Consider the following 55763-nt stretch of genomic DNA (forward strand, 5'->3'; position numbering starts at 1 on the left):
TCAATGACGCGTCGAAACCCGCGAGCGCATTGCCCAGCGGGGCAACCTTGCGAATTTCGCAACATCCGTCAGGATCAAACGACCACCGCAGCCCGTTGAAATCACGCCCGCCCACCGTTTGGGGGTCTGGCGTCAATATCCGCAGATCGGTCAGGCCGAGCGCCGCAATGAGCGTGTCGCGGTAGGTAAGGGTTTCGGCAAAGTGTTTCCCGGTGTCGAGAAACAGCACCGGCGTGTCCGGAGCGATCCGGGACACAAGATGCAGTAAAACGGCGCTTTCCGCTCCAAAGCTCGAAACGGTCGCAATCTCGCCGATCTGGCCTTGGGTCAGGACGTCACGCAAAAGTTCGGCGGTCGAGGCACCGTCAAACCAGTCATTCAGACGAACGGCGTCCTGTGCCGAATAGCGCGGCGCAGAGCCGATCCGGTCGGGGATGCGCGACATATCATTCATCCGGAACGCCATAATGCCTTTTTGCCCAGATAGGCTGACGGCTGTCCTCCGCCGGCTGATAGACCTCGTCCCACCGGGCCAGTGCGGTTTGGGTATCGGCCTCGTCCAATGGCGCGTCAGGCGCAAAGCTGTCAAAGCCGCAACGCCGCATGAAGGCGATCTGGTCCACCAGAACATCACCAGCAGCGCGTATCTCACCGCTATAGCCGGCCTCCCGCAGGATGCGCGCGGCAGAATATCCGCGTCCGTCACCAAATGTGGGGAAGCTGATTTCGACCAGGCGAACTCGCCCGAGATGCGGGATCAGATCGCGGCTGTCATCGCCCGGCTCGATCCGCACTGCACCCGCGTTCGTCTGGCCGATGAAGGCCTCTACAGTAACTGCAGCCTCTTCGTGCGGGGTATCATCGCGCAGTCTCAACAGCTTAACCATAAAGCGCCTCCTTGAACGGCGCCATCCCGATGCGTCGGTAGGTATCGATAAAACGCTCCTCGCTTTCGCGGCGGGCCAGATAGACATCGGCGGCAATTTCTACGGCATCGACGATTCCAGCCTCGTCGAAACCCGGTCCGGTAATTTTAGCCAGCGAGGTGTCTTCGGCCTCGCTTCCGCCAAGCAGCAACTGGTAATTTTCAACCCCTTTCCGGTCGACGCCCAGAATACCGATATGGCCGGCATGGTGATGCCCGCAGGCGTTGATGCAGCCGGAAATTTTCAACTTTAGTTCGCCCAGCGTTTCGCCTTTGCCGGAATCCGCAAACCGCTGGGAGATTTGCTGTGCAATCGGGATCGAACGGGCATTCGCCAGGCTGCAATAGTCAAGGCCGGGACAGGCGATAATGTCGCCAATCCGGTCAAGGTTTGCCGTGCCAAGCCCGGCGACAGCCAACTCGGCCCACAGAGCGTATAATTCCGCAATCTGGACATGCGGAAAAACGATGTTCTGGGTATGTGTCACGCGCGCTTCGTCAAAGCTGTAACGCGCCGCCAGATCGCCCATCAAATGCATCTGTGCCGTGGTCGCATCACCCGGAATTCCGCCGACCGGCTTCAGACTGATAACAGCGCTGACATATCCGGGCTGCTTATGCGGCTTCGTATTTGTATCGACCCAGCGCGCAAAATCGGGATCACTGCGGTCAATCGCGCTGCCAGTTCCCGTTTCAAAGGCCGGATCGGTGAAAAACCCCCTGATCCGCTCCAGCTCCGCAATCGGTGGTTCGATATTCTGCTGCAGCAGACGGTCGAACTCTTTTTCGACCTGACGGGTATATTCCTGAGCGCCAAGTTCATGGACCAGGATTTTTATCCGCGCCTTGTATTTGTTATCCCGCCGGCCATAGCGATTATACACCCTCAGGCAGGCCTCGGCGTAAGTCACGAATTGATCAAGCGACACAAAGTCGCGCACCAGCGGGGCTATCATCGGGGTTCGGCCCATGCCGCCGCCGACATAGAAAGCCGCACCCAGTTCGCCCGCATCGTTTTTCACGATCCGAATGCCGATATCATGCAGCCGCATAGCCGCGCGATCTTCGTTACTTGCGATGACCGCAAATTTGAATTTGCGCGGAAGATAGCTGAATTCGGGATGGAAGCTCGACCATTGGCGCAGCAATTCGGCATAAGGCCGGGGATCGGTAACTTCGTCGGAGGCGGCACCTGCAAAGTGGTCCGAACTGATATTGCGGATGCAGTTGCCGCTGGTCTGGATCGCGTGCATCTCCGCCTTTGCGAGGTCCTCCAGCAAGTCCGGCGCTTCCGCCAGTTTGATCCAGTTGTACTGAATATTCTGGCGAGTGGTGAAGTGGCCGTAACCGCGGTCATATTTATCGGCAATGTCAGCCAGCGCATGCAACTGCGCCCCGCTGAGCGTGCCATACGGAATGGCGACGCGCATCATATATGCGTGCAGTTGGAGATAGAGGCCATTCATCAGCCGGAGCGGTTTGAACTGGTCTTCCGTGAGCTTGCCGGACAATCTGCGTTCGACCTGGTCGCGAAATTCCGCAACGCGCGTATCGACCATTTGCTGGTCGTATTTATCATATTGATACATCAGATTACCTCGCGGGCTGCATCAGCGTCGCCCGGCTTTAGAGTAAGGTCGAGGCGGACAGTCGGGCCAAGACCGCGGATACGGTCCTTTATATGGGCCGGACGGGGGTGGCCGTCAGGCCCAGCCTCACCGTCTATTACATACGGTGCGTTGATGCGGCGTGCGGCTTCTTCACGAGTAAGAATGGTGTCTGCATCGTCGCCGGCATCTGCTGCATCTTCAACATGGAGCGACCAGCCAGAACCATCCCACCACGTGACTGCCCCGCTTTCCAGATCATTTCCTGTTATTATTTTCATGCTGCAGCCTCCAGAGCGGCCCGGGCAACAGACGCATTCGACCGCGCGGTCACTTCGCCGATAACGATTAGCGCGGGGCTGAAAACGCCGTACTTTTTGACAATGTCAGGTAGCCCGGCCAGCGGACCGCGCAGCACACGCATGTTCGGCCGCGCGGCGTTCTCGATAATTGCAACCGGCATATCAGGCGTCAGCCCGTCTCCCATCAGTTTTTCTGCAATCTGCGGCGCGGTCTTCACCCCCATATAAATGACGAGCGTGCGACCCTTTCCGGCCAGCCCGGCCCAATCCTGATCGGACAAGCCCTGACACTGGCCTGCAACAAAGCTGACGATGCTGGCGCTATCACGGTGGGTCAGCGCGATCCCTGATGCAGCGGCGGCCCCGTTGGCGGCGGTTATGCCCGGCACGACTTCGACGTGAACACCGGCGGCATGGCAGGCCTCCATTTCTTCGCCGCCGCGTCCGAAAATGAAAGGATCGCCGCCCTTCAGGCGGATAACATCGCGCCCGGCCTGCGCTTCGCGGATGAGCAGAGCATTGATTTTGTCCTGCGGGAGCGTGTGTTTGCTGCGCTGCTTGGCCACCGAAATACGGCGGGCAGACGGTGGGGCCAGAGCGATGATAGTGGGGTCAACCAAGCCGTCGTGGACGACAAGGCGCGCGTTTTCAAGCAGCCGTGCAGCGCGCAGGGTGAGCAGATCCGGGTCGCCCGGACCCGCCCCCACGAGATATACCGTTCCGCCAGACAGGACAGGTTTGTTTGCATTTGCCATACCGTGTAAGTGCAATGACGATAGCTTGTCTGCCAGTCAGAATGCTTTGGCCGCGGCCTAGCAGAGCTTTAGTCGTGGGCTGAAATGCGATTTATCCGCCGGATTTTTTCTGATCTACCCGCTGCGAAACCGCCGCGATCAACTGATCGAACTGTTCATTGCTGCGCAGATTGAGATCACGCTGCGGGAAGGGGATCTCGATTTTATTTTCCTGGAACAGTTGCCACAGGGTTTTGAGGACGGCGGACTTGATATTACCGACACCATCTTCCGGATCGCGGATCCAACACTGGATTATGAAGTTCACAGAACTGTCGCCATATGCGTCAAGCCATACCTTCGGTGCAGGCACTTTCAGAATACGGCTGACCGATCCGGCAGCTTCGAGCATCAGTTTCTCGGCCACCTTGATATCGCAGCCATAAGCCACACCGACGGGAACCTGCATACGCACGGTTTTGCTGGAATAGGACCAGTTTTCCACCTGATTGACCATCAGGTTTTCGTTAGGAATCAGGTATTCTCGTTGGTCTCTGGTCGTCACGGATACGGCACGAATGCCGATCTTCCGGATTTGTCCGAAGGTCGAATTTCCGGCCTGGTCCGACACCGCGATGACATCACCCGGCTTGATCGAACGGTCCATCAACAAGATGATACCGGCGATCAGGTTACCGAATGTTTTCTGTAAGCCGAAACCGATAGCAAGACCGAATGCACCCGAAAAAACGGCGAGCGCAGTCAAATCAATGCCCAGCATATCGATCCCGATCATGACCGCTAATGCCCAGACGCCCATCGTAACAAGCTTTTCGGCAAGCAGTTGCTGCGTGGAATCGAACTTGGTGATACGTTTGAGGATCGAATGGGCAAATTTGCTGAGTAACCAGGCGCCTGCAATCACGCCCGCAATCACGAGAACGACCACTACAGAATCCCACGCCGAAATACGGGTAGAACCGAAGTTGATCGCCAGACCGTCGAGCGTCTCGATCAGACCGGCTGCGGTTTCGCTCTTTTCGGAAACGGCGTCCTTGATCGAATCTGCGCTTTTCACTGCTTCGGTTTCTACCGGCGCAGGTGCTGGCTGCACCGCCGGTGCATCACCTTCAACCGGTTGAAGTGTTACGGTATCGCCCGCTTGCAAAGTATCCCCTGCAGAAGTTTCTTGTGGCGCCGGAGAGGCAGAAGGCGTCGCTGCTGATGTACTCATACCGGATCCATAGCATCAAAAGCCCGCCCCAAGTCGCTAATTAAATCGCCAGCGTCCTCCAGCCCGATTGACAAACGTACAAGTTGGCCCGGTGCGATGTCTGAATTTGCAGGGGGCCAGTCAGTTGCGGAACGGGTTCGCTCCGGATCGACCGGTAATGCCAGACTTTCGAAGCCTCCCCAGCTGTAACCGATACCAAACAGCTGTAGCGCATCGATCAGCCTTGCACGCGCTGCCGCGCCGCCTGAACCCAGTGCAAAACTGAACAGGCCGCACCCGCCCGAAAAATCTCTTGCCCAAAGTTCATGTCCCGGCGATCCAACAAGCATGGGGCAATACACCTCTGATACGCTTGGATGGAATTTCAGCCAGCGGGCGATTTCCAGCGCCGAGCTGGTTTGTTTCTTTAGCCGCACATCCAATGTCCGCAGCCCGCGCAGCGCGAGCGCCGCGTCGTCGGGTGATACCACATGGCCCAGGGTTTGCGCAGTTTGCCGAAGCAAACCATGATACCGCTTGCCTGCCGAAACACTTCCCATCATCAGATCGGAATGACCGCCGATGTGTTTGGTCAGCGCCATGATCGTCATGTCGCATCCATGCTCCAGAGCCGGGAAGCCGAGCGGCGTAGCCCAAGTGTTATCGATCATGCTGACAGCGCCATATTCACGCGCAATCGCGGCGATTGACGGCGTATCGCAAACCTCCATAGTCAGAGATCCCGGGCTCTCTAGCAGAACAGCCCTGGTTCTCTCGCAAAATTGCGCATGAAAACCTTCCAGATCGAGCGGATCAAAAAACCGGGTTTCGACGCCGAGACGTTTGAATAAACCCGCCGCCATATTGCGACTGGGTTCGTAGGCGTTGTCCGTCATCAGCAATACATCGCCAGGTGTCAGAACGCTCAGCAAAGCGCCGGAAATTGCTGCCACCCCGCTTGGATATAAAACCGTACCGAAAGCGCCGGGTTCAAGCTGGGTCAAAGCATCGGCCAGCGCCCACTGCGTCGGCGCGCCTCTGCGTCCGTAAAAAAACCGGCCATCGGCGTTGCCCTTTGTGCCATCCTTCAGGGCCGCGCAATTTTCGTAAAGGTGGGTGCTCGCGCGCCACACAGGCGGATTGACAACAGCGCCCGTCCATTCAGGTTTTCTACCAGCGCCAACCAGACGGGTGGCCGGTTTCAGGTTGCCGCTTTTGTCACTCACGCGGGGCCCGTGGCCTTGGGTGTTTCGGGATCGGCACCCCACTCGGCCCAGCTACCGTCATACAGCGCGAGATCCTGTTTACCCAGCAATGCCAGCGCAAACAGCACAACCGACGCTGTTACCCCGCTGCCGCATGATGTGATGACAGGCCGGCCCAGATCGACGCCAGCCTGCTCGAAAACCAGCCGCAGATCAGCCTCGTCCTTAAATGTGCCATCGGGGTTGAATAGCGCTGTAAACGGCACATTGCGCGCACCCGGAATGTGTCCTGCTGACATACCGGCACGTGGTTCGTCCATTTCGCCGGTAAACCGCATTTCTCCCCGCGCATCGACGACCTGTTCGACGGCGCTCGTCAAATTGGCCAGTATTTGCGATTTGGAGCGGATATTCTGCGTGTCCTCCCATGCGGTGTAATGGCGGTGGCGAAGGCGCTCCACCCCTCCTTGCAAGGGCCGCTTTTCGGCTCTCCATTTTGCCAGTCCGCCGTCCAGAATTGCCACATGATGGGCGCCAAAGGTTTTGAACATGACCCATGCCCGCGCGGATGTTTTGATATCGCTATCGTCATAAATCACGATCCGGCTGCCATCGCCCAGGCCCAGGCCCTGCATCCGGCTTGCGAACTGTTCGGGCCTTGGCAAGGCGTGTCCAAAATCGGCGTCGGAATTTCTCAGCGAGGCGATGTCCATGAATACGGCGCCGGGGATATGGGCGGCTTCATATTCGGATTTCGCGTCGCGGCCTGCGCTATCCATATGCATCGATGCATCGATGATCCGCAGGTCACTCGACCCGGTCTCGTCAGCAAGCCATTCGGTTGTAACTAACCGCTCCATAGACAATCCCTCTATCGCAACGGGGCAGGGTTAACCGCCATCAACAATCCAGTCGAGCAATTTTCATCCCAACCGGCGGGCAATCATCTGCCGGATCGTCCGGGGGCCTGCATCAAGCCGGATAGGCTGGAGATTACCTGTCAGCTTGGCTGACTGGACCCCCACCACGAAGGTCATCGGATCGACTTGCGTTCCCACATCGTCAAAGGTCAACCGAACGAGCGGCACGAATAAAGCTGCGTTGCCTTGCCTGATCGCGAGGATGGACGAAAGCGGTAGCGTGATCGTTCCGCCAAGCTCTACTTTCTCACCCGTTTTAAGGGCGATGCCGGTGTGCCGCGTCTCGAGCATGATCGCAGGATCGGCAAGCTGCTGGCCGATCGGCAATGACGCATGAGCGGCGATCATATCGGCGCCTATTACCATGGCTTCCGGCTGCACATCGGCACCCGGAGTTATTTCGAGCCGGTAATGCAGCGTGGCATTCATCATGCTCATCGCCATGCTTGTTGGGGTAAGAACCACATCAAGCGGTCCTGCGATTGATGACGCAGCCGGGGGCAGCGAAGCCGCAGGCGTTGTTAGAGAAGGCTCTGGTTCCCTCCGGGCGTCCTGCGGTTCAGGTTCGGCAAAATCACCAACGAAAGGTTGCAGCTTTTCGGCGTCGGGAGCGAGAACTTTATAAGATTTGCGGCCATAGCGCCAGAACGCTGCACCCGCCAACATCAGGGATGCAATCGCTGCCAGCCCAAGCCACCAGGGTGTCGTCCTGACGAGCGCGGGAGCGTCAGGACTGTCAGCGGTAACGTCGGCAGGAGGAGCGAGACCCGAGCCCGGCACCACCGGCGTAAAATCATCCGGGCTCTGCTGCGGCGCGGGTTGTATCGCTGGCCGGGCCGGGACTGCACCTGATGCCCCTGCGGCGGGCGTCACATCAGGTTGAGATGCTGAAGGGGCAGGAGTGCCTGCCGGGGTGAATCGACGGTTGGGCTGCGCTGCGGACGGGGTCGCGGACGGAGTCGGAGTAATATTCGTGGGCCTGGGCGTGGGCCGCGGTGCGGCCGTGGGCGCCGGAGTTGGCGCGGTGATGACCCGCGGCCTTGTTGCGGGCGCATCAGGATCGACCGGGCCCTGGACCTGCGGCGTGGCGGTAGGTGCCGGGGCAGGCTTCAGTTTGAAATCGGTAACGACGCCGTCACGATCTTGCCCCATCGCAGGAGATGCGACAGCCATCGCTAGAACTAGCGGAAGATAGAGACGGGAAAAACTGTACATTTGCAAATATGGCACCGGACACACGTAGCGCGCTGAATAGGCTCTGAACCCGCAGTGTCCATGAGTGTCTTGTGTTCCGGTGTCTTTAATTGCATCAGCGCGGCATGACGGACACACCTTCTCGAACAGACCAGGCGCCCCGGTTTCTGGGTCAACAAACGCCGCTTCCCGAATCTCCCGACGAAGCGAAACTGGATTATGTTCCCAACCCGCGTCTCGGGACCCTTTATCTGACGCGCTTTGCCGCTCCCGAATTTACTTCGCTGTGTCCGGTCACTGGCCAGCCCGACTTTGCGCATCTGGTTATCGATTATGCACCGGGTGCAACGATTGTTGAATCAAAGTCGCTCAAGCTTTTCCTCGGTTCATTCCGTAATCATGCGGGCTTCCACGAAGATGTTACGGTCGGCATTGGCCAGAAGCTGGCGGACGAAATGCAGCCGGCATGGTTGCGGATCGGCGGTTACTGGTATCCGCGCGGCGGCATTCCGATTGATGTATTCTGGCAAACCGGTGCCCCGCCAGAAGGGCTCTGGGTGCCAGAGCAGGGGGTGGCGAGTTATCGCGGACGCGGATAAACTCGCCTTCCGGGTCAACCCCAGTCTCTATCGGATGAACCGGTCAAAGTCTGCGCATTCTCGTTGGACCAACCAAGAATATTTCGCTTTATTTCGGCAAAGTCATAGCCGGCCGCATAAAGGCCAATAGTGGCGATCAACACTACCAAGACAGATTTCTTGAGCATCGTTGCTGCGATGGCAGCAGAGGGGTAAACAAAAGCTTAAGAAATTACGTTGTCTGCCCGGTAATGGTGCCGGCTAGAAGATTCGAACTCCTGACCCCCTGATTACAAATCAGGTGCTCTACCAACTGAGCTAAGCCGGCCTGTATCGTCACGAACTGTATTGTGGATGACAAGCGGGACGCTCCATGCGTCAGCCCGCATTGAAGGTCCAGCAGATTTTTATTACCCTTCGTCGAACAATGTTTGAATTTGGCCGGACAAGGGCACAGCAATGGCGGGACTAAAGCAGTTTCGGGGACGAATTTTGGACGATAATACAAGGAAACAGTTACTTTTCGAAGCCAAGCGGAAATCTCGCGGGGTATCCTATCTGCTATGGTTATTTCTTGGCTGGTTTGGCGCGCACCGGTTCTATCTTGGCAAAAAAGGTTCTGCCTTCGCGCAGGCCGGGCTCGCACTTCTCGGGTGGCTTCCGCTGTTCATGGGTTGGGCATTGTTAAGCATCTGGTGGATTGCAGATGCATTTCTGATCCCCGCCATGATTCGGGATGCGCAGAGAGAATTCTTGAGCGAAATGGGCGTCTCACCAGCGGAAAGTCCGGAAGGTTTTATTGAGCCGCAGCGATTGGCACGTGCCCGGGGTCCCATTCCGGGCAGCAGGGCCGACACCATCAGCAAGCTGTCATCCTAAATCGCGCCAAAGGTCCAGCCTTCGGTTTCGGCAATTTCGCGGGTCAGTAATTCTGACGTCCAACGGGCCGGCGACTGGGCAACACATCTGAGCCAGGCAGCGGTCAGCACCGCGTCGCTGCTGTGATCGTCAATTTTGCCGTATCCGGTGATTGGGGCCGAACCAAGGTTTGCCAAAGCTTCATTCAATTCTTCGATAGTCCGTATCTTCGTTCTGGAGGCACTGCGTCCAGCATCCAACGCCGCCATTGCAGTATAAATTTCGCAGATCACATTCCCGTTATCGGGCAGCGGGTCCACCGGCCAAATGGCTATTTCACCCGCTAACCGGTTTAACATCCGCATGCCCGTAAGGCTGGATTTGCCCACCTGGGCGGCCCCGACAAGGTTGAAATTGCTGTATGGTTTGCATCCCATCAACGCCTGCACTTTTTCAGTAACGCGGAATCTGCCGCGTCCATGCTTCGCCCCGTCAGCGCGGAAATGCGGACCTTCATCCCTGTTCTGGCGGCGGAAATAGGCGGAGAAAACCGGATGGTTGACAAAGCCGGAGGCCGAGAGAAAGGCATCATCTTTACAAAGCCCGTCAACCATTGCCCACAGGTCGCGCGCATTTCCGGGCGATTGGTGGAAGCCGGGAAAATACGAGCCGCAGTCGGCAAACGGCAAGGATATGCCGAAATCGAACCCGACAAGCGTATCGCCGCGCAGTTCGTGTTGCAGGATGGCCAGAATATCCTCTCTCGCCCATCCGGCCCCGGATTTGACCAGCACCGGCGGGCCGCCTGCGACATTACAAATGGCAATCGCGATACCTTTTTGTCGCGGTCCGACAGCGCCCGACCAGTCGATCGCACAAAACCATTCAAACCGGGCGGGGGACACTGCGCCTGCTACTCCCTGCCCCGCGTTGAACGCTTCCAGTAATTCATCCGCTCGATTACCTTGCGTTCGAAGCCGCGCTCGACCGGTTGGTAATAACTTTGCGGCTCCATCCCGTCAGGCCAGTAATTCGCGCCGGAGTAACCGTCGGGCATGTCATGATCGTAAGCGTAGTCCTTGCCGTATCCGATATCCTTCATCAGCTTGGTCGGTGCGTTCAGAATATTGGCGGGAGGAGCCAGTGATCCGGTGTCCACCGCGCTGCGCCAAGCAGCTTTTTGCGCCCTGTATGCGGCATTTGATTTGGGCGCGGTCGCGCAATAAATGCACGCTTGCGCAATCGCGAGCTCGCCTTCGGGACTGCCGAGAAATTCGAAACTGTCTTTTGCAGCCAGGCATTGCACCAGCGCTTGCGGGTCGGCGAGGCCGATATCTTCGCTGGCAAAGCGTACCAGCCGGCGCAACACATACAGCGGTTCTTCTCCGGCAGTGAGCATTCGAGCCAGATAATACAGCGATGCCTGCGGGTCCGATCCGCGCAGGCTTTTATGCAGGGCGGATATCAGATTGTAATGTCCGTCGCGGTCCTTGTCATAAACGGCGACCCTGCGCTGCAGGAATTTGCCCAATGCTGCGGGATCAAGCGGCCGGGTAATGTTGGCTGCGTAAAGCGTTTCCGCCTGATTGAGCAGGAAGCGGCCATCACCATCAGCCGCGGCAATCAATGCTTCGCGGGCTTCCTGCGTAACTGGTAGCGGGCCTTCGAGAACCTCTGCTTTGTTAAGCAGTTCGCCAAGTGCAGAAACATCCAGCCGGTGGAGGATCAGAACCTGCGCTCTGCTGAGCAGCGCGGAATTGAGCGCAAAGCTGGGATTTTCGGTTGTTGCCCCGACCAGCGTGACCGTGCCGCGTTCCACAAATGGCAAAAATCCATCCTGCTGGGCGCGGTTGAAGCGGTGGATTTCGTCAACAAACAATAATGTGCGCTGGCCTGCTTCAGCGGCGCGGTCGGCTTCTGCAAATACTTTTTTCAGATCGGCTACGCCTGAAAACACCGCGCTGAGTGCGACAAAACGCATCTTTACGGAATCGGCCAGCAACCTTGCCGTGCTGGTCTTTCCCGTTCCTGGCGGCCCCCAAAGGATGATCGACGCAAGCCGGCCCGCTGCAACCATCCGGCCGATTGCCCCTTCGGGACCGATCAGATGATCCTGCCCGATAATCTCGTCGAGCGCGCGAGGGCGCAGCCTGTCAGCAAGCGGAGCATCGGCGCGGGGCTGCGCAAGGCTTGCTGTTTGCGGTATGTCGTTAGCGAATAGATCGGCCATGGGCACTACCTAGGGAATACCGGCGAATTTGCCATTGGTGATAAAGCGGTTACACTGGAAACAGGGTCGACCTTTCGGGAGAGGGTTATGAACACGATAGCGCAAAAAACGCCTTGGCACCTGTGGGTAATCGGCGTTGTCACGCTTCTTTTCAACGCAGTTGGCGCATTGGATTATACAATGTCCCAGCTGAGAAATCGCAGTTATTTGAGCAGTATGGAAGGCTCTTACGATATTACGGTCGATGAAATGATCGCCTATATTGATTCCTTTCCTGCCTGGGCGAGCGCGAGTTGGGCGCTGGGCGTATGGGGTGCCTTGATCGGGTCGCTGCTGTTGTTATTTCGAAGCCGGTTTGCGGTCTGGTCGTTTGCCATTTCGATTGCAGGGGTGCTTCTGACCACAATTTATCAATTCAGCGGAACCATGCCTGAAGCGCTGGAAGGCCCGGGCCAGATCGCCTTTGCCGCGGTAATCTGGGCTGTTACGATCGGATTATTCTTCTACGCCCGCTGGATGACCGCGAAAGGAGTGCTTCGATAATTTCCGGCCCTCGCCGGACACCAGTCGCACATAGGTTTGCGCCACTGCCTGATTGATACGGTCCCAGCTGAATTCGCGGCTGCGCGCCTCGCCAGCGTGGCCATGTTCGATCCGCAAAGCCGCGTTTCGGATATAGTTTTCCAAGGCATCTGCGAAGGCTGCGCGTTTACCCGGTTCGACCAGTTTGCCGCAGACGCCGTCCTGCACCAGGTTCTGGCTGCCGGTCGCTTCGCTGGCGACAACCGGAATGCCGCACGCCATGGCCTCGAGTGTGACGTTGCCAAACGTTTCGGTAATCGAAGGATTGAAAAATATGTCCGCACTGGCCAGCGCGCGGCCCAGATCAGCGCCGGTTTGAAAGCCCACGAAGCGGCCGCCGGGCAATCGTTCCTCAAACCATTCGCGCGCCGGACCATCACCGATTACCAGAACTTCATGATCGATCCCGCGGCCGCTTAATTGGGCAATGGTATCCGCAAACACATCCAGCCCTTTTTCCATCACCAGTCTGCCGAGAAATGCCACCGCAACAGCATCATCGGCGATGCCCACCTTGCGGCGCCATTCCATGTCGCGTTTGTCCGACCTGAAAATCGTCCGGTCGACCCCGCGTGACCAGATCGAAATGTCATCGCCCATACCTTGCTCGCGCAAGGTTTCGACCATGCTCCGGGATGGCGCGACCAGGGCATCACAGCGCCGGTAAAAACGGCGGAGCGCAGATACCATCACTGGTTCGATAAACCCCAGTTTGTAATAGCGGGGATATGTTTCGAACCGCGTGTGGACAGAGGCCAGGATCGGCAGCTTTCGTTCGCGCGCCCAACTGACGGCGCGGTGCCCCGCCAGATCGGGTGATGACACATGCACGATATCCGGATTGAACGACTCCAGATCGGCTTTGACCGCGCCATGCAGACCTAACGGGAAACGATATTCGCCGCGCCCGGGGAAGGGGATCGATGGAACCGAAACCAGATCGCCGGTGGGCGCAAATGCCGGTTCGGCTACGGTTGGTGCATAAACCCGAACGTTGGCCCCTTGGCGCAGCAGATAGTCCACCAGCCGGTTGAGCGCCTGGTTCGCACCGTCACGGACGTAATTGTAATTGCCGCTGAACAGGGCGATACGAAGATCGTCAATTTGCATCTCTCACCCCCTGGTCGCCGGTTGCAACCGCCTGGCAGATTGCGGGAATTTCCGCGATCACCGCCTACTACACGTTTAATCCGCTGTTTCTTTCCCGCCGGTCGCCAGACTGACGCTTATTATGGCGATCATGGCTGCAGCGAATCCCGGAATGATCTCGTACACACCCGCGCCGCCCCGAAACTCTGCATTCCAGCCAAGCACGATCCATCCGATCACCACCGCCGCCCCCGTTACAAGGCCGGCCACTGCGCCCGCGCCGGTCATCCTGTTCCATGTCAGCGCCAGCAGGATCAGCGGCCCGAAGGCGGCTCCGAAACCTGCCCAGGCATTGGACACCAGCCCCAGCACCTCGCTGTCAGGATCGCCTGCAATCGCAATCGCCGCGAGTGCCACCAGCAGCACGCATAGCCGCCCGACATTCACCGTTTCGCGTTCGCTGGCATTCTTGCGCAAGAACAATCGGTAGAAATCCTCCGTCAGCGAACTTGATGCGACCAGCAATTGCGAGCTGATCGTGCTCATGATCGCGGCCAGCAATGCGGCGAGCAGGAAACCCGTGATCAGCGGGTGGAACAGAATATTGGCGAGCAGGATGAAAATCGTTTCAGGATCCTCCAGCAGCAGTCCGTTGGCCTGCGTATAGGCGCGCCCCGCAATACCCACGCCGATCGCGCCAAGCAGTGCCGCCGCCATCCACCCCATCCCGATATTCCGCGCGGTCGGGATTTCCGCCAGGCTACGCACCGCCATGAACCGCACGATGATATGCGGCTGCCCGAAATAACCCAGGCCCCATGTCACCGCCGACAGGAAGCCGATAAATGTCAGCCCTTTCGTCAGGCTGAGGAAATCGGGATCGACCGCCGCCAGCGTGGCCCCGATCCCCGCAGTTCCGACATCGCCCGACAGCACCACCAGCGGCATCAACACCAGCGCGGTCACCATGATGCATCCCTGCACAAAATCGGTCAGGCTGACCGCCAGAAAGCCCCCGACCATAGTGTAGGCCAGCACCACACCTGCCGTCAGCCAGATGCCGGTCATGTAGTCGCTCACACCCGTGTCACCGAACAATCCGGCGAAACTCGTCACAAACAATTTGCCGCCGCCGACCAGACCCGCTGCGGTATAGACTGCGAAAAACACCACGATGATCACTGCCGAAATGATCCGTAATGCAACCGCCTTGTCCGGAAATCGGTTGGCGAGGAATTCGGGTATCGTCAGCGCATTGCCCATCCGCTCCGTCTGTTCGCGCAATCGCGGCGCCACGATAATCCAGTTTGCCAGCGCACCCGCAAACAGCCCGATACCAATCCACGCCTCCACCAGACCCGCGGCATACAGCGCGCCCGGCAATCCCAGCAGCAGCCAGCCCGACATATCCGAAGCACCCGCCGAAAGCGCCGCCACCGCCGGATGCAGATTGCGCCCGCCCAGCAGATACCCCTCCGAAGTATCGGTGGATTTGCGCCACGCATAAAGCCCGATGCCCAGCATCAGCGCGAAATACAGGGCGAGCGAGATCAATGTGCCGGTTTGCATGGCCCGCCCTTAGCAAAGCGCAAGGCCACTAGCCACCAAAGCTGCCGCATCATCCCGCCCCGTATCACCTTTACTGTATCACTGTAACAATACAGTAAAGGTGACACTAGTTACACGCTGTCACCCTCCTCCGGTTTGCGTAAGCCATCGCAATACATCAGGAAAACCGGTATTGCGCGCAAGGTTACACCTTGTGCGAAACAGCCAAAACGGCCTTGCGATAAAGGAAATGCGGTCCGGTTCACGGCATCCGCCATGGCATATCGGCGGGGTGTAGGAAAATTGGCGGCTTGCCGGTCAGTAAGCGAATATCAGCTGGCGACCCGATAGGTGGCGTGCCCGTTTATATCCCGAAACCCTCGTGAGAAAGTGTTCCGCCCACGAACCTGACTTGGCATTTGCGAATTGTCACCAACATAAGTGTGTCAAACAAGCCAGTGCTTTCATGTAAGATTATGAATACGCTTTGCATCATGGATGGAGAGGACGACCTCTACTTTATCGTGCGTAAGGGTGAAATCTGGGCTTGCTGGCTGAGCGGCAAGCCGGCCGTCAAGCTCGCAAATGCTGCCGAGTTCGCAAGCGCGGTTTCGCAGTTCAGCGACGAAACTGCACCTCTCGATGCGGCGCATCCGGCACGCCCCGAAGTGGACGATACCGAACCCGCGCCTTCAAATACCGCAACAATTTACAAGGAGCGGATCGAGGCGCGGTACAATCTCACCGTATTGGGTCGGATATTTACTGTCGGCGGCAGCAGTGACGTGACGATTTTCGATCTTTCAGAAAAGGGATGTCGTTTTCAGGATGCCTCCTGGAAACTGGTTTTGGGCCATCAGATCACGATCAAGATCGGCTCGATCGGCCCGCTGGACGCGACGGTCAAATGGCGACGGGATAACACGGTAGGTGTCCAGTTTATCACGCCGCTCTATCCATCGATACTGAAACACATTCGCGAAAGTTTCGATCTGCGGCGAAAGTGATCCTTTAAAGGTTATTGCACCGGGAAGCAGGCCTGATTGCAGGGCCGGGCGCGGTTGTCCGCCGGCCACCCGAAGTCCTGCCATTCGCCGTGATGCGAAACTGCACCGATTGGGCGAAACCCGGCGGAATTCATGGCTGTCACGGCATCTCTTTGCGTGACCAAACCCGGACCAAAAGCTGCGCCCGCGCATTATCCTGTCAAACAACAGCGAAAGGATATTTCCCAATGGCCACGCCAGCGTCCACGAATTACGATTTTACCGGCAAGACCGTTATCGTCACCGGATCCTCCGGCGGGATCGGATTGGGGATTGCGCGCCGCTTTGCAGCGGCGGGGGCCAATGTCGTGCTCAATTCACGCAGCCGCAATGATCTGGAGGCGGCAGCCGCCGAAATGGATGATGCGCGAACTTTGATCGTGGCGGGCGATGTCAGCTCTGCGGACTTCGCCGCCGGGATAGTCAGCCAGACCACCCGGAAATTCGGCGGGCTGGACGTGCTGGTGAACAACGCGGGAGTAGCGCGCTCCGGCAAGCTGACCGATATGCGAGACAAGGATATCGACGCGGTAATCGACATCAATGTGAAGGGCGTGCTGTATCTATGCCGCGCGGCCATCCCCGAGCTTGCCAAAACCAAAGGGTGCATCGTCAACACTTCCAGCGTTTCGGGCATTGGCGGTGACTGGACGCTGCCGGTTTATAATGCCTCCAAGGGCGCGGTGACTAATCTGACCCGCAGTCTTGCCTTGCAGCTGGGCGGGCAGGGCATTCGCGTTAACGCCGTGCTGCCCAGCGTAACGCGCTCTGAAATGACCGAAGGGATCACGGGTAATGAGGAACTGCTGAAAGCATTCATAAACCGTCTGCCGCTGGGCCGCATCGCCGAACCGGACGACATCGCGGGACCTGTGCTGTTTCTGGCGTCCGATGATGCGCGGTTCGTGACGGGGGTGAACCTGCCGGTGGATGGCGGTGTGAGCGCTTCTAACGGCCAGCCAAACATGATGGGGTAACCGGTGATGGCTTATGGATCGACCACGAAGAGTTTGCTTTTGATAAGCGGGTTGCCAATTGTTTTGCTGGCCTGTTCTGCGGGGGACGCCGACCGGGACGAGACTGCTTCGCGCCAAAATCCGGCTGATGCTGGTGCCGCGAAACCTTCTGCCACGCCTGCGGCTCCGGAAGGCCCGGTGGCGGCGACGCAAAAGGATGCGGCCGAAAAACAGGCGGATACCGGCGCGGTGCAGGACACTATCCCTGCGCGGTTTCGCGGCACTTTCAGCGAAAGCGCGGCCGGCTGTGCACAGCGAAGCCATGGCAATTTTACCATCAATGCGCGGCAGATCGATTTTTTCGAAAGCCGCGGCGAGGTCGGGGATGTCCGCGTCAAAGGTGATTACGCGGCGGCCACGGTGCGCGAAGCCTATGCCGGTGATGTGAACATTTATGTATTCTACATGGCGCTGGAGGGCGGCGACAAATTGAGATTCCGCTACAACAAGAACGAGCGGCAAACGTGGATCCGCTGCCCCTGAATGAAAAAAGCCCGCCGCTTCCGATTGAAGGGCGGGCTTTTCGCTGATACGGGGAAGGGCGCTTACGCGTCTTCCAGCTTGCGTTTTTGCTTCTTGCGTTCGTTCGGGTCGAGGATCGCTTTGCGCAGGCGGATGTTTTCGGGCGTTACTTCGACCATTTCGTCATTGTCGATGTAGGCAATCGCCTGTTCAAGCGTCATGATCTTGGGCGGGGTGAGGCGGATTGCATCATCTTTGCCGGTCGAACGGAAGTTGGTCAGCTGTTTCGACTTCATCGGATTGACCTCGAGATCGTCGGGCTTCGCATTTTCGCCGATGATCATGCCTTCATACAGCTTTTCCTTCGGCTTCACGAACAGGATGCCGCGATCTTCCAGCATGTTGAGCGCATAGCTGACCGCTTCGCCGTTTTCCCTGGAAATCAGCACGCCGTTGGCGCGGCCTTCGATCTTGCCCTTATAGGGTGCGTATTTTTCGAAGATGCGGTTCATGATGCCGGTGCCGCGTGTATCGGTGAGGAATTCGCCGTGATAACCGATCAGGCCGCGTGACGGGGCGCTGAAGGTAATCCGGGTCTTGCCGCCGCCCGACGGGCGCATATCGGTCATCTCGCCCTTACGCATCGCTACCTTTTCGACCACGGTGCCGGAAAATTCGTCATCCACGTCGATCACCACGGTTTCGAACGGTTCGGTCCGGTTGCCGTCTTCGTCTTCGCGGTACAGCACGCGGGGGCGGCTGATGCCCAGTTCGAAGCCTTCGCGGCGCATGGTTTCGATCAGGACGCCCAACTGCAATTCGCCGCGGCCAGCCACTTCGAAACTGTCCTTGTCGGACGATTCGGTGACTTTGATGGCGACGTTGCTTTCCGCTTCGCGGGCCAGACGGTCGCGGATCATGCGGCTGGTAACCTTGGTGCCTTCGCGGCCGGCCAGCGGACTGTCGTTCACGGCGAAGCGCATCGACAGCGTCGGCGGATCGATCGGCTGCGCATGCAGCGGCTCGGTCACATCGGGATCGCAGATGGTGTTGGCCACGGTGGCCGCGGTCAAACCGGCCATCGAGATGATATCGCCGGCACGCGCTTCTTCCACCGGAACGCGTTCGAGCCCGCGGAAGGCCATCAGTTTGGACGCGCGGCCCGTTTCCACGACCTTGCCGTCATTATCCAGCGCGTGGATCGGCGAGTTCACCTTGACGCGGCCCGACTGGACCTTGCCCGTCAGGATGCGGCCAAGGAAATTGTCACGATCAAGCAGAGTGACGAGGAATTTGAACGGTCCGTCAAAATCGGCGGCCGGCGGCGGCACGTGTTCCACGATGCGTTCAAACAGCGGGGTCAAAGTGCCATCGCGCGCTTCGATATCTTCGGAAGCATAACCGTTGCGGCCAGAAGCGTAGAGGACGGGGAAATCAAGCTGTTCGTCATTCGCGCCAAGCGACACGAACAGATCGAACACTTCGTCCAGCACTTCGGAAGCGCGGCCATCGGCGCGGTCGATCTTGTTGACCACCACGATCGGTTTCAGGCCGAGCGCCAGCGCCTTGCCGGTGACGAATTTTGTTTGCGGCATCGCGCCTTCGCTGGAATCGACCAGCAGGATAACACCGTCGACCATCGAAAGGATGCGTTCCACTTCGCCGCCGAAATCGGCGTGTCCGGGTGTATCGACGATGTTGATGCGCGTGGCATCATCGCCTTCGCCCCATTCGACGCTGGTGCATTTGGCGAGAATCGTGATCCCGCGCTCTTTTTCCAGATCGTTGGAATCCATCGCGCGTTCTTCCACGCGCTGGTTGTCTCGAAATGTGCCGGACTGGCGGAACAGCTGGTCAACCAGCGTGGTCTTCCCGTGATCGACGTGGGCGATAATCGCAATATTGCGCAGCGCGTTGTTGGCGGACATTCGCTTAAGCTTTCGGTATATATGAAAAGGGGCGCAGCCGTTGAGGCTTTGCCGGTCGGGGGCCCCCTATACCAAGCGCGCCGATTGGGCAAGTTCAATGCTGCAGTGCAGCGCGCCGGAGTGGATAATCAGCCGATTTCGGGCGGCGCGGCGCATTGTTGCCACAGTTCGATTTTTACCCCGTCAGGGTCCAGCAGCCAGGCGAATTTGCCGTAACCTTCGTCGGCGCTACCCAGAATATCGACACCCTTTTTCTGCAATTGCGCGACAAACCCGTCCAGATCATCGACCCGCAGATTGATCATGAACCCGCCTTTACCCGGCTTTATATAGGTATCATCGGAAAAATGGCTGATCAGCGAATAGGGTTCGTCCCCCGTTTCTGCCGCCCATGACAGCTGCGGCCCGTATTCGCCATCGATGCCCAGAATGTCGCGGTACCATTCGCGTGTCGTCTGCGGATTTTTTGCGACATAGAATACGCCGCCCAGTCCGGTAATCTTCGCCATGTCTGTTTCCCCTACGTAAAAGGCGTTTTATCGAGCAATTCCGCGATTCATAGATGTGACAACTTCGCCACAGTCGGCAAAGTTCGTCGTCCGTGCATACGGATGCGATTGTGTCAGCACCACTTGGCATCTAAGCATCTGAGCATGTTCACTTAGCATGAAACCATGCAGTGACTTTTGAGAGAGGAAATCCCTGAATGCGTATCCACGCCAAATTTAGCGCCCGCACGATTCTGCTCGGCGGCGCCGCAGCAATCGCGCTTAGCCAGCCCGCTTTTGCGCAGGATAACAATCCTGATGTCGATACCAACACTGCAGGTGACGAAGCCAACTTCGAAGACCCCGTAGCAGAATTCAGCGGCAACGAAATCGTCGTTACCGCGACCAAACGTGCCAAAACCCTGCAAGATACGCCTGTCGCCGTCAGCGTGACGACCGCCGAAACGCTCGAGCGCGCACAAATCCGCGATCTCGTCGATTTGCAGACGGTTGCCCCTTCGCTGCGCGTCAGCCAGTTGCAGAACGCAGCCAGCACGACCTTCATCATTCGCGGCTTCGGTAACGGCGCCAACAACTTCGGCATCGAACCATCGGTCGGTGTGTTCATCGATAACGTTTTCCGTTCGCGTTCCGCCGGCCAGATTGCCGATCTCGCGAACGTATCCCGCATCGAAGTTCTGAACGGCCCGCAATCGACGCTGTTCGGCAAGAACGCTTCGGCTGGTGTCATTTCCGTGATTACGCGTGAGCCGCAGTTTGAATTTGGCGGTTCGGTTTCGGCCACATACGGCAATTTCAACCAGGTTATCGTCAAGGGCGACATTACCGGCCCGCTGGCCGACAGCGTCGCTTTCTCGCTCGACGGGAGCTACAACACGCGTGACGGTTATGCCGACGTTCCCAATCTGGGCGAAAAAATCAACGACCGTAACCGCTATGCCGGCCGCGGCCAGTTGCTGTTTGATAACGGCGGCGCTTTCCGCCTTCGCGCAATTGCCGATTATTCCAAAATCGATGAAAGCTGCTGCTATGTCGGCAACGTCCGCTTCGGCCCGACTGCACCGCTGATCCGTGCTGTAGGCGGCGCGACGGCAATCGGTAACGAGAATATTTTCGATTATTCGAGCGAACTCAACAAACTCCCGACGAACGAAATCGAAAGCTATGGCGGCTCGTTGCAGGCGGATTACGAATTCGGCCCGATCACGCTGACTTCGATCACAGCCTACCGCGAACTGAGCAATATCAGCGACCAGGATGTCGATTTCACCGGCGCCGATATCGTGAGCGAATTCCGCGATCAGGCGGTTGAGACGTTCACCCAGGAATTCCGTCTGACGACCGATTTTGACGGTCCGTTGAACTTCCTGCTTGGCGCGTTCTATTTTGACGAGGCAGTTGAGCAGGATTCAAGCCTGACCACAGGGACGCAGGCCCGCGCTGTGTTCGATCTTCTGGCAGGCGGCGGACGGCCCGGAACGCTTTCTTTCGTCGAGACCAACCTGGCCCCGTTCGGCTTCAGGCAGGGCGACATTTTCTCGGCAGGTCCGCTGTTCGACGAACGCTTTACGCTGGATAACACCTCGTATTCGATCTTCGGCACGGTTGATTTCGAAATTTCCGACCGCGTCACGCTGACCGGCGGTTTCAACTATACCAAGGACAAGAAAGACTACACGCTCGAAGCGACCGCATTTGACGAATTATCCAGGCTGAGCCTGGTCGATACGTTTATTACGATCGCCACTGCGGGTACCGTCAGGACACCGGCACAATTCGCGCAATTGCCGGCAGCAACCCGTGCCGGCCTTACTTTTGCCGCCACGACACCGTGTTCGGCCACAGCCCCGCCGCCAAATTGCAACAGCCTGCTCGGGCTTCAGGCGCTGCAGTTCCAGCCACCGTTCCTGAATGTTCCCAATGCGGTGGAAAACGGCAAGACGCGTGATGATGACTTCAGCTATACGCTGCGGGTTTCGGGTGAGCTGACCGACCAGATCAACGCCTATGCAACCTATGCAACCGGGTTCAAGGCATCGTCGGTCAACCTGTCGCGGGATTCGCGTCCCGCCGGGGTTGATTTCACGCCATTCCGGCTTGCCAATGGTGCGCCATCGGGCAGTGTCATTCTGGCTCCTGCCTCGCCAATCACCACTGCCGGACTGAATGTTCCAAACCTGTCAACCGGTTCGCGCTTTGCGGGTCCGGAAGATGCCAAGGTCATGGAACTGGGCCTCAAGGGCAGTTTCCCCGGCCTGTCGGTAAACCTTGCCGTGTTTGACCAGACCATCAAGGGCTTCCAGTCGTTTGCCTTTACCGGAACCGGCTTCGCGCTGGCCAATGCCGGTGAACAATCGACCCGTGGTTTCGAACTCGATACGGTGATCACGCCGGTCGATAATCTGGTGCTTACCTTTGCCACGACCTATCTCGATTCCGAATACGATTCCTTCCCGGGATCGGCTGTCGGCGATCTGAGCGGTCAGCGCCCTGCCGGTATCCCTGAATGGACCATCGCCACTTCGGCGACTTACACGCAGGAACTGGGCGCCAGCGGTAATGCCCTGATCGGACGGGTCGATTATTACCACGAAAGCAAGACCCAGATCCTCGACGGTCTGCCTGACTTCATCAACCGGTCACTTCCTGACATCTTTGCGCCGGCGATTGCTGCTGCACGGACCTACAACCGTGAAGTCAATGAAGTGAACGCGTCGCTGACGCTGGCGATGGACATGGGGCTGGAAGTCACGGCCTATGTTCGTAACCTGCTGCAAGCGGAATATCTGACGACGATCTTCCCCGGTGTCGCCCAGTCGCAGACGATTTCGGGCTATCCGAACACGCCGCGCACATACGGTGTGACTGCCAAATTCACGTTCTGATCCAGAACGTACCATACAAACGAAAGGGGGCCTTCACGGGCCCCCTTTTTGTTGGGTATCGCATAATCCGCCGTTGGCCTGGTCTGCATTCGGCGGTGGAGGATTAGCGGTGAAGGATTTGGCGGTGAAGGATTGGCGGTGCAATATCACGCGCCGCTCTCTGCGTTCTGTTTGCGTAGTATCTGATGCCGCTGGCTGACCGGTGCAGGCCAATGCCCCGCGCCGGTTCTGCCCGGATCCGGCAGCCACCACAGCCCGCGCCCCAAAGGTTCGCAATCGCTCCGCAGCCCCCGTTTGTCAGCGGATAATCAAAGCGCCCGCAGCGCGCTGGCGGGTTTTGCGCGTAACAGCGGCAATGATCCGGCAAGCGCAAAACCCACCACCATGGCCAGACCGGCGCCCAGCACACCCAGCACCTGCGTCCAGTCGGGCAGCCATTCAAATTCGAACAACTGCACAACCACCAGCCACGCAAGCCCGCTGCCCAGCGCCAGCGCGACAATCGCCAGCACCAAAGACAGCACCAGATATTCGGCCAGTTGCACCAGCAGCACTTGCCGTCTGCTGGCACCCAATACGCGCAGCACCACGGTGTCATACGTCCGGCTTGCGCGTGCCGCGGCGATCGCGCCCAGCAGCACCGCAAGCCCTGCCAGCACCGCGACCGATGCAGCAGCCAGAATGGCAGTGCCCACTTGTTCGAGGATCACCCGGGCATCGCGCACGACTTGACCGATTTCGATCACCGAACTGGACGGGAAGTTATTGACCAGTTTGCGCAGCAAGGGCCCGGTTGGCGTCCCGTCGGGCAAATTGATCGTTGCGGCCAGATTATGCGGGGCATCCTCCAGCGCGTTGGGGCTGAAAACCAGCACATAGTTGAAACCCATCGAATCCCAGTCGATCCGGCGGAAATTGGCAATTTGCGCGGTCCGTTCCACACCCAGCACGCCGATGGTGATCATGTCGCCGATTTTCAGATCGATGGCGTCGGCCAATTCCGCATCGACCGATACCTGCGGCGGTCCGGCATAATCGGGCGCCCACCATTTGCCTTCGGTCAGCGCGTTACCTTCGGGCAGCTGGGGCGAATAGGTCAGCCCGCGTTCGCCCCGCAGCGGCCATGCGCCATCGGGAATTTCTTCCAGTTCGGACACGCGCACCATGCTACCTTGTGGCCCGTAAGCCAGAATTGCACCGCGCAGCGCAGGGACTGTGCGGATGCTGGCGCCGGATTGGTCGGCAGTGACCAGCCCCTCGAACTCGGCCACTCTTTCACGCGGAATATCGAGCACGAAATAGTCGGGCGCCTGCTGCGGGATGTTGCGTTCGATATTGGCATCGAGGCTGGACTGGATTGCGGCCAGCAGCACAAACGCCGACAGGCCGAAGCCCAGCGCAGTGACCAGCGCCGCGGTTGACGAACCCGGCCGGTGAATGTTGGCCAATGCCGTTCGCAGCAGCGGATTTCTGGGCCGTGGCAATTTTGCCGCGAGTTTACGGATCGCCCAGCCCAGCAAAGCCAGAATGCCCAGTACCGCGGCCGCGCCGGCCAGAAATCCGGCGCTCAGTTCGGGGCGGCGGGCGGAAAACAGCACCAGCGCGACTATGCCGGTCAGGCCAAGCCCCACGGGCAGCGCGGCATCGCGCCACGCCTGTTTGAGCGGGCTTACCTTGGCGCGCATCAATGCCATGGGGGGAAACCGGCGCGCGCGCAGCAGCGGCGGCGCGGCAAAGACCAGCGCCACCAGCAAGCCGTAGGCGAGCGCGCTGACCAGCGCGAGGGGATCGATAACGATGCCTGTCTGCACGGGCAGCAAGGCGCCCAGCGCAATGCCCAAAACCGGCGTAACCGCGACCCCGGCAATCAATCCCGCCATGCTGCCGATCAGCGCGGCGGCGGCCAGTTGGAGTCCGTAAATACGGATGATGTCTTTGCTTGATGCGCCCACCACCTTCATCGTGGCGATGCTGCCGCGCCGCGCCTCCAGATAGGAAGATACGCCGCCGCCGATCCCGATGCCCGCAATAACCAGTGCGGCAAGGCCGACCAGCGTGAGAAATTCCCCCATGCGCGAGACGAAGCGTTCCGCACCCGGCGCTGCATTATCGCGGGTCTTGATTTCGAAGCCAGCGTTGGGAAATGTTTCCGTAAGCCTGTCACCGATGGCCTGCGGATCGCCTGCCCCGTCCAGCGTGAGGCGGTATTTGCTTTGGTACATCGATCCCGCAGCCAGCAGGCCGGCCTGCGCGGGGACTTCTTCGGCAACCATTATTGTGGGGCCAAGCGCAAACCCTTCGCCAAGCCGGTCCGGTTCATCCGCGATAATCCCGCCGACCGTCAGATCGGTCCCGCCAAGCCGGAACTCGTCACCTTGCGCGATGCCCAGCCTGTCTGCCGCGCCTTGCGCCAGCCACGCTTCGCCGGCGGGCGGTGCGCCGACACTGCGGCCGTCGGTCAGCGTCAGTTCGCCCACCAGCGGGTAGCGATCATCGACCGCTTTCAATTCGATCGGTGCAGCGTTTTGTCCGGCGCTGGCCATGGCCTGCATCCGCGTTCCGCTGGACACCTCGCCATATTCACCCAGCGCGCCAAGTTCGTCCGGATCGAGCGCGCGTTGCCAGATTTCGACTTCCAGATCGCCGCCCAGAATGGTGCGCCCGCGTCCGTCCAGTTCGCTTTCGATGGCGCTGGTAAGCGTGCCGATGGCTGCCAACGCGCCGACCCCCAGAAACAGGCAGACCAGCAGCAGCCGCAGGCCCCTGAAACGGCCATTGAGGTCGCGGCGGGCGATGTTCCACGCGGCGGTCCAGGTAAGCGGGCCGGTCACGCGGCCGCCGTGTCGCTTTCAATCAGTCCGTCAGCCAGTGTCACCACGCGTTCGCAGCGTTCGGCAAGCGATTTGTCATGGGTAATCATCAGCAGGGTGGCGCCGGTTTCGGCGCGGCGGGCAAACAGCAGCTCGATAATTTCCGCGCCCGTCGCGGCATCCAGATTGCCGGTCGGCTCGTCGGCAAAGATCAGGCGAGGGCGGGGCGCTGTTGCGCGGGCGATGGCGACGCGCTGCTGCTCGCCTCCCGAAAGCTGCGTGGGGTAATGCGTCAGCCGGTGGCCAAGGCCGACCGCTTCCAGTTCCGCCGCTGCGCGCGGCCAGACGTCATCCGCCCCGTCCAGTTCCATCGGTGTCGCAACGTTTTCCTGCGCGGTCATCGTGGGCAGCAAATGGAACGCCTGCAGCACGATGCCGATACGTCCGCGTCTTGCGGCGGCAAGCTCGTCTTCTCCCAGCGATGTAAAATCCTGCCCTGCGACGGTCAGCGATCCGCCGCTGGCGCGTTCGAGCCCGGTCAGCACCGCCATCAGCGAACTTTTGCCCGATCCGGATGGGCCGAGCAGCGCGACAGTCTCGCCGTCACGCACAGTCAGGTCGACCCCCCTCAGGATATCGACGGCGGCCTCCCCCTCGCCAAGCGTAAGGGTGAGGTTTTGGGCGAAAATTGCTGGAGCACTTGTCACAGCGCAGCGATGGCATAGCTAGGGATTGGCAGCAAGCGAATGAGGACAATTCCCGCGATGAATGTAAGATATGGCTCGACTATCAGTCTTTTGGCCGGGGCAGCAGCGCTTGCCGCCTGCGGTAATGCCGAGGCTCCGGTCAAGGAAAGCAGCGAGCGCATCAGCGAAGTGCCCGCCGCCGCACAGCCCGTGATGGGGCCGGAGCGGCGGATTCTTGCCTTTGGTGACAGTCTGTTTGCCGGATATAATGTTGCGGCAGACGAAAGCTATCCGGCCAGGCTGGAGGCGGCATTGCGCGCGCAGGGCATCAATGCGCGCGTGGCAAATGCGGGCGTATCGGGCGATACGACGTCGGCGGGACTGCAGCGATTTGCCTTTACGCTCGATGCCCAGCCTGAAAAGCCCGAATTGGTGATTATCGAGCTTGGCGGCAATGATCTGCTGCGCGGATTGCCTCCCGCGCAAACCCGCGACAATCTGGATACCATGCTTGCCGAAACACAGCGCCGGGATATTCCCGTGCTGCTGATGGGGATGCGCGCGCCGCCCAACCTTGGTGAAGGATTTGTGGCGCAATTCGATTCGATTTATCCCGAACTGGCCGCCAAATATGGCGCGCAGCTGGTGCCGTTTTTTCTGGAAAGCATTTATCGGCGGCCCGAACTCATCCAGCCTGACCGGGTCCACCCCACAGCCAGGGGCATCGAAGAACTGGTGGGCGCGACAGTCAACAGTGTGAAAACCGCGCTGCCACAACCGCCAGCGGGTTAAAGCCGCTGGACGGCGCCGCCATCGACCCGCCAGATCGCCGCTTCGCTTTCGATATCGGTAAAGGGCGCAAGCTCGGTCCCTGTCAGCCACACCTGTGCGCCGCTTGCCCGCAAACGGCCGAACAGCGCGGTGCGGCGAACCGGATCAAGATGCGCTGCAACTTCGTCGAGCAGCAACAGATTGGGCCGCCCGCGCGCGGCGAGATCCGAATGGGCGAGCGTTATCGCTATCAGCATCGCTTTCTGCTCGCCGGTCGAACATTGTGCTGCGGCCACCCCGCGTCCTGCCATCCGCACTTCCAGTTCGGCGCGGTGCGGGCCGGTCAAAGTGCGGCGGGCAGCCCGGTCGCGCGCGCGATCATCGCGCAGCACGCGGGCAAAACTGTCGGCATCGGCGGGGCCGGCAGGGAGATAGGTCAGTCGGGGCAGCGCAAAAGGTTCGGGCGGGATGCCTGCCAGTTCAGCCGACAGCTGGTCAACCAGCGCGGTCCGGCCCTGCGTCAGCGCAGCCCCGGCCTGCGCAAGTTGCGCCTCTACCGCATCGAACCAGATCGCTTCGGGCATCACATCGCCGCCAAGCATCCGGTTACGTTCGCGCAAGGCGTTTTCATAGCGCGAGGCCAGCCGCGCATGGCCCGGATCGATTGCCAGCGCCATGCGGTCGAGAAACCGCCGCCGTGCACCCGCACTGTCGCTGAACAGACCGTCCATCGCGGGTGTCAGCCAGCCCATGGCCAGCCATTCGCCCAATCTTGTCGCGCTGGCTTCCGCGCCGTTGATCTGCACCAGCCTGCGGCCCGGACGTTCTGCCTGCATGGCGGTGCCCAGCCGCAGCGGAGTGCCCCCGTCATGCGGCGTAAGTGCGGCGCCAAGCGCAAAGCCGCCGGAACCGCCGACGGAGGCCATATCTGCGAGTGGAACACGCCTTAACCCGCGTCCGGGGGCAAATAACGACAATGCCTCCAGCACGTTGGTTTTGCCCGCGCCGTTTTCGCCCACAAGCAGGTTGAACTGCCGCGTGTCTTCGACGCGCGAGGCACGGTGATTGCGGAAATCAGAGATGTCCAAACGGTCGAGCGCCATGCCCGAACCGCGATAGCCCCGCGTTTCGTCAAGCGCCATGAAAACCATAATCTAATAGTTGGTGAAATTTACCACTTGTTAGATTGCTGGACTGCGCGAATATTACACAGAGCTGAACGAAAGCGCAGAATTCTGCCAATTTTCAAAACTGGCACACCTTATGCAACCATGTTGGCGTCGGCAGTCCGGTGGTCGGATCGCCCGAAAACAAAGGAAAAAACAATGAGTGCATTAGATAAATTCTCGGGCCAACTCGGCGCCATCGCAGCAGCTGTCATGATTTCTCTGATCAGCATTCTGGGCACCGTTTCAACCGGTCCAGCCTTCGCCGCAACAATCCTCGTCTGATTAGCCACCCCCAGACCAACAAAGGAAAACACCATGAACTATCTCGATCAACTGGCCGTACAGGCCGCAGCAATCGCCGCCGCCGTCATGATTTCGGCAGTCACGTTTCTTGGCACGGTTTCGACCGACGTCATCTCTGCCTCATCGGTGCTGGCATGAACAATCTCGACAAGAACCGCGGCGGACCGCCAGCCCGGGCATTCCGTCTGAACGACAGCCGCGGCAAGATCATGGGCGTATGCGCCGGCATCGGCGACTACTTCGGGGTCGATACGACGCTGATCCGGATCGCCTTCGTCATCGGCGCAGTGCTGAGCGTGGGCACCGCCGGGCTGATATACCTCGCAATCGGGTTGATTGCCGACTGAGAAGCGTGCGGAGCATCCGGCTCCGGCGCTTCTCCCACCCAAACTGGTTTCAGGCATACCGGTTTGGAATTCACGGGGCGGCTCAAGAGAAGTTCCGCCCCTCATGCCAAGATCACCCCAATCATTTCACATGGCCGAGATACCGCCGTCGAGCTTCAGCTCCGCACCGGTCATGAACTTGCTCTCGTCACTGGCGAGATACAGCACACCATTTGCAATATCATCGGGTTCGCCAACCTTGCCCAGCGGTATCTGCCGCGCGAGCTTGCTCATCACAACATCCTTGGGGATGCTGGCATTCGTCGCGATTCCGTCAAGAATGGGGGTATCGACAAATGTCGGGTGGACCGAATTGCAGCGGATATTCCAGCCCTGCTTCGCGCAATAAAGCGCAACCGATTTAGACAACATCCAGACCGCCGCTTTCGATGCGTTGTAGGCCGGCATGGTGTCCGAGGCGATCAGCCCGGCAATCGACGAAATGTTGATGATCGATCCGGGCTGGTTATCCTTCATAAGCGGGATCGCCTTCTGGCAGCCGAGAAACACGCTATCCACATTGACCGAGAAACCGTGTTGCCAGTCCTTGAGCGAGCAGGTTTCGATATTGCCCCTGATCCCGATACCCGCATTGTTGACCAGAATGGACAACCCGCCCAGATGATCGCCCGCAGCGGCGATAACCGCTTCCCATTGTTCTTCGTTCGTCACGTCGTGACCCATTGAAAATGCCGTGCCGGCGCCGAATTCGGCATCGATGGATTTTGCGGTTGCGGCAGCACCGTCAGCGTTGATATCGGTGCACAGCACTTTTGCCCCGTGCCGCGCCAGCATCATGGATGTCGCCGCCCCAAGGCCCTGTGCCGCGCCCGTGACCAGCGCCAGTTTACCCTCAACCCGGTTTCGCATGAGCATTATTCCTTTGAATGTTTGGCGTTAGATAAATGTCGGTGCCAGCAACATCGCCAGCCTTACGTCGATACCGCAACCCTCGGCGCGTTTTTCGGCGATAAATGCGGGCAGCTGCGCCAGCTTGACGCGGTGAACGCGGATATCCTCCCCTTCGACACCGCCGCCAGCGCCCACTTTGGTCAGGCCGGTGGCTTTGAACAGCGTAAAACATTCGCTGACCATGCCGGGGCTGGAATAAAACTCACCCAGATTTTCGATAGTAGCAGCGCGGTAACCGGTTTCTTCCTCCAGTTCTCGCGTCGCGGCGGCATCAGCCGCTTCGCCTGCGCCATCATCCCCGTCACCGATCAGGCCCGCGGGAATTTCCAGGCAGCGTTTGCCCAGCGGAATACGGTATTGCTCCACCAGCAGGACATGACCGTCCTCCACCGCGACGATCGCTGCGGCACGAATGCCGCGCGCGCGCCCGACATATTCCCACCGGCCGCGCGTTTTGGCAGTGATGAATTTACCCTGCCAGACGATGTTTTCGGGCTTGTCCTGATCGGGGTCGGTCGGCGGCGCACCGCCTGCCGCGCTCATACTTCGATGAGCCTGTCAGGCAGCTCGTTCACATCATGCTCCGCGCGCGGAAAATGTTCCGCCAGCACCACGCCGACATCGCGGACACCCGCGGCCATACCTTCGGCAATGCGGCCTTGCTTGATCTCGACCAGCATATCTTCCATCGCCGCGCCCCACACTTCCGCGCTGACTTTTTCGGCAATCGGACGGTCGGCGACGATTTCGGCGCGGTGTTCGCGCATCGACAGGTAGATCATGATGCCTGTGCGCCCGTGCGTGCGCCGTTCGGCACCAACCTTGAAATGGGCGATGGCACGGCTGTGGACCCGCGCCGTCTTCACCGGGCCGGGGATCAGCCAGAACCGCAGCGGATCCCATTGCTGGACCGCCCATACGGCCAGGAATTTGAGCAAGCCGAGGCCGATCACGAGGCTGAGCAACTCGCCGCTGGTCCAGTCATGCGACCAGCCGCCCATCATCCGGTCGATGGTGTTCGTCAGCAGATCGGGCCGCAGCGCCCAGATCGACATGGCGGTAAACGCCGCCACCGCAGCCCACAGAAGCGATACATCGCTGTAACCGTCCGAACGGTCTGCCAGAACGGTGACAATTTCGCCCGAAGTGTGCTGCTCCGCCGCGGTAACCGCTGCAGTCACGACGGCGCTGTGTTCTTCGCTCAGATAGCCCATTTTACCATCCTCCCGACGCTCCGCCGCCGCCAAAACTGCCGCCGCCGCCGGAGAAACCGCCGCCGCCTCCGCCGCCCCAGCCGCCGCCTCCGCTGCCGCCGTTCATGGCGCCGCGGGCGATGGCTGAACCCACTTCCCACAGGATAATATCGCCGACCGCGCTGCGCCCGCGCCGCCCGCGTCCACCGCGCCGCATCATCGGCAGAATGAAGAAGAAGAAGATCATCGCAATCCAGATCAGCGCACCAAAGGGAAATCCGCCATCGGATTCGCGCCGCTCATTGGCCTGCGCCGCGATCAGCCGCGCTTCTTCTTCGGGTAATTGCAATTGCTGGATAATGGCATCAGCGCCAGCGGCAATGCCGCCGGGATAATCATTTGACCGAAACAGCGGCAGGATCTGCTGCTGCATGATAATCGCTGAAAGGCCGTCTGTCAGATAGGGTTCGAGGCCGTAGCCCACTTCGATCCGCGCCTTGCGTTCATTGGGTGCGATCAGCAGGATCGCGCCATCGTTGCGTTCCGCATCGCCCAGCTGCCATGCGCGGCCAAGCTGGTACCCGTAATCGGCGATATCGTAGCCCTGCAGATCGGCTACGGTCGCCACGACCAACTGCCGCTGCGACTGCGTCTCCAGCGCTGCCAGCTTCGCTTCGAGCGCGGCCTCCTCCGCAGGCGGAATGATATCGGCGTTATCCACCACCCGGCCGGTCAGCTCGGGGAAAGTCTGCGCGCCTGCCGGCACCGCGCAAAGCAGTGTCAGGCAGGCGGCAAAACTCGCAATCAAGCGCATCGGAGCGGCGCCTTTCAGATCAATTGTCCGAAGACATATCCAGCGTCGGGGCGACTTCCGCCCCCGGGGTCACGCTTTCATAAGGCACCATGGGTTCCGCGCCGTGGATGATGTTGGCGCCGATCGCGTCGGGGAAGGTACGGATGGTGGTGTTATACTGGCGGACTGCTTCGTTGTAATCTCGCAGGGTGATGCGGATGCGGTTCTCCTGACCTTCGAGCTGGCTTTGCAGCATCTGGAAATTCACCGTCGATTGCAGCTGCGGATACGCTTCGAAATTGGCAAGCAAACGTCCAAGCCCTTGGCCAAGCTGGCCCTGTGCAGCCTGGAATTCCTGCATTTTGGCCGGATCGTTCAGATCATCGGCCGACAGCTGGACACTGGTGGCTTTGGCGCGTGCTTCGACAACTTCGCGCAGGATCGTGCCTTCCCGTTCGGACGCGGTGCTGGCGACTTCCGCAAGGTTGGGGACCAGGTTCGCGCGTTCCTGGAATGCGGCCTGCACATCGGCCCATTTTGCCTTGGCATTTTCTTCAGCGGCGGGAACCGAGTTCAGCCCGCAGGAAGCCAGCGCAAGCGATGCGGCCGCCGCAAAAGCCAGGCGGAAAGATTTGGTGGGTGACATGGATTGGGCCCTCATTCAATGTGTACTGTATTAGTTAGTTAGCACGGAACGCCTGCAATTCAAGGAAATGCGCGATGGTGCCCGATGTTGCACACCGGGCCGGGGCGTGGCAGCACCCGCAGGACATAATCGCGGGAGAATAACGGTGCTTGCAGAATTCAGGGAATTTATTGCCAAAGGCAATGTCATGGAACTGGCCGTAGCGGTTATTATCGCGGGCGCATTTGCCGTGATCGTATCCTCGCTAACCGATGACATCATCATGCCGATAGTCGGTGCGATCTTCGGCGGCGCAGACTTTTCCAATTATTTCATCCTTTTGAGCACGCCCGCGGGCTACGAAGGATCGACCGGCGATTATGCCGCGCTGAAAGAAGCCGGAGCAGCCATGATCGGATATGGCGCATTCATCACAGCGATCATCAATTTCCTGATTCTGGCATTTATCATTTTCATGCTGGTACGTTCGACCAACAAGTTGAAAGCGCGATTCGAAAGTCCGGCCGCAGACGAAGCAGCGGGACCCAGCGAAATCGACCTGCTCAAGGAAATTCGTGACGAACTGAAGAAGCGCCCTTAACCGCGCTTTTCCAGCCAATACACTTTCAATTAATCCACCAGCGCCTATATAGGGACTGCCGGTCTAGGCCGGATATGGCGATAAACGGCCATGTGTAATAGATGCAGCGGACCCGGGGGCAGTACCCGGCGACTCCACCACCTGGACCTGTATCGGGGTCCAAATGACGGGGTCGAACTAGGATCGACGTGTGTTGAAAGACATGGTTTTTGCCCGGGCTGAGTAACCCGCAAAACTGTTCACAAACCATAAGTGCAAACGATAACGAAGCACTCGCTCTCGCTGCGTAATTTGATGGCCTAACGGCCTGAATTTACAAAGCCTAAGCGCGGTTGGACCGACCGGGCAACAGAACGGATTCCGGGGGCCTGAGGGGGCCTAGCAACAGAACCCCTCACCTTACCGTAGGATTGAGAGAACTTTGCCAGCGTATCCCAGCGACGGTCCTCCCCTCACGCTATAAAAGCACGCGGGCCTGGCAACAGAACCGCCCCACTTTCTTTCATGAAATTTGCGCCGCGATGACGTGCGCGGTGATGCCAGCGCTATACCGCGCGATGACTGTCAGCCGGAGGGCTGCTCAACCGCAAGCGCGGCCTTTGCCTCCGCCTGCTCGAACCGTAAACAATCGAGAATTTTCGCGCCCGCCAGAAATACCGCGCCGGTACAGGCCAGAAACAGAAGTTTTCCGCCGATGCCGGGGTATTGGACCAGATAGCTGCTGCCACGTTCGGTCGCACCCAGCGCGAGCGCATAGATGATGAGATAGGCTTCCCACCGCGTCTTGATGACGAATAATCTGCCTATCTTTGCGAACATCCTGATCCCTTCGTTAACATTTACCGACGCAAGGCCCGTGCCAGACGCAGTTTCCTGCGCGTATCGATAGTTAACACATATCGGACTTGTAAGCAGAACCGACAGTTTGTTCAAATCAGATAAGCTCGGGGAGTTCCAGCATTTGAAGCAGGGTGTTCCGCGCTGCTACAACTTCTTCAACCAGCTTGCGCGATGTCAGATCGGCCGGGTCGATCTGTTCGGGCCAGAAATTCCCGATCGTGACTTCCATCGCGGTAGCCTTGGCATCATCCAGCATGAAGCGCGGATCGATGGTTTGGGGATCGGCCACTACCCGCAGCCGCAAACAAGCCGGGCCGCCGCCATTGGCCATGCTTTGCCGCACATCCACCGGAATGACTTTGCGGATCGGACCGTTTCCGGCGAGCATGTCGTCAAGCCATTTGCGGACGGATGCGGTTTCCCACGCCTCGGTCGGGATGACCAGCGCCATCACGCCGTCAGGCAGGGTAACTAGCTGGGCATTGAACAGGTACGAGCTGACCGCTTCGGCCAGCGAAACGGCGCTGGCGGGCACCTCGACGATCTGCGCCGAGGGCATTTTTTCGCTGATCGCGGCGTAAGTTCCCGCGCGGTCGGCAAAGGCCAGTTCATGCGTGAACAGGACTTTTTCATTGGCCACCGCGACCACATCATTGTGGAATGCGCCCGCTGCAATGGCATCGGGGTTTTGTTCGACGAACAGCACCCGCTGCGGATCGAGCGCGTGAAGCCGGGCAACAGCGCGGCTGGCCTGTTCATGCTGGCGCGCGGGGAATGCGCTGCCGCTGCGGCCATACACAAAAATCTCCAGACCCGGCTGATCGTGACCATCGGTCATCCGCATATGGTTGGCGGCGCCTTCATCGCCAAATGTCGGCAGCACGGGCGTGTGGATGACGAAGTGATCCTGATTGCCGAATGCGACCGCCAGCATCCGCAGCGTATCGGGCCATTCATGCGAGCGATGCGGCATCGCCACCAGATTTGCCGGTGTAAGATGACATTTGCCGTCCGCAGTATCGGGCGCTGGCGATACGGTTGCGGCATTGGCGGTCCACATCGAACTTGCCGACCAGGCCGCTGCGGTCAGCCGCGGGTCTGTGCCGACATCGCATCCCAGTGCAGCAGCAAATTTCAGATTGGGGCGGGGCAGGGGCAACAGAAAACCCTGCGGCAGCCCCAACGCCATATTGCTGCGCATCTTTGCAATCCCCTGCAGCGCGGCAGCGCGGGGGTACGAAACTTTGCCCGCGTTGCTGGTGGCGGCCAGATTGCCCAGGCTTAGCCCGGCGTAATTGTGGCTGGGGCCGACAAGGCCGTCGAAATTGATTTCCTGCACGCTCAACGCTCCACGCTCCGCACGATATCACCCTTCGAAACGCGCAGTATTTCCGCAGCCTGCGCGTCGAGCGCGATGCCGCCGACGTGCGCGGTAATCTTGGCATAACAGCATCTGAAATCGGTCAGTTCACCCGCCGCAACCAGCGATAGGATGCCTTGGGAATTGTCGGTTGCCAGCACTTTTGCCGGGATAGCCTGTACAATGCTTTTGACGTCATCCGTACGCGCGGTCATGCTGGGGCCCCCGTCGAAAATATCGACATAGCCTTCATATTTGAACCCCTCGGTTTCCAGCATCCGCATCGCGGCGCGGCCCGAGGGATGCGGCATTCCGATGGCGGTGCGCGCGACTTCGGGCAACATCGCGATATAGATCGGATGTTTGGGCATCAGATCGGCGATAAACTGGTTGCCGTTGACCGCGTTGAAATAATCCGCTTCCTGAAAACTCATGCCGAAAAACCGGCCCGCCACCCCGTCCCAAAAGGGCGATCCGCCGCGTTCGTCGATAATCCCGCGAAGTTCGGCCAGGATTTTATCGGCAAACCGCTGGCGGTGCCCCGCGATGAACAGATAGCGGCTGCGCGCAAGCAACAGTCCCAGTCCGCCCGCACGTTCGGAAGGATGCAGGAACAGACCGCCCACTTCGCTCGAACCTTCAAGATCGGTGGTCAGCTGCAGCATCTGCGCGCTGAAAGTCCGGTCAAGCTCCTTCGAATGCTGCGTCAGAGTATTATGGCGATAGGAATAGAACGGCCATTCCTTGCCCACCTGCGTGAACAGCTGGCAGGTGCCGCGCACTTCGCCTGTTGCGGTGTTTTCGAGGATAAGCACGAACTGGTCATCCGCCAGACCGGCATCGACGGCGCGCGCGAAGGCGGCTGCACTGCGTTCCAGCTTGGTTGTCAAAGCCGTTTTGTCGGGCGGCAGATTGGTAAATCCACCCCCGGTCAGCTTGGCCATTTCATACAGCGGTTGCAGATCTTCGGCCCTGGCGGCGCGGATGACGAAACTCAAAATGTATTCCCCAAAGAATGCGGCGCTGAAGCAAGACGGTTGAGCACCAGCGTGGACAGCGCCGCACGCTCGGACAATGACGAGACGATCATGAATTCATCTGGCGAATGGATGGCCCCGCCGCGAACGCCCATCGTATCGACAACCGGCACGCCCGCGCTGGCAATGTTGTTGCCATCACACACGCCGCCGGTGGATTGCCAGCCGATTGTCTGGCCTAGCATCGCGCCGCAATCGCGCACCAGATCGAACAGCGCCTGCGCCTTGCGATCGACCGGTTTGGCCGGCCGGCTGATCCCGCCATGCGTGCTGACCGCGACTTCGTGCGATTGCTGCACTTCGCCGATCAGCGATTGCATTGCAGCCTGAAAACTTTCCGCAGCGGCAGGGTTCCGCGGGCGGATGTTGAAGCGCAATACGGCGTGGTCGGGCACCACATTGTTCGCCGCGCCGCCATCGATCCTGGCAGGGTTCACGCTGATTTCATCGGTTTGCAGCGCCTTGAGAGCGACTGCCAGCGCCGCTGCGGCAACGATGGCATTGCGCCCGTCGAGCGGATTGCGCCCTGCGTGGGCGGATTTGCCGGTGATCGTGAGCGAATAATTTCCGCTGCCGCCGCGTGCGTGCGCCAATGTGCCGTCGGGCAGGGCGGAAGGTTCATATGTCAGCGCCGCCGCCTTCCCGCGCGCCAGTTGGTCGATCAACGCAGCCGACGCCAGCGACCCGGTCTCCTCGTCGGAATTGATTAGAACATCATAGCCTACAACTGCTGCATGATCGCCGCGTTCGAAAGCCTGCAAGGTATGCAGGATGATCGCGAGACCGCCTTTCATGTCGGCAGTGCCGGGCCCGTTCAGTGTATCATCATCGAGCCAGGTCAACGCCTGAAACGGATGGTCTGCGGGAAACACCGTGTCCATGTGGCCGGTCAGCAAAAACCGCCGTTCCGCCTGCGGGCGAACGCGCAGAACCATGTGCTGGCCGTGCTCTTTTTCCACTTCGCTGCCGCCGGGCGCGATTGCGGTGACGGGTGCCGGATCGACAAGCTCGATTTCACCCGGCAGGACTGCAAATGCATCGGCCAGTCGTCCTGCAACCAGCTTCAGGCCGGGCAAGTTGGCGGTGCCGGTGTTTACATTGACCCAGCCGGTGACATCGGCCAGCATCGCCTGCTGGTCGATTGCCGCGATCTGGCTGCGTTCTTGATCTGTGGGTTGTTTCATCTGGAACCGGCTTAGCGGGGCATCGCATCCGCGCCAAGCCCGTTGCAATCGCCCCTCCACCGCGTCATAGAGACGCCTCCTCCCCGGGATACAATTTGTCTGAATTGCGCCGTGCCCCTGGCAACGGTTGCCGTATCTTTGTGAGGATTGTGATGAGTAACTCAGTTGAACGCGCCGGTTTGCAGGTGGACGGGGCGCTTGCGCAATTTGTCGAGGACCAGGTGCTTGCCCCGCTTGGCCGCGATGCGGACGGATTCTGGTCCGGTTTCGCTGCACTGCTGACCGATCTCGCGCCGCGCAATGCAGCGTTGCTGCAGAAGAGGGAAGATCTGCAAGCGGCAATCAATGCATGGCATATCGAACGGCGCGGCCAGCCGCATGATGCCGCCGCTTATCAGGCGTTCCTGCGTGAGATCGGTTATCTGGTGCCCGAGCCGGGCAATTTCACCATCGGCACGCAGAATGTTGATCCCGAGATTGCCACGATGGCGGGGCCGCAGTTGGTTGTGCCAGTGCTCAACGCGCGCTTTTTGCTCAATGCCGCCAATGCGCGCTGGGGCAGCCTTTATGATGCGCTTTACGGGACGGACGCGCTTGACGCTGCGCCAGCCAGACCCGGCGGATATGACCGCGTACGCGGAGATGCGGTGATCGCGCATGGCCGCGCATTCCTTGATGATGCACTCCCGCTGATTGGCCAGAGCTGGGCCGATATTGCGGGCGATCATGACGGGAAACTGGCCGATGAAAGCCAGTATGTCGGCAAAACCGCCAAGGGTCTGCTGTTCAAACACAACGGCCTGCATATCGAGGTTATATTCGATGTGGATAGCCCCGTGGGCAAAACCGACAAGGCGGGCATCGCAGACATCAATCTCGAATCCGCGTTGACCACGATTGCCGATATGGAAGATTCGGTCGCTGCTGTGGATGCAGAGGACAAGCTGCTCGCCTACACCAACTGGCTGGGCATCATCCGCGGCGATCTGGCGGAAAGTTTTGAAAAAGGCGGCACAGTGCTGACCCGCGAACTGGCGGGTGACAAGGCATTCACCGATGCGTCGGGCGCTAAGCACAAGCTGTCCGGCCGCAGTCTTATGTTCGTCCGCAATGTCGGCCATCTGATGTCCAATCCGGCGATAATTTTGCCGGATGGTAGTGAGATCCCCGAAGGCATCATGGACGCTGTCATCACCGGAGCTATCGGCGCGCACGATGTCGCTGGCCTCGGCAAATACGGCAACTCCCGGGCAAACAGCATCTATATCGTGAAGCCCAAAATGCACGGGCCGGAGGAATGCGCCTTTACCAATGATCTGTTCGATGCAGTCGAGGATCTGATGGACCTGCCGCGTCACACGGTGAAAGTCGGCGTGATGGATGAAGAACGCCGCACCAGCGCCAATCTTGGCGCCTGCATCCATGCGGTGCGCGACCGGATCGTGTTCATCAACACCGGCTTCCTCGACCGGACGGGCGATGAAATCCACACTTCGATGCAGGCCGGGCCGATGGTCCGCAAGGGCGCGATGAAAACGCTCGATTGGCTTACCGCATACGAAAAACGCAATGTCGGTATCGGTCTGAAACACGGTCTGTCGGGCCGCGCGCAGATCGGCAAGGGCATGTGGCCCGCGCCCGATCTGATGAAGCGGATGATGGCCGAGAAGATCGGCCATCTGAAAGCGGGCGCAAATACCGCCTGGGTGCCGTCCCCCACAGCTGCGACGCTGCATGCGCTGCATTATCATCAGGCGGATGTGTTCGAACTCCAGAAAGAGCTTGGCGACATTCCCGGTCTTGAGCCATTGCTCGATATCCCGCTCGCCGATGGGGTAAATTGGAGCGAGCAAGAGGTAGCCGAGGAGTTGGACAACAATGCGCAGGGACTGCTGGGTTATGTGGTGCGCTGGACCGAACACGGCGTCGGCTGTTCCAAAGTGCCCGACATTCACGATGTCGGCCTGATGGAAGATCGCGCGACCTTGCGCATATCCAGCCAGCATATGGCCAACTGGCTGTTGCACGGCGTTTGCAGCGACGATCAGGTGATGGACGCGCTCAAACGCATGGCGGTGAAAGTCGATGCGCAAAACGCAGATGACCCGGCCTATCAGGCAATGTCAGCGGATTTCGAAAACAGCATCGCGTTCAGGGCGGCGTGCGATCTGGTGTTCAAGGGTGTCGAGCAGCCGAGCGGTTATACCGAGCCGCTGTTGCACCGGTGGCGTCAGGTAGCCAAGGCCCGGTAATTCGAAAGCCAAATGATTTGAGGGCCAAATGATTTGAAGGGGGCAAGCTCCAAAAAAAAGCGGGGCCGAAGCCCCGCTTTTCAAATCAGTCAGTGTCAGTGCGTTTTACGCGCTAATAGCATCATCATTGTCGTCACCGTTAGAGATGGCGATTACGATGTATGTCGCAAGAATGGCAATTGCGAGAATGCCGATTACGCCATTGCTGCCACCCATTTCACTTGATTCCGAAACCGGTGCGGAAGTGCGATCAGCGTTTGCCGCTGAAACGGCAGGTGCGGATGCCAAAGATGCAGCCGCAACAGCGGCGAACAGGGTACGAATTTTCATTATTTTACGATCCAATAGAAAATTATTATATTCGAACCAGTTACCCAATGGCCTCGATCATCGCAAGCCAATTATCGCCAAACCGGTAAAATAATCGGGCGAACCGGGCCATGTGTGCCTGTCGATGGATCGGGCCAAGCTGTGGCTTTTTCTCGTGCGCAGTTTATGACACCCGAGCGCAGCCGTGCTGTGTCTGATCTTCCATCAATTCGAGGTGAACCCGCAATGACCGATAATCTCATCCGGAAGGGGTTCATTTTTGCCGGGCTCAGCAACATTCTTGGTGTGCTTGTTTGCTCCAGGTTACTCACCAGTGAAGTGATGATGACAACCCAGCCTGCCGTGATGGGGTTGTTCGGCCTGATCGGGATCATTTTATGGGGGCTGGCTTACATCGCGGTTTGCAAAAACTACGTCCACGTCCGGTGGCTGGTTGGCGTGTTCGTGATCGAGAAGCTGGCTTATGTGATTGCGTGGCTGGTTTTCATATCCGGTCAATCACTGGGCGCAGTCTATGAGCAGGATTTTCTCGCCGGGGTGTTTTATACAATCTATGGTGCCAACGATTTCATGTTCATGCTGTTTTTCGCATATGTGTTTCTAAAAGCGCCGAAAACACCGGCATAGATACGCAGCAGCGCCGCAGGGTCAATCAAGCACCCGCGCAATTGCGACAAATTCGTCAATCGTCAGCGTTTCCGCTCGCCGCTGCGGGTCGATACCCAGCGTTTCCAATGCATCCAGCGCACCCGGCATTCCCTTCAGGCTCTGGCGCAGCATCTTGCGCCGCTGACCAAAGGCGGCGGCAGTGATCCGTTCGACCACTTTGGCCGAAACGCCCGCCGGCATGGCGGATGGTTCGATGTGGACGATGGCGCTTTGCACCTTGGGCGGCGGGGTAAAGGCGCTGCGGTGGACTTTCATCGCCAGTTTCGCGCTGCTGCGCCACTGCGCCAGAATGGCTAGGCGGCCATAGGCCTTGCCGTATGCCGAACCGACGATCCGCTGGGCGACTTCCTGCTGGAACATCAGTGTCAGCGATGTCCATTCAGGCGGCCATTCTTCGCCGCCAAGCCAGCCGGTGAACAGCGCGGTGCCGATATTATACGGCAGGTTGGCTACGATGGCATAGGGCTCGTCAAACAGGCTTTCATGGTCGATTTTCAGCGCATCACCCTCGATCACCGTCAGTTTGCCGGGGAATGCATCCTGTATTTCGGCAAGCGCGGGCAAACAGCGCGCGTCACGCTCGATCGCGGTCACGCGCGCCCCGGCGCGTAGCAGGGCGCGGGTCAACCCGCCGGGGCCGGGGCCGATTTCGAGCACCGCATGGTCATCCAGATCGCCGGGTATGGCAGCGATACGGTCCAGCAATTGTTCGTCGAACAGGAAATTCTGGCCCAGCGATTTGGCGGCTTTGAGATCATGCCGCGCGATTACCTCGCGTAACGGGGGCAGCGTCACGCGGTTCTGCGCCGGGTGACGATTTCGCCCGCCATTTTCAGCGCGGCGATGGTTGCACCAGGATCGGCAAGACCTTTGCCCGCAATGCCGAACGCGGTGCCGTGGTCGGGCGATGTGCGGACAATCGGCAGGCCCAGCGTGACGTTGACCCCCGCATCGAAATCCAGCGCCTTCAGCGGGATAAGTGCCTGATCGTGATACATGCAGATCGCGGCGTCGTAAGTTTTGCGGGCGCGCGGGGCAAACAGCGCATCTGAGGGATGCGGTCCTGTCACCATGATACCGGCGCCGTGCAGCGCTGCTATCGCAGGTTCGATAATTGTGCGTTCTTCATTGCCAAATGCGCCCTCTTCGCTGGCGTGCGGGTTCAGCGCGGCGATGGCAATACGCGGCTCGCCGATCCCGAAGTCGCGCTGCAACGCTTCGAACACGGTGCGGGTGCGCGTTTCAACCAGTTCGGCAGTCAGCAATGCGGAAACCCGCGACAAGGCGCAATGCACGGTGACCGGCACTGTTCGCAGGTTCGGGCCCGCTAGCATCATGACCGCGTCGCAAACCGGCCTGCCGCACTGGTGCGCCATGAATTCGGTTTGTCCGGGATGCGCAAAGCCGGCTTCGGCCAGCCGCGCTTTGCTGACCGGCGCAGTGACCACGCCCGCTGCGGTGCCAGATACGGCAAGTTCGGCCGCGTGTTCGAGCGACCGCAGAGCCAGTGCCGCGCCCGCAGGGCAGGGTTGGCCGGGTCGGTAATCGCCGTCCAGATCGCCCAACACGGGCAAACCACCGGCAAATGCCGTGGCGGCATCAGCCGGATCGGACACCGGGTTGACCGGTACATCCAGCCCGCAAGCCCTGGCCGCAGCGGCCAGAACGCCGGCGCCGCCAACCACGAAAAAGGGCAGCAGTTGCTGCGCATCACGCGCAAGCCAGGCGCGGCACAGCAATTCGGGGCCAATCCCCGCCGGATCGCCAAGCGAAATCGCCAGCGGAGCGGGGGTCATGGCCGGATCAATTGTAACGGATCAAAGCGTCATTGCGCAGATCGCGCAGGTAACGCTGTGCACGCTTGGAAATCCGGTCCTGTTCGAGCTGGTTCATCAGCTGGTCGAAACTGGGGCCGGTCGCCGTTTGCGGCGCATCACGCCCGCAAAGCATCAGGACGCGAATGCCTTCCTCGACCGATCCGAATGGCGGGGTGGTCTGGCCGATCTGCAATTGCAGCATGGCATTCTGCAATTGCTCGGGCAGGGCCCGAACCTGGACCTGATCGTTAGTCACGATTTCGGCGCCCATTGCAGCGGCAGCGGTTTCCGCGCCGCCACAGCCGGGTATCTCGCTGACCGCTTGCGTAAATTCGGCAACGCGTCGCTGCGCGTCCGCTTCGCCTTTGGTCGGATCGATCTGGATCGAAATTTGCTTCAGGCTAAGCAGCGAATCGCGCGGATCGGCCATCAGTACCTGACGTTTGTCGATCAGATAAATGATCGAAAGCCCGCCTGAATTTGCGATTGGGCCGGCCAGTTGACCCGGGTTCATGGTGCCAAGCTCGATCGCGAGTTCTGCCGGAAGCTGCGGCAGGCGCAGCCAGCCCAGATCGCCGCCGACAACTGCCGATGATGCTTCTGAAAATTGGCGTGCATAGGCCACGAAGCTGCCGCCCTGCTTCAATTGTTCGATAATCCGGTTGGCATTTTGCGAGACGGCCTCACGGGTTTCGGTAGTGGAGGAGAGATAGATCTCGCCGACACGGAATTCTTCTGTGCCGCGTGATGCCTCCAGCCGGGCCATCAACTCGTTCACTTCTTCATCGGCCACATTGATAAACGGGCTGATCGTGCTGCCCAGCAGCTGCTGCCAGGCCAATTCAGCTTCGATCTGGCGGCGCAAAGATGTGGGCGACGAACCGATCTGTTCGAGGTAGTTTTCCATCGAACCGGGATTTTGCGGAAAATTCTGCGCCGCAAGCCGCGCATAGCTCTGGTCCAGATCGGCAGCGGCGATCGTGATGTCCTGCGCCCTGGCCTCCTGGATCTGCAACGTTTCGTCGATCAGATTATCCAGAACCTGCAACCGCAGCCGCTTCATTTCCTCGGGACCGACTTCGTTATCGCTGGCGGCCACAATCAGCGCAACGCGCTGGTCAACATCGGTACCGGTGATGATTTGTCCGTTAACCACAGCGGTTGCCTTGCGGTTGTAGGGATCGCTGGATCCCAACAGCTTCACATCCGCAGGAATGTCGAGCGTGGTCTGACCCGAGCTAATCCCCTGCGAATTGGCCGGGACCGCTGAAATTGCGGCCAAAGCGGAAGCACTTGCCGCGATAAACAGCGCGCGTTTGGAAATGGAAGCCTTCAACATATCGAACCCGATCACACGAAAAATCCTGATTGCAGCGCAGCTTAGGCGCCAGAGTAACGTTGCGGACCAATTGCACCGCGGCGGCTGAACCTTGGCTGAGCGTTCGCGCGGATAGCGTATGTCCGGCCCGCTGCCAATCGGTTGCTGCGTATCGGGGCAAGCATTCGCTGTCTATCTGACGCCCAGATTGTTCAGCGCGAAGAATATCTGGAACGTGTTGCCGCGCCTTGCATCGCCCAGTTCAGCGTAATCGCGCCGCCAGGTCAGACCCATTTCGAGGCAGTCGTCATTATAAGCCACGCCCAGCCGCGTGCGCAGCGGTTCGAATCCGTCGGATGTGAAGGAGGGATCTTCCTCGCGGTCGGTCAGATTGACGATGGCGGAACCGAAGACCGAGAAAAAGCGTGCAAATTTGACCCGTCCCGCGGCGCGCAATTCTTCGCGGTCCTGCAAATCCTCGAAATTGTCGATATCACGGTTGAGCCGCAGATAACCCAGTTCGAGATAGGTTTTTCTGGATCCGACAGTCAGATCGAATTCGTTCCGGCGGACTGCCAGATTGTCCTTGTCCAGCCGGAACCTGTGCGTCAGCGAGACGAAGTCGTTGTAACGCACTTCTGTCCGGCCGACAAAATCCGAAACCCGGTCGGACAATCCCGTCCCGTCGGGCAGCAATTCACGCACGTCGTTCAGGCGGTACGATTGCCCCACAGTTGTTTTTATCCGCAATCCGGGCCGGGTCAGCTGCCAGTCCAGCCCGTAGGTAAGGCGCACACCGTCCTCGACCCGGTCATAGCCGGGAAACCGGTTGAGTGCGAAAAGGTTGCTATCCTCCAGATCGACCGCGCGCGCATCCTCGTTGGGGATTGCCAGATTTTTGATCTGCGGCGAGGCGATCAGTTGCAGGCGCGGCGTGAACACCTGGGTTCCGCCAAATGCCTCACCCACAAATGGCCATTTCACGTCGATCGCGCCAAGCCCGATCAGCCGGTGTTCCCAGCCTTCGTTACCGGCATAAATCGCGGTTTGCGTTCTGGCATTGTCGTTGGAATGATAGACATCGCCGCGCGCGAGAGCGGTAAAGGTAACTTCCTGCCCCCCGCTCGTAAGCCGGCGCATATCCCAGCGTGCGCCGGCAAAGGCGCGCTGCGTATCCTGCCCTTCGGGACGAACGATGTTGAGCGAATTGGCCTGCAATTCCACTCTGCCGCCAAGCAATGGATCGGACAGACGGCGGCGATAATCGATCAGCGGCAGCGCAATGGGTTCGGATGATTGCGGATCGCCGGCACGCAATGTCTGCGTCGCCCAACCGGCAATCGAAAGATAGGATTGATCGTCGATCCGTTCCAGATCGATCATATTGCGCAGCCGGTCATCGCGGCTGATATCGTAGCGGCGCAGGAAGGTCCGGTCGCTGGCGAAACGCGCCGAAGTTGTCAGGCTCCATTCGGGGTTGAACTGGAACTTGCTGTTGACGCCCAGATAGCCGCGAAACTCGGCGTTGCCTTCTTCAAGCCCGGAAATTTGCGAGCGGGTCTGGCTGCGCGTCGCATAGCCGGTGATTTGCAGGGCACCATTGTCGCTCAGTTCACGGTAGGTACCCTCCAGCAGAGGGGCGGTATCGGTAAATATCCGCGCGCCCAGTTCCAGATCGCGGTTATCGGCCAGCTTGAAATAATATCCGCCGTTGATTTCCACGCCGTTGGATTCGGAAATCCTCAGTCCGGGAACCGTCAGGCCGGACACGGCGCGCCCGTCGGTGCGAACCGACAGACCGGGCAGCGGGAGCAGGCGCGCTCCGAAAATCTCCAGATAAGCGCCGGTGAAGCGGATCCTGTTCGAATCGGGGTCGTAATTGACGCGGTCAGCAGTGATTCGCCAGCTTGGCGCTTTGGCGCAGCCGTTCTTGTCCTGCACAGCGCAGGCGGAATAGGCTGCGTCCGTCAACTGGACGCTGCCATCCTGATCGCGGATGCCGGACCTTGCGGCCAGTCTGCCGCCCTCACGCATGGCAAGCAGCAGATCCTGCATTGCGCCTGCTTTCAGCTCGTCGGTCAGCTCGAGGCTTTCGGTAAACAGCTGATTGCCGTCCTGATCGACAAACCGGACATTACCCGTCGCCATGATGACACCGCTCTGGCGGTCCCAGCGCACGGTATTGGCGCGTACCGATTGATCCCCGCGCTGCAAGATAACATCGCCCGAAGCGGTCACTACATCACGCTCCGAATCGAACGCCAGCTCGTCGGCTTCGAAAGCGATCGTGCGGCCATCGGTAGTGGTCAGTTCCGCGCCGGGAATTGCCGGTGCGGCGCGCAGTTCGTCAGGCACAGAGGGCGCAGCGCCGTCTTGCGCAGACAGGGATTGCGGCAAAGCCAGAATTCCCAATGCCATTAAGGCACTGGCCGACAAAGTGCCTCGCAAGCGGTGTCCGGGGGCTTGCAACATATACTGCGGGGCGGGGAGCATGGCTTGCCTATCGCACCGCGCGCACCTAACTGCAATGCCACGAACAACATGGCGGCAAACAAGCATCGCAGTGCGGCCACATATGAACCCGAAACGGAGTTTTCATGCAGATCGATTTTTCCGACACCGTCCCTGCCGATATCACCTTGGTTGCACGCCCCGTCTGGAAGGATTCGCTGCCCGACATGCCGCAATATCTGGCAGATGGCGCGAAGGCCAGCCGGTTCGACGGCAAGCCCGGACAGGTGTTCGAATATTGGGATAATTCCGATGGCAAAAGCCGCCGCAATGCGCTGGTTGGCGTGGGAACCCGCGATTCGGCCGACCTTACGGCCAATCTGGAAAAGGCGGGTGCGGCACTGACCACCAGGTTTCTGACTTCGGGCGAAACGGCATTGGCGATCGATCTGGGCGGCAGCGGGCTGACCGCCGAAAATGCTGCTGCTTTGCTGCTTGGCGCGCGTCTGCGCGGATGGCGGATGGACCAGTACCGGACCACGCAAAAGGTCGAACAGAAGAAAACGCTGACCAGCTTCACGGTTGTCGGTGCGCCCGGCGGCACGGATGCAAGCTGGGCTGATGCTGCCGCGGTTGCGGCGGGCGTCGAATTTACCCGCGAACTTGTCACCGAACCGGCCAATGTCATCTATCCGGCCAGTTTCGTCGAACGCTGCCAGCAGCGGATGGACGGGATGGGTGTCGAATTCGTGATCCTCGAGGAAGCCGAGATGGAGCAGCTTGGCATGGGCGCATTGCTCGGTGTGGGACAAGGCTCGCGCAAGGATTCCAAAATTCTCGCGATGCGCTGGAAGGGCGTGACATCCGCCGCCAAGCCAACCGCATTTGTCGGCAAGGGTGTGACCTTCGATACTGGCGGGATTTCGATCAAGCCGGGCCCGGGCATGGAAGACATGAAATTCGACATGGGCGGTGCGGCGGCAGTGGCGGGCACGATGCTCGCGCTGGCCGGCCGCAAGGCCAGGGCCGATATTATAGGCGTGGTAGGCCTGGTCGAAAATATGCCTGACGGTAATGCCCAGCGCCCCGGCGATGTGGTCAAATCCATGGACGGCCAGACCATCGAAGTCATCAATACCGACGCTGAAGGGCGGCTGGTGCTTTGCGATGCCCTGTGCTGGACGCAAAAGACCTATGAACCGGCTGCGGTGATCGATCTGGCGACACTGACCGGCGCGATCATCATTTCGCTGGGCCATGAACATGCGGGCTGTTTTTCAAACGATGATGATTTGTCCGAAAAACTGACTGCGGCGGGCAAGGCGACCGGCGACAAGCTGTGGCGGATGCCGATCGGTCCTGCTTATGACAAACTGATCGACAGCCCGATTGCCGATATCCGCAATGTCGGACCGCGCGGCGCGGGGTCGATCACTGCTGCGCAGTTCCTGCACCGCTTTATCAAAAAGGGAACACCCTGGGCGCATCTCGATATTGCCGGAACCGTATGGACCGATAAACCGGGGGCGACGTGGGACAAGGGCGCATCGGGCTTCGGCGTGCGTTTGCTCGACCGTTATGTTCGCGACGTGCTCGAAAGTTGACCCGAAACAATGGGCCGGATGCGGCAAAAGGCAGATCTTCCTTCGAAGGACTGTGCCGCATGCGGCCTGCCTTTCAACTGGCGCAGGAAATGGGCGCGCGATTGGGATAGCGTCAAATTCTGTTCGGAGCGGTGCAGACGTAACAAAAGCGCGGGAGGTAAGCCGGAATGAAAGTCGATTTCTGGCAGCTCAGCCGTGATCCTGCGGAACAGGTCGCGGTGATGATCGCGCGAAAAGTCCGTGCATCAGGCGAGCGGCTGCTGGTCGTTGCGAAAGACAGCGACCAGTTGGACCGGATCGGAAAACTGCTTTGGGAAACCGCGCCTGGGGAATTTCTCGCCAATGGCCGCGCCGATGCGGCAGGCGCGCAGCACCAACCGATCCTGCTGGCGCCGGATTGCACCAACATCAACCATGCCTCGCACGTCGTGTTTGCCGATGGCGAATGGCGCAGCGGCGCTGCGGAGTTCGACCGCAGTTTCCTGCTGTTTGGCGAGGATAGGCTCGAAGATGCCCGCGCCACATGGCGCTCGCTTGACGGGGCGGAGGGATTGGAGCGCAGCTTCATGCGTCAGGATGACGGCAAATGGGTAAAGGTTGCATGACGCGGCAAGCGCATTGGCTTGCCCAACCTGCCGTTCCAAGCTAGGGGCGCGCCCGACATATTCTGTTTCAAGACATCCAAGGAAAATACCATGGCGGCTACCCGCACTTTTTCGATTATCAAACCCGACGTTACCAGGCGCAACCTGACCGGCAAAGTCACCCAGATGCTGGAAGATGCCGGCCTGCGCGTCGTGGCGTCAAAGCGGATCCAGATGAGCCGTGAACAGGCCGAAGGCTTTTACGCGGTTCACAAGGAACGCCCTTTCTTCGGCGAACTGGTTGATTTCATGATCAGCGGTCCGGTCGTCGTCCAGGTGCTCGAAGGCGAAAACGCGATGCAGCGCAACCGCGACATCATGGGCGCCACCAACCCTGCCGACGCAGCACCCGGCACGATCCGCAAGGAAGTGGCCGAAAGCATCGAAGCCAATTCGGTCCACGGCAGCGACAGCGATGAAAACGCCGCCATCGAAATCGCTTATTTCTTCAACGATGATGAAATCGTCGGCTAACCGGGTTCGCCCGGATCAGATAAATCGGGCCGCAAGCGATTGCGGCCCTTTTTGTGTCTGGAGGCCTTCGCACTAGCCCGTGTCGGTCTGGTCGAATCCGGCCATTTGCCGTGCATGGTCGGCATGATCCATGCGCGCGGCACGTTCCTGTTCAGCCTGCATTGCGCGCATTGCCGGGTTTGTAAGCGGCAGGTCCAGCGCGGCATATACCTTGCCGATTTCGCCCTCCCAGTCTTCGCTCAACCGGCCGAATTCCACTTCGGCAACCGGACCGCCGAACCGCGCCAAAGCAGCCTCGGTTCTGGCGTCACGCAGCGCGGCCTTTCGCTCCCACTCGCGAGTGATATCGGCCAGATCCACATGATCCGACTGCATCGTCATCTGGTTGGCGACCAGCGATGCTGCGCTGCGGACCGTTTCATCGGCGGCGCGGCGCGAAACAACCACGCGGGCATCGGGAAACCGGCCGAGCAGCGCGCCGAGATCTTCCGCAAACTGGGGGACTTTCATAACCCGCGGTTGGTGGGCGTTGCCGTGATGTGCGGCATCGGTCGCCAGAATACGGGCAAATTCGCGGTATATCGGGGCTGCATCGCGCGCTTCGCTGAATGTAACGTAGGACGGGATATGCCACTGCGCTTCATAGGCACTATGATCGAGCGCAGATGCCAGCCAGCCCAATTCCTCGTCCGCACGCGCCGCGCCAAACGGGTGAAGCGCATCGATCCACGGATCAAGCTTGCGCGCCCAGAACAGCGCCAGTCCCGCCCAGACCGGCCGCATGTCAAATGTCTGCGGCACCGGATGCCAACTGTCGCAAAACCGCGTGGCGCAATGGGCCGGATCTGCCGCCAGCAAACGGTGCAGCCGGGTCGTGCCTGACCGCATCTGACCCACCACTAGGATCGGCGGGGCCAGCTTTGTCTGCGCGATTTCGCGCTGCCGATCCCATAAGGATCCAAGCTGTAACCGGTGCCGGATGGCGCGGGTGAGCTGCCCGTGCGCCATGGCGCGGCCCAGCGGATTAAGCCGGGCTTCGTTTTCCAGAGCGGCGCATATCTGCTCGAGCCGCAGCGAAAAATCGGCATCGTCTTCCGCGCTGCGGCACCCTTGTTCGCCCGATGTGTCGCCGGCGCTTTTCATGACATGGTCCCGCAATGCTTCGGGAGTAAGCACGAGGCGGTCCAGCACGCCCTTGTCCCATGCGCGGCTGAGCCAGCGATTGATCTTTTCGACCAGCGGCGCGCGCGCGAGCGGATGGGGGCGGGGTGGTACGGGCATCCTCGCCTTACCCGCTAAACCGGACAGAACGTGCCGCGCGCCGTGTCAAAACGCGTCCGCAGCATTGCGCAGATTTGCCAGACGTCTGGGGGCGACCGATTGCCAGCTGCGTTCAAGCCATTCCTGGACGTGGCGCCAATCGCAATCGGCCCGGTCCAGCCTGATCCCCGCCCATCCGGCAGCGCCGTAATAGGCCGGTTTGTAATAGGTTTCGGGATCGCGTTCGACCAGCGCTGCCAGTTCGTCAGGGCCGTCGGTTTTTACCAGTAAGGCGATCGTATTTTCGCCGTGGTGGCGATCGCTGAAATGGGCAAAATATTTGCCCGACTTGCCGCCGCTTCGCCAGCCCGGCGCACCGTGCGATTCGCGTTCTTCCGCCTCGGGCATCGCCAGTGCCAAAGCGCGCACCCGCCCGAGCAGCCATTCCGCATTGTAAGGTCGCCCGGCATATTCATTCAGCACGCGCGGGTAGAGCTGGTGTTCGGCGATTTTCACGCGCGCGGCGAGCGAGCCCGCCGTATCATCCGCCATAATCACCACTTCGGCCTGTCCCAGAACTTCTCCGGCATCCAGTTCTCCGGTCACTAGATGCACCGATGCACCGCCGTGGCTGTCGCCCGCTTCGATGGCACGCCGGTGCGTTTCCAGCCCGCGATATCTGGGCAGCAATGACGGATGAATGTTCAGCATCCGGCCCTCCCACTCGCGGACAAAATCACCGCCCAGCACGCGCATATATCCCGCCAGCGCGATATGCGTGGCGCCCGATTTGCGGATGGCGGCGTTCATGGCGGCATCATGGCCGGACCTGTCCATGCCTTTGTGCGACAAGGCGAAAGTCGCCGTGCCTTCGGCCTTTGCGAGGGCGATTGCGCCCGCAGAAGGATCATTGCTGGCGACCAGCACTATTTCGTACATCGCACCGGGTTGCCGGCTGGCATAGAGCAGGGCAGCCATGTTGGTCCCGGCTCCCGAAACCATCACCGCAACCCTTGCACGCTCAGCCAAGATGCGTGGCTTTCCAGTCGGATTTGGCCGACCAAGTGCCTGATGAACCGGTTACGGTGCAGCCCTTGTCGCCGGCTTCGATTGTGCCAATCGGCATTGCCGTTTCGCCGCTTCGCGCCAGCATGGCGGTCAGTTCGGCAACGTTGTCGGGGTGCACCGCGAGCACCATGCCGACACCGCAATTGAAGGTCCGCGACATTTCTTCCGGCTCGATATTTCCCTGTCCTTGCAGAAACGCCATAAGTCGCGGCTGCTCCCACTTGTCGGCCTCCACTACCGCGTGGGCACCGGCAGGAAGGATGCGCGGGATATTCTCCAGCAAGCCCCCGCCTGTAATATGCGCCAGCGCATCGACCAGACCGGCGCGGATCGCGGGCAGTAGCAGCTTTACATAAATGCGAGTCGGTTCGATGAGATGGTCGATCAGCAGTTTGTCGGCATCGAACAGCGCGGGACGGCCGAGCCGCCAGCCTTTGTCGTCTGCCAATCGTCTGACCAGCGAATATCCGTTGGAATGCACCCCCGAGCTGGCCAGACCCAGCAGGACATGGCCCGGCGCAACCTTGTCGCCGGTCAATTGCTCGCCGCGTTCGACAGCACCCACGCAAAATCCGGCGAGGTCATAATCGCCCTCACTATACATGCCCGGCATCTCGGCCGTTTCCCCGCCGATCAGCGCGCAGCCCGATTGCAGACAGCCATCGGCAATCCCCGCGACAACCCGCTCGGCCACGCCGTTATCCAGTGCGCCAGTTGCGAAATAGTCCAGAAAAAACAGCGGTTCGGCGCCCTGAACGATCAAATCGTTGACGCACATCGCCACCAGATCGATGCCGACCGTGTCATGCCGGTCATGTTCGATCGCCAGTTTCAGTTTGGTGCCAACCCCGTCGTTCGCGGCCACCAGCAGCGGATCCTTGTAGCCCGCAGCCCTGGGATCGAAAAAGCCGCCAAAGCCGCCCAGTTCCGAAGTTGCACCGGGCCGCGCGGTCGATTTGGCAAGCGGCCCGATCGCTTTTACCAATGCGTTGCCGGCTGCTATCGACACTCCTGCACTCTCGTAAGTGTAGCGTTCGGGCGGAGGATTATTTGAACTCATCTGCCGCTCTTACGCTTTCGCGCTTGGAATTCCACGCTCCTTTGGGCAAAAGGCGGAGCGTTTTCCCCATGACGATGACATTTCACCCCGCCACGCATCCGATGCGCCGCCACATTCCGGCTTTGCTGGTCGCAATTTTGCTGGCCGTGGGCGCCGTGTTTGCGTGGCAATCGCTGGTGGCACAAGTCGCCGGAGAGCGCGGAATCGCGCCGCTCGCTATCACTGCCGATATCGAGGTTGGCGGAATCGAAGTGGATGCCGGCGGGAAAAACTCGGAAGACGCGCGGCAAACCGGCTGGATGGAAGCGCAGCGGGCCGGCTGGAAGAAACTGGGCGGCCCCGAAATCAGTGATAGCCAACTCGAATCGATGGTTTCGGCCATTGTCATAGAAAAAGAACGGATCGGGCCGCGCCGCTATATCGCCACGCTGGGAGTCGTTTTCGACAGCAAGCGGGCAGGGCGTATGCTGGGTACGTCGGGCCGGCGCGAACGGTCCGCCCCGATGTTGCTGCTGCCGGTATTCGAAGCGGGCGGCGCATCGACCATGTTCGAGACGCGCAACCCGTGGCAGAAGGTGTGGGCGGAATATCAGGCGGGCGGCAGTTCCATCGATTACGTCCGTCCTTCGGGTTCGGGCGGCGAATCGCTGCTGCTGACAGCGGGGCAGGTCGGCAGACGCAGCCGGACATGGTGGCGCAACATTCTCGAACAGTTCGATGCGGCCGACGTGCTGATCCCCGTTGCCCATCTCGAACGGCAGTGGCCCGGCGGACCGGTCAAGGGAACTTTCACGGCGCGATATGGGCCTGATAACCGCTATCTCGACAGCTTTACCTTGCAAGCGGCCAACGAAGAAGCGCTGCCAGCCATGCTGGTGAAGGCGCGCGGAATGTTTGACGGTATTTTTGCCGAAGCGCTGGCAGAAGGCGTGCTCAAGCCTGACCCGACGCTCAATCAGGTATCCATCGGCGCTGATCCGGCCATTGCGCGGCTGATCGAACTTGGCCGCCAGATCCAGCGTCAGGACAATGCCGGTACCGCGAGGACCCGCACCAGCGATAGCGTGGTAACGCCCGGCAGCGAAACACCTGCGCCCACCCCGACACCGACCGCATCCGCCGTGAGCGCATATGTGGTGCAGTTTGCGACACCTGACGCGGCCGCCGTCGATGCCAATCTTGCCGGGGTGCGGGGCACGCCGGGTGTGCGCGGCGCCGCCACCAGTTCGATTGCAATTGGCGGCACATCGGTGATGCGGGTAAGCTATTCCGGGACGTTACCGGAACTGGCCGCGGCGCTGCGCGCGCGCGGATTTGCAGTGAATGAAGGCACTACCGGCCTCGGCATAAGTCGCTGATTATGGGCCAGATCGCCCTGCCGCTGGCCAAGGGAGACGCACATCCCGAAAGTATCGTGGTGGGTTCCGCCAATCAGGCTGCAGTAGAGGCTTTGGCACAGCCTGATGGCTGGCCTTACCGGACCGCAATCCTTACCGGACCGTCCCGTTCGGGCAAATCGTTGCTGGCGCGGTGGTTTGCGGCAAATGGCGGCGATGTGATCGACGATGCCGACCATCTGGCGGAAGATGTTCTGTTCCATCGCTGGAACCGCACGCAGCAGGACGGTGTGCCGCTGCTGCTGACCACGCGTGACGAGAGCTGGCAAGTTGCGCTGCCGGACCTGCGTTCGCGGCTGGGGGCTGCGTTACACCTGTCGATCAGCGTGCCGGATGACGAGATGGTGGGCGCGCTGATCGAAGCGCATGCTGCCCACCGCGGGCTGGCGCTGGGTGATGGTGCCCGCGCCTATCTCACTCCCAGGGCGGAACGCGGTTTTTCCGCAATCGAATCGCTGGTGGCGGCGATCGACCGGATCAGCCTTGAACGCAAAGTGCCCGCCACGATGTCTGTCTGGCGTGACGCATTGGAAGCGGTGCAAGGCCCGGCCCAACCAAAACTACTGTGACCGCGGCTTGCCTTGCCGGCCATTTGGTGAAAGAATCGCTCTATGTTTAGCCGTTTGACAACTTATCTGGACTCGATCCAGGCGCGCGATCCGGCCCCGCGGTCCCGCGCGGAAATCATGCTGTATCCGGGCGTGTGGGCCATGGGTCTGCACCGCTTCGCGCATTGGCTGTTTGGCGGCAGGCTGTATTTCCTTGCCCGGCTGGTCAACCATTTCAGCCGGTTTCTGACCGGGATCGATATTCATCCCGGCGCGAAGATCGGCCGCCGCCTGTTTATCGACCACGGTTTTACCGTGATCGGCGAAACTGCCGAAATCGGTAATGATGTAACGATTTACCAGTGTGTGACGCTGGGCGGGACCAACCCGACCAACGGTGTCCCCGGCAAGCGGCATCCGACTTTGAATGATGGTGTGATTGTCGGTTCGGGCGCGCAAATACTGGGGCCGATAACGGTCGGGGAACGGGCGCGTATCGGCGCAAATGCCGTGGTGACGGACGATGTGCCCGAAGGCGCAACCATGGTCGGCATGAAAGCCCGCTCTACGCTGGTGCCGGTCGAAACATGGATCCGCGAATTCATTCCTTACGGCACGCCGTGTGATGATCCGTGCGAGCCGGGCAATGCCAAGGTCGTTGAGCTGGAAGAACGGCTGGCGCAGCTGTCGGCCGAGATTGAAGGTTTGCGGATGGCGCAGATCCCGCCGCCCGCCGATACGGATGGCAAGCGCAGCGGAACCAAGGACTGATGGCGGCAATCCCCGCCGGCCGTGTCATTCCGTTTCCGCAAAAGGGTGCGTTGCAGGTCGGATTCGAGCGTGCCGAGCTACAGAAAATTCTCGACCTTTATGGCCGGATGGTCGCCTCGGGCGAATGGCGCGATTATGCGATGGATTTCACGAAGGATTTTGCCAGCTTTAGTGCCTTTCGCCGCGCCGCGGAAAAACCGCAGGCCCGGGTGGAAAAGCGCCCGTCACTGCGTAACAAGCAAGGTATGTGGACGCTGTTTGGCGAACACGGCCAGGTGCTGAAACGCGGGCATGAACTGGCCGGGGTGCTGGCACCGATGGAGCGGCGACTGGTAAAAGCGGTCGAGGGTTAGGGCTGCTCGCGAGGCATTTTTGCCAGTTCACGGCTTTAACGTTGACTGACTTTGCGGAAATCCTGACAAAGCAGAACGATCAGTATTGACGGAATCCAGGCTTAATGACTAATCCGCCGAAAATCGCAAAATCGGGCGTCGAAACATGCGTCGGCGCGCTTCAGATATGGGGCGCATTTTTTTTGCTCACAGCCGTCGCGCAGATTGCATTTCCCGGTTCGGCGCACACGTGGCTGATTGTTGTTC

At 59.7% G+C, this 55763-nt stretch carries 58 protein-coding genes, 1 tRNA gene and 1 other RNA gene (2 of these 60 cut by a window edge); 24 read left to right on the forward strand and 36 right to left on the reverse strand.

The features are described 5' to 3' along the window. From WFP06_RS03825 to WFP06_RS03865, 9 genes are all read right to left on the reverse strand, one after another. A protein-coding gene (locus WFP06_RS03825) for a phosphoadenylyl-sulfate reductase (RefSeq protein ID WP_336985920.1) crosses the window boundary here: on the reverse strand, positions 1-454 show its 5' portion. The gene continues 335 nt to the left of window position 1, outside the view; the window shows 454 of its 789 coding nt (coding positions 1-454); its start codon is at positions 452-454; the stop codon falls past the left edge of the window. Then, positions 447-887, reverse strand: coding sequence for a DUF934 domain-containing protein (locus tag WFP06_RS03830; protein WP_336985921.1), 441 nt, complete (start codon positions 885-887; stop codon positions 447-449). Before WFP06_RS03830 ends, WFP06_RS03825 begins: the two co-directional genes overlap by 8 nt. Then, positions 880-2514, reverse strand: a complete 1635-nt coding sequence (locus WFP06_RS03835; RefSeq protein ID WP_336985922.1) for a nitrite/sulfite reductase — start codon at positions 2512-2514, stop codon at positions 880-882. Before WFP06_RS03835 ends, WFP06_RS03830 begins: the two co-directional genes overlap by 8 nt. Continuing rightward, a complete protein-coding gene (locus WFP06_RS03840) occupies positions 2514-2813 on the reverse strand; it encodes a DUF2849 domain-containing protein (protein WP_336985923.1) in 300 nt (99 codons plus the stop codon). Before WFP06_RS03840 ends, WFP06_RS03835 begins: the two co-directional genes overlap by 1 nt. After that, the gene (gene cobA, locus WFP06_RS03845) at positions 2810-3589 is read right to left on the reverse strand and encodes a uroporphyrinogen-III C-methyltransferase (RefSeq protein WP_336985924.1); all 780 of its coding nucleotides are present in this window, start codon (positions 3587-3589) and stop codon (positions 2810-2812) included. Before cobA ends, WFP06_RS03840 begins: the two co-directional genes overlap by 4 nt. Before the next feature lie 91 nt (positions 3590-3680). Continuing rightward, complete coding sequence (locus WFP06_RS03850; RefSeq protein ID WP_336985925.1) at positions 3681-4802, reverse strand: mechanosensitive ion channel family protein; 1122 nt, start codon at positions 4800-4802, stop codon at positions 3681-3683. Next, a complete protein-coding gene (gene metC, locus WFP06_RS03855; RefSeq protein WP_336985926.1) occupies positions 4799-6007 on the reverse strand; it encodes a cystathionine beta-lyase in 1209 nt (402 codons plus the stop codon). The genes WFP06_RS03850 and metC overlap by 4 nt, the downstream gene beginning before the upstream one ends. Then, a complete protein-coding gene (gene sseA, locus WFP06_RS03860) occupies positions 6004-6846 on the reverse strand; it encodes a 3-mercaptopyruvate sulfurtransferase (protein WP_336985927.1) in 843 nt (280 codons plus the stop codon). The genes metC and sseA overlap by 4 nt, the downstream gene beginning before the upstream one ends. A gap of 63 nt (positions 6847-6909) precedes the next feature. After that, the gene (locus WFP06_RS03865) at positions 6910-8079 is read right to left on the reverse strand and encodes a hypothetical protein (RefSeq protein ID WP_336985928.1); all 1170 of its coding nucleotides are present in this window, start codon (positions 8077-8079) and stop codon (positions 6910-6912) included. A gap of 146 nt (positions 8080-8225) precedes the next feature. On the opposite strand from WFP06_RS03865, the gene queF reads away from it, so the two are divergent. Next, the gene (gene queF / locus WFP06_RS03870) at positions 8226-8699 is read left to right on the forward strand and encodes a preQ(1) synthase (protein WP_336985929.1); all 474 of its coding nucleotides are present in this window, start codon (positions 8226-8228) and stop codon (positions 8697-8699) included. 231 nt (positions 8700-8930) lie between these two features. Here the strand turns inward: queF and WFP06_RS03875 are convergent. Continuing rightward, positions 8931-9006, reverse strand: a tRNA-Thr gene (locus WFP06_RS03875). Between the two features lie 164 nt (positions 9007-9170). On the opposite strand from WFP06_RS03875, the gene WFP06_RS03880 reads away from it, so the two are divergent. After that, entirely contained in the window at positions 9171-9557 is a 387-nt protein-coding gene (locus tag WFP06_RS03880; RefSeq protein WP_336985930.1) for a TM2 domain-containing protein, read from the forward strand. Here WFP06_RS03880 and WFP06_RS03885 read toward each other — a convergent pair. Both WFP06_RS03885 and WFP06_RS03890 read right to left on the reverse strand, forming a co-directional pair. Continuing rightward, on the reverse strand, positions 9554-10441 hold the full coding sequence (locus tag WFP06_RS03885; RefSeq protein WP_336985931.1) for a hypothetical protein: 888 nt from the start codon (positions 10439-10441) through the stop codon (positions 9554-9556). The genes WFP06_RS03880 and WFP06_RS03885 overlap by 4 nt on opposite strands. Before the next feature lie 8 nt (positions 10442-10449). Then, the gene (locus tag WFP06_RS03890) at positions 10450-11766 is read right to left on the reverse strand and encodes a replication-associated recombination protein A (protein ID WP_336985932.1); all 1317 of its coding nucleotides are present in this window, start codon (positions 11764-11766) and stop codon (positions 10450-10452) included. Positions 11767-11853: 87 nt separating this feature from the next. Between WFP06_RS03890 and WFP06_RS03895 the strand changes: the two genes are divergently transcribed. Beyond that, positions 11854-12309 (forward strand): hypothetical protein, encoded by a 456-nt coding sequence (locus WFP06_RS03895; RefSeq protein ID WP_336985933.1) that lies wholly within the window; start codon positions 11854-11856, stop codon positions 12307-12309. On the opposite strand, the gene WFP06_RS03900 is transcribed toward WFP06_RS03895, so the two are convergent. Both WFP06_RS03900 and putP read right to left on the reverse strand, forming a co-directional pair. Beyond that, entirely contained in the window at positions 12262-13458 is a 1197-nt protein-coding gene (locus WFP06_RS03900) for a glycosyltransferase family 4 protein (RefSeq protein ID WP_336985934.1), read from the reverse strand. The two genes, WFP06_RS03895 and WFP06_RS03900, sit on opposite strands and share 48 nt — an antisense overlap. Positions 13459-13533: 75 nt before the next feature. Next, positions 13534-15006, reverse strand: coding sequence for a sodium/proline symporter PutP (gene putP / locus WFP06_RS03905; protein WP_336985935.1), 1473 nt, complete (start codon positions 15004-15006; stop codon positions 13534-13536). Between the two features lie 455 nt (positions 15007-15461). Here putP and WFP06_RS03910 point away from each other — a divergent pair, with 455 nt between their 5' ends. From WFP06_RS03910 to WFP06_RS03920, 3 genes are all read left to right on the forward strand, one after another. Next, a complete protein-coding gene (locus WFP06_RS03910; RefSeq protein WP_336985936.1) occupies positions 15462-15992 on the forward strand; it encodes a PilZ domain-containing protein in 531 nt (176 codons plus the stop codon). Positions 15993-16219: 227 nt separating this feature from the next. Next, positions 16220-17008 (forward strand): meso-2,3-butanediol dehydrogenase, encoded by a 789-nt coding sequence (gene budC, locus WFP06_RS03915; RefSeq protein WP_336985937.1) that lies wholly within the window; start codon positions 16220-16222, stop codon positions 17006-17008. A 6-nt stretch (positions 17009-17014) separates the two neighbouring features. After that, positions 17015-17530, forward strand: coding sequence for a hypothetical protein (locus WFP06_RS03920; protein WP_336985938.1), 516 nt, complete (start codon positions 17015-17017; stop codon positions 17528-17530). Between the two features lie 62 nt (positions 17531-17592). On the opposite strand, the gene typA is transcribed toward WFP06_RS03920, so the two are convergent. Together typA and WFP06_RS03930 are read right to left on the reverse strand one after the other, a co-directional pair. After that, positions 17593-19437, reverse strand: coding sequence for a translational GTPase TypA (typA, locus tag WFP06_RS03925; RefSeq protein WP_336985939.1), 1845 nt, complete (start codon positions 19435-19437; stop codon positions 17593-17595). 128 nt (positions 19438-19565) lie between these two features. Then, a complete protein-coding gene (locus tag WFP06_RS03930) occupies positions 19566-19946 on the reverse strand; it encodes a VOC family protein (protein WP_336985940.1) in 381 nt (126 codons plus the stop codon). Between the two features lie 197 nt (positions 19947-20143). Between WFP06_RS03930 and WFP06_RS03935 the strand changes: the two genes are divergently transcribed. Beyond that, positions 20144-22831, forward strand: coding sequence for a TonB-dependent receptor (locus tag WFP06_RS03935; RefSeq protein ID WP_336985941.1), 2688 nt, complete (start codon positions 20144-20146; stop codon positions 22829-22831). A gap of 308 nt (positions 22832-23139) precedes the next feature. Here WFP06_RS03935 and WFP06_RS03940 read toward each other — a convergent pair whose 3' ends face one another. Together WFP06_RS03940 and WFP06_RS03945 are read right to left on the reverse strand one after the other, a co-directional pair. Beyond that, complete coding sequence (locus WFP06_RS03940) at positions 23140-25662, reverse strand: ABC transporter permease (protein ID WP_336985942.1); 2523 nt, start codon at positions 25660-25662, stop codon at positions 23140-23142. Beyond that, positions 25659-26348 (reverse strand): ABC transporter ATP-binding protein, encoded by a 690-nt coding sequence (locus WFP06_RS03945; protein WP_336985943.1) that lies wholly within the window; start codon positions 26346-26348, stop codon positions 25659-25661. Before WFP06_RS03945 ends, WFP06_RS03940 begins: the two co-directional genes overlap by 4 nt. Positions 26349-26387: 39 nt before the next feature. Between WFP06_RS03945 and WFP06_RS03950 the strand changes: the two genes are divergently transcribed. After that, the gene (locus WFP06_RS03950; protein ID WP_336985944.1) at positions 26388-27119 is read left to right on the forward strand and encodes an arylesterase; all 732 of its coding nucleotides are present in this window, start codon (positions 26388-26390) and stop codon (positions 27117-27119) included. On the opposite strand, the gene recF is transcribed toward WFP06_RS03950, so the two are convergent. Continuing rightward, the gene (gene recF / locus WFP06_RS03955) at positions 27116-28201 is read right to left on the reverse strand and encodes a DNA replication/repair protein RecF (protein ID WP_336987619.1); all 1086 of its coding nucleotides are present in this window, start codon (positions 28199-28201) and stop codon (positions 27116-27118) included. The two genes, WFP06_RS03950 and recF, sit on opposite strands and share 4 nt — an antisense overlap. A 222-nt stretch (positions 28202-28423) precedes the next feature. On the opposite strand from recF, the gene WFP06_RS03960 reads away from it, so the two are divergent. From WFP06_RS03960 to WFP06_RS03970, 3 genes are read left to right on the forward strand one after another with little or no spacing between them, the layout of a single operon-like run. Continuing rightward, positions 28424-28549 (forward strand): hypothetical protein, encoded by a 126-nt coding sequence (locus tag WFP06_RS03960; RefSeq protein WP_336985945.1) that lies wholly within the window; start codon positions 28424-28426, stop codon positions 28547-28549. A 33-nt stretch (positions 28550-28582) separates the two neighbouring features. After that, entirely contained in the window at positions 28583-28708 is a 126-nt protein-coding gene (locus WFP06_RS03965) for a hypothetical protein (RefSeq protein WP_336985946.1), read from the forward strand. Beyond that, a complete protein-coding gene (locus WFP06_RS03970) occupies positions 28705-28917 on the forward strand; it encodes a PspC domain-containing protein (RefSeq protein WP_336985947.1) in 213 nt (70 codons plus the stop codon). The genes WFP06_RS03965 and WFP06_RS03970 overlap by 4 nt, the downstream gene beginning before the upstream one ends. A gap of 126 nt (positions 28918-29043) precedes the next feature. Here WFP06_RS03970 and WFP06_RS03975 read toward each other — a convergent pair whose 3' ends face one another. The 5 genes from WFP06_RS03975 to WFP06_RS03995 are packed head-to-tail and all read right to left on the reverse strand — an operon-like array spanning position 29044 to position 32500. Continuing rightward, a complete protein-coding gene (locus WFP06_RS03975; RefSeq protein ID WP_336985948.1) occupies positions 29044-29826 on the reverse strand; it encodes an SDR family oxidoreductase in 783 nt (260 codons plus the stop codon). Between the two features lie 27 nt (positions 29827-29853). Beyond that, positions 29854-30411: an NUDIX hydrolase gene (locus tag WFP06_RS03980; protein WP_336985949.1), complete on the reverse strand. Its 558-nt coding sequence runs from the start codon at positions 30409-30411 to the stop codon at positions 29854-29856. Continuing rightward, positions 30408-31082, reverse strand: coding sequence for a TPM domain-containing protein (locus WFP06_RS03985; protein ID WP_336985950.1), 675 nt, complete (start codon positions 31080-31082; stop codon positions 30408-30410). The genes WFP06_RS03980 and WFP06_RS03985 overlap by 4 nt, the downstream gene beginning before the upstream one ends. Before the next feature lies 1 nt (position 31083). Then, positions 31084-31875, reverse strand: a complete 792-nt coding sequence (locus tag WFP06_RS03990; RefSeq protein ID WP_336985951.1) for a TPM domain-containing protein — start codon at positions 31873-31875, stop codon at positions 31084-31086. 19 nt (positions 31876-31894) lie between these two features. Then, positions 31895-32500: a LemA family protein gene (locus WFP06_RS03995; protein WP_336985952.1), complete on the reverse strand. Its 606-nt coding sequence runs from the start codon at positions 32498-32500 to the stop codon at positions 31895-31897. Between the two features lie 145 nt (positions 32501-32645). Here WFP06_RS03995 and mscL point away from each other — a divergent pair, with 145 nt between their 5' ends. Both mscL and ssrA read left to right on the forward strand, forming a co-directional pair. Then, positions 32646-33080 (forward strand): large conductance mechanosensitive channel protein MscL, encoded by a 435-nt coding sequence (mscL, locus tag WFP06_RS04000; RefSeq protein ID WP_336987620.1) that lies wholly within the window; start codon positions 32646-32648, stop codon positions 33078-33080. Between the two features lie 19 nt (positions 33081-33099). Continuing rightward, positions 33100-33443: a transfer-messenger RNA gene (ssrA, locus tag WFP06_RS04005) on the forward strand. A gap of 201 nt (positions 33444-33644) precedes the next feature. On the opposite strand, the gene WFP06_RS04010 is transcribed toward ssrA, so the two are convergent. From WFP06_RS04010 to WFP06_RS04025, 4 genes are all read right to left on the reverse strand, one after another. Beyond that, the gene (locus tag WFP06_RS04010) at positions 33645-33899 is read right to left on the reverse strand and encodes a hypothetical protein (protein ID WP_336985953.1); all 255 of its coding nucleotides are present in this window, start codon (positions 33897-33899) and stop codon (positions 33645-33647) included. A 115-nt stretch (positions 33900-34014) separates the two neighbouring features. Next, entirely contained in the window at positions 34015-35265 is a 1251-nt protein-coding gene (locus tag WFP06_RS04015) for an N-succinylarginine dihydrolase (RefSeq protein ID WP_336985954.1), read from the reverse strand. After that, positions 35262-36278, reverse strand: a complete 1017-nt coding sequence (locus WFP06_RS04020) for an arginine N-succinyltransferase (RefSeq protein WP_336985955.1) — start codon at positions 36276-36278, stop codon at positions 35262-35264. Before WFP06_RS04020 ends, WFP06_RS04015 begins: the two co-directional genes overlap by 4 nt. Then, positions 36275-37501 carry a hydrolase gene (locus WFP06_RS04025; protein ID WP_336985956.1) on the reverse strand — a complete coding sequence of 409 codons (1227 nt, stop codon included), beginning with the start codon at positions 37499-37501 and terminating at the stop codon, positions 36275-36277. The genes WFP06_RS04020 and WFP06_RS04025 overlap by 4 nt, the downstream gene beginning before the upstream one ends. A 152-nt stretch (positions 37502-37653) precedes the next feature. Between WFP06_RS04025 and WFP06_RS04030 the strand changes: the two genes are divergently transcribed. Further along, on the forward strand, positions 37654-39753 hold the full coding sequence (locus WFP06_RS04030; protein ID WP_336985957.1) for a malate synthase G: 2100 nt from the start codon (positions 37654-37656) through the stop codon (positions 39751-39753). Between the two features lie 105 nt (positions 39754-39858). Here the strand turns inward: WFP06_RS04030 and WFP06_RS04035 are convergent, their stop codons facing one another. Beyond that, positions 39859-40131, reverse strand: a complete 273-nt coding sequence (locus WFP06_RS04035; protein WP_336985958.1) for a hypothetical protein — start codon at positions 40129-40131, stop codon at positions 39859-39861. Between the two features lie 177 nt (positions 40132-40308). Between WFP06_RS04035 and WFP06_RS04040 the strand changes: the two genes are divergently transcribed. Then, complete coding sequence (locus WFP06_RS04040; RefSeq protein ID WP_336985959.1) at positions 40309-40710, forward strand: hypothetical protein; 402 nt, start codon at positions 40309-40311, stop codon at positions 40708-40710. A gap of 21 nt (positions 40711-40731) precedes the next feature. Here the strand turns inward: WFP06_RS04040 and rsmA are convergent, their stop codons facing one another. The 4 genes from rsmA to WFP06_RS04060 all read right to left on the reverse strand — a co-directional run bounded on the left by rsmA (position 40732) and on the right by WFP06_RS04060 (position 46380). Then, a complete protein-coding gene (rsmA, locus tag WFP06_RS04045) occupies positions 40732-41547 on the reverse strand; it encodes a 16S rRNA (adenine(1518)-N(6)/adenine(1519)-N(6))-dimethyltransferase RsmA (RefSeq protein WP_336985960.1) in 816 nt (271 codons plus the stop codon). After that, a complete protein-coding gene (gene pdxA / locus WFP06_RS04050) occupies positions 41544-42548 on the reverse strand; it encodes a 4-hydroxythreonine-4-phosphate dehydrogenase PdxA (protein ID WP_336985961.1) in 1005 nt (334 codons plus the stop codon). The genes rsmA and pdxA overlap by 4 nt, the downstream gene beginning before the upstream one ends. 7 nt (positions 42549-42555) lie before the next feature. Next, positions 42556-43908, reverse strand: a complete 1353-nt coding sequence (locus WFP06_RS04055; RefSeq protein ID WP_419716237.1) for a peptidylprolyl isomerase — start codon at positions 43906-43908, stop codon at positions 42556-42558. Between the two features lie 171 nt (positions 43909-44079). Further along, on the reverse strand, positions 44080-46380 hold the full coding sequence (locus tag WFP06_RS04060; protein WP_336985963.1) for an LPS-assembly protein LptD: 2301 nt from the start codon (positions 46378-46380) through the stop codon (positions 44080-44082). A gap of 104 nt (positions 46381-46484) precedes the next feature. On the opposite strand from WFP06_RS04060, the gene WFP06_RS04065 reads away from it, so the two are divergent. From WFP06_RS04065 to ndk, 4 genes are all read left to right on the forward strand, one after another. Next, positions 46485-47942 (forward strand): leucyl aminopeptidase, encoded by a 1458-nt coding sequence (locus WFP06_RS04065; RefSeq protein WP_336985964.1) that lies wholly within the window; start codon positions 46485-46487, stop codon positions 47940-47942. Between the two features lie 9 nt (positions 47943-47951). Then, entirely contained in the window at positions 47952-48113 is a 162-nt protein-coding gene (locus WFP06_RS04070) for a DUF2256 domain-containing protein (RefSeq protein ID WP_336985965.1), read from the forward strand. After that, positions 48110-48547, forward strand: a complete 438-nt coding sequence (locus WFP06_RS04075) for a DNA polymerase III subunit chi (RefSeq protein ID WP_336985966.1) — start codon at positions 48110-48112, stop codon at positions 48545-48547. The genes WFP06_RS04070 and WFP06_RS04075 overlap by 4 nt, the downstream gene beginning before the upstream one ends. A 90-nt stretch (positions 48548-48637) precedes the next feature. After that, entirely contained in the window at positions 48638-49060 is a 423-nt protein-coding gene (ndk, locus tag WFP06_RS04080; protein WP_336985967.1) for a nucleoside-diphosphate kinase, read from the forward strand. Between the two features lie 72 nt (positions 49061-49132). On the opposite strand, the gene WFP06_RS04085 is transcribed toward ndk, so the two are convergent. The 3 genes from WFP06_RS04085 to purM are packed head-to-tail and all read right to left on the reverse strand — an operon-like array spanning position 49133 to position 52448. Continuing rightward, complete coding sequence (locus WFP06_RS04085; RefSeq protein ID WP_336985968.1) at positions 49133-50341, reverse strand: sulfotransferase family protein; 1209 nt, start codon at positions 50339-50341, stop codon at positions 49133-49135. Between the two features lie 45 nt (positions 50342-50386). Further along, a complete protein-coding gene (gene purN, locus WFP06_RS04090) occupies positions 50387-51349 on the reverse strand; it encodes a phosphoribosylglycinamide formyltransferase (RefSeq protein WP_336985969.1) in 963 nt (320 codons plus the stop codon). Then, positions 51342-52448: a phosphoribosylformylglycinamidine cyclo-ligase gene (gene purM, locus WFP06_RS04095; RefSeq protein ID WP_336985970.1), complete on the reverse strand. Its 1107-nt coding sequence runs from the start codon at positions 52446-52448 to the stop codon at positions 51342-51344. The genes purN and purM overlap by 8 nt, the downstream gene beginning before the upstream one ends. 68 nt (positions 52449-52516) lie before the next feature. Here purM and WFP06_RS04100 point away from each other — a divergent pair, with 68 nt between their 5' ends. The 5 genes from WFP06_RS04100 to WFP06_RS04120 all read left to right on the forward strand — a co-directional run. Next, a complete protein-coding gene (locus tag WFP06_RS04100) occupies positions 52517-53806 on the forward strand; it encodes a heavy-metal-associated domain-containing protein (RefSeq protein WP_336985971.1) in 1290 nt (429 codons plus the stop codon). A gap of 2 nt (positions 53807-53808) precedes the next feature. Next, positions 53809-54414 (forward strand): P-loop NTPase family protein, encoded by a 606-nt coding sequence (locus WFP06_RS04105; protein ID WP_336985972.1) that lies wholly within the window; start codon positions 53809-53811, stop codon positions 54412-54414. Positions 54415-54456: 42 nt separating this feature from the next. Next, positions 54457-55164, forward strand: a complete 708-nt coding sequence (gene epsC, locus WFP06_RS04110) for a serine O-acetyltransferase EpsC (protein ID WP_336985973.1) — start codon at positions 54457-54459, stop codon at positions 55162-55164. Beyond that, positions 55164-55517, forward strand: a complete 354-nt coding sequence (locus WFP06_RS04115; RefSeq protein ID WP_336985974.1) for a DUF2794 domain-containing protein — start codon at positions 55164-55166, stop codon at positions 55515-55517. The genes epsC and WFP06_RS04115 overlap by 1 nt, the downstream gene beginning before the upstream one ends. A 104-nt stretch (positions 55518-55621) precedes the next feature. Then, on the forward strand, positions 55622-55763 hold the 5' portion of the coding sequence (locus WFP06_RS04120) for a hypothetical protein (RefSeq protein ID WP_336985975.1). It continues 140 nt past the right edge of the window; only the first 142 of its 282 coding nucleotides appear in the window; its start codon is at positions 55622-55624; its stop codon lies beyond the right edge, outside the window.

This window comes from Altererythrobacter aquiaggeris, from assembly GCF_037154015.1.
GTDB lineage: Bacteria > Pseudomonadota > Alphaproteobacteria > Sphingomonadales > Sphingomonadaceae > Aestuarierythrobacter > Aestuarierythrobacter aquiaggeris.

Coding starts and splice junctions, on each gene's coding strand:
- ndk (WP_336985967.1), top strand. CDS start 48,638: ATGGCGGCTACCCGCACTTTTTCGATTATCAAACCCGACGTTACCAGG.
- WFP06_RS03995 (WP_336985952.1), bottom strand. CDS start 32,500: ATGTCACCCACCAAATCTTTCCGCCTGGCTTTTGCGGCGGCCGCATCG.
- WFP06_RS03935 (WP_336985941.1), top strand. CDS start 20,144: ATGCGTATCCACGCCAAATTTAGCGCCCGCACGATTCTGCTCGGCGGC.
- budC (WP_336985937.1), top strand. CDS start 16,220: ATGGCCACGCCAGCGTCCACGAATTACGATTTTACCGGCAAGACCGTT.
- epsC (WP_336985973.1), top strand. CDS start 54,457: ATGTTTAGCCGTTTGACAACTTATCTGGACTCGATCCAGGCGCGCGAT.
- WFP06_RS04040 (WP_336985959.1), top strand. CDS start 40,309: ATGACCGATAATCTCATCCGGAAGGGGTTCATTTTTGCCGGGCTCAGC.
- cobA (WP_336985924.1), bottom strand. CDS start 3,589: ATGGCAAATGCAAACAAACCTGTCCTGTCTGGCGGAACGGTATATCTC.
- WFP06_RS04060 (WP_336985963.1), bottom strand. CDS start 46,380: ATGCTCCCCGCCCCGCAGTATATGTTGCAAGCCCCCGGACACCGCTTG.
- sseA (WP_336985927.1), bottom strand. CDS start 6,846: ATGGAGCGGTTAGTTACAACCGAATGGCTTGCTGACGAGACCGGGTCG.
- WFP06_RS04105 (WP_336985972.1), top strand. CDS start 53,809: ATGGGCCAGATCGCCCTGCCGCTGGCCAAGGGAGACGCACATCCCGAA.
- WFP06_RS03965 (WP_336985946.1), top strand. CDS start 28,583: ATGAACTATCTCGATCAACTGGCCGTACAGGCCGCAGCAATCGCCGCC.
- queF (WP_336985929.1), top strand. CDS start 8,226: ATGACGGACACACCTTCTCGAACAGACCAGGCGCCCCGGTTTCTGGGT.
- WFP06_RS03865 (WP_336985928.1), bottom strand. CDS start 8,079: ATGGCTGTCGCATCTCCTGCGATGGGGCAAGATCGTGACGGCGTCGTT.
- WFP06_RS03990 (WP_336985951.1), bottom strand. CDS start 31,875: ATGCGCTTGATTGCGAGTTTTGCCGCCTGCCTGACACTGCTTTGCGCG.
- WFP06_RS03960 (WP_336985945.1), top strand. CDS start 28,424: ATGAGTGCATTAGATAAATTCTCGGGCCAACTCGGCGCCATCGCAGCA.
- WFP06_RS03835 (WP_336985922.1), bottom strand. CDS start 2,514: ATGTATCAATATGATAAATACGACCAGCAAATGGTCGATACGCGCGTT.
- WFP06_RS03910 (WP_336985936.1), top strand. CDS start 15,462: ATGAATACGCTTTGCATCATGGATGGAGAGGACGACCTCTACTTTATC.
- WFP06_RS03975 (WP_336985948.1), bottom strand. CDS start 29,826: ATGCGAAACCGGGTTGAGGGTAAACTGGCGCTGGTCACGGGCGCGGCA.
- WFP06_RS04070 (WP_336985965.1), top strand. CDS start 47,952: ATGGGCCGGATGCGGCAAAAGGCAGATCTTCCTTCGAAGGACTGTGCC.
- purM (WP_336985970.1), bottom strand. CDS start 52,448: ATGAGTTCAAATAATCCTCCGCCCGAACGCTACACTTACGAGAGTGCA.
- WFP06_RS03985 (WP_336985950.1), bottom strand. CDS start 31,082: ATGGGCTATCTGAGCGAAGAACACAGCGCCGTCGTGACTGCAGCGGTT.
- recF (WP_336987619.1), bottom strand. CDS start 28,201: ATGGCGCTCGACCGTTTGGACATCTCTGATTTCCGCAATCACCGTGCC.
- WFP06_RS03930 (WP_336985940.1), bottom strand. CDS start 19,946: ATGGCGAAGATTACCGGACTGGGCGGCGTATTCTATGTCGCAAAAAAT.
- WFP06_RS04085 (WP_336985968.1), bottom strand. CDS start 50,341: ATGCCCGTACCACCCCGCCCCCATCCGCTCGCGCGCGCGCCGCTGGTC.
- WFP06_RS04055 (WP_419716237.1), bottom strand. CDS start 43,908: ATGTTGAAGGCTTCCATTTCCAAACGCGCGCTGTTTATCGCGGCAAGT.
- WFP06_RS04065 (WP_336985964.1), top strand. CDS start 46,485: ATGCAGATCGATTTTTCCGACACCGTCCCTGCCGATATCACCTTGGTT.
- WFP06_RS03890 (WP_336985932.1), bottom strand. CDS start 11,766: ATGGCCGATCTATTCGCTAACGACATACCGCAAACAGCAAGCCTTGCG.
- pdxA (WP_336985961.1), bottom strand. CDS start 42,548: ATGACCCCCGCTCCGCTGGCGATTTCGCTTGGCGATCCGGCGGGGATT.
- WFP06_RS03850 (WP_336985925.1), bottom strand. CDS start 4,802: ATGAGTACATCAGCAGCGACGCCTTCTGCCTCTCCGGCGCCACAAGAA.
- WFP06_RS04010 (WP_336985953.1), bottom strand. CDS start 33,899: ATGTTCGCAAAGATAGGCAGATTATTCGTCATCAAGACGCGGTGGGAA.
- WFP06_RS04075 (WP_336985966.1), top strand. CDS start 48,110: ATGAAAGTCGATTTCTGGCAGCTCAGCCGTGATCCTGCGGAACAGGTC.
- WFP06_RS04030 (WP_336985957.1), top strand. CDS start 37,654: ATGAGTAACTCAGTTGAACGCGCCGGTTTGCAGGTGGACGGGGCGCTT.
- WFP06_RS03920 (WP_336985938.1), top strand. CDS start 17,015: ATGGCTTATGGATCGACCACGAAGAGTTTGCTTTTGATAAGCGGGTTG.
- WFP06_RS03980 (WP_336985949.1), bottom strand. CDS start 30,411: ATGAGCGCGGCAGGCGGTGCGCCGCCGACCGACCCCGATCAGGACAAG.
- WFP06_RS04025 (WP_336985956.1), bottom strand. CDS start 37,501: ATGAAACAACCCACAGATCAAGAACGCAGCCAGATCGCGGCAATCGAC.
- WFP06_RS03895 (WP_336985933.1), top strand. CDS start 11,854: ATGAACACGATAGCGCAAAAAACGCCTTGGCACCTGTGGGTAATCGGC.
- WFP06_RS03900 (WP_336985934.1), bottom strand. CDS start 13,458: ATGCAAATTGACGATCTTCGTATCGCCCTGTTCAGCGGCAATTACAAT.
- WFP06_RS03950 (WP_336985944.1), top strand. CDS start 26,388: ATGAGGACAATTCCCGCGATGAATGTAAGATATGGCTCGACTATCAGT.
- WFP06_RS03970 (WP_336985947.1), top strand. CDS start 28,705: ATGAACAATCTCGACAAGAACCGCGGCGGACCGCCAGCCCGGGCATTC.
- WFP06_RS03840 (WP_336985923.1), bottom strand. CDS start 2,813: ATGAAAATAATAACAGGAAATGATCTGGAAAGCGGGGCAGTCACGTGG.
- WFP06_RS04115 (WP_336985974.1), top strand. CDS start 55,164: ATGGCGGCAATCCCCGCCGGCCGTGTCATTCCGTTTCCGCAAAAGGGT.
- WFP06_RS03830 (WP_336985921.1), bottom strand. CDS start 887: ATGGTTAAGCTGTTGAGACTGCGCGATGATACCCCGCACGAAGAGGCT.
- WFP06_RS04100 (WP_336985971.1), top strand. CDS start 52,517: ATGACGATGACATTTCACCCCGCCACGCATCCGATGCGCCGCCACATT.
- typA (WP_336985939.1), bottom strand. CDS start 19,437: ATGTCCGCCAACAACGCGCTGCGCAATATTGCGATTATCGCCCACGTC.
- putP (WP_336985935.1), bottom strand. CDS start 15,006: ATGCAAACCGGCACATTGATCTCGCTCGCCCTGTATTTCGCGCTGATG.